The sequence below is a fragment of the Thaumasiovibrio clandestinus genome, assembly GCF_047250365.1.
Taxonomy (GTDB): Bacteria; Pseudomonadota; Gammaproteobacteria; order Enterobacterales; family Vibrionaceae; genus Thaumasiovibrio.
Map to the genome: position 1 here is coordinate 1 of NZ_JBLBVL010000015.1, position 57,671 is coordinate 57,671.

Sequence of the window (57,671 nt, forward strand, 5' to 3'; positions counted from 1 at the left end):
TTCGCACCACTATACCAAGCGCTCAAACATCACCTCCTGAACCAAGTTGTTGTTCATGCCGATGAAACCCCACTCAATGTGCTCAAAGAAGACAAGCAGGCATATATGTGGCTCTACTGCTCAGGTGCTGACTCCCCCAAAGCCAGTGTTGATGGTACAAAAAACATCGTCTTGTTTGACTATCAAAATAGTCGTGCAAGTACTTGCCCTACGAGCTTCTTAGGTGATTACCACGGTTACCTTCAAAGTGATGGCTATGCAGCTTACGACCGGCTCGATAAGGTCACCAATGTGGGTTGCCTTGCTCATGCTCGTCGCAAGTTCATGGACGCTAAAAAGCTGAAGGGTAAAGGCAAGACAGGTAAAGCTGACGTAGTCCTGGCAAAAATCCAAAAGCTCTATGCGTTGGAAACGAGGCTGAAAGGCAGTACGGCTGAGGAGCGCCTGATGGCAAGGCAGACTGAAGCAAAACCGATATTAGATGATATCCATCACTGGCTCACTACGCAGAAAGTGGTTGAGTCGAGTGCGCTTGGTAAGGCTATTAAATATACCCGAGGACAGTGGCCGAAGTTGATTCGTTATATCGATGACGGGCATTTATCTATCGATAATAATCGTGCCGAACGTGCAATTAAGTCACTGGTTATTGGGAGAAAAAACTGGCTCATTGCAGATAACTCAAGAGGCGCTGATGCTAGCGCAATGCTCTACAGCATCATCGAAACGGCAAAAACGAATGACCTAATCCTCTACAATTACATGGTTCATTGCCTGAAAGAGCTTGCTAAACCTGAGCCGGATATCAACTCGCTGCTTCCTTGGAACTTCGATTATTAAAGCGCACCACGTGGGATCGTGGGGCGGATACGAATATCTTACAACATAAGAACAATTAACACAGTTTAACAAAACTTTACTATCGTGAGAAAAAAGCCGATTCCTTGATACATAAATTAAGTTACACATCGAATAAAAATATAAATCTCACACACTAATAAAAAACATAAACAAATTTAATTGATATTGAAAATTTGAAAAATTTCGCATTCACTAACAAAACCAAACTAAACCAAACTAAACCAAACTAAACCAAACTAAACTAAAATAGTTGCCCAGGCTAAGGAATAGAAAAAATAACTCTTGCCTATAATGACTAAATTTAATCAATCTCACTTATCAATGAATAACTTTGAGGTGATATTTCCCCCTGATATGGTAGCCTCAATCTCATCCTCGCTTGGTTCACCTTTTACATTCGCAATGATATATAATTTTCCTTCACGATATAGATAATAATTATAGAATCTGTTAGAAATACGCGCAGTATAAATGCTAGCATAAGAAGTAATGAAAGAAAAAATACCAAAAAAAAGACATTCAAATAGTGAAATACCTTCCCAGATAATGAATACCAGCAGCATGATTGGTATTAAAACAATAGGTAGAATACCTAGAAACATCACTTTACGGAGAGTGGCTTCACACTGCTCTCGGTATCGAAATTCAAAAAATGGGGTTCTTCGCAAAACGGACTCAGAAAATAACACCTGTGTTACCCAAAGAAATGCCATGAAAATACTATAAAAAAGTATTGTTATCATTTTACACCTTTATTAAGAAAATTTTGCCTGCTCTTATGTCACTCAGTGTTATCACTATATCACGCAGAGTGGACGAAATACGTCTGTCTCCTCCTGTGCATTTGAAGAAGACAGTAGCTTACTAAAATCTTCAAATCAGACGAATTTCGTCCGTTTTTACTGCTAAAGTTCTACGTACCTAACCACAGTGCTTGTTCCAAATAATCCTGATTACATAAAGGTGAGATAATGCTTTATCAAAACCCCATCGACAAAAAACTGGTTCAACGTGTTGCTAAACAATTTCCCTTTAACCATAAGCATTCTGAGCATGGTATGGGGCATTGGTTACGTGTGATCAACAATGGCATACAACTCGCACAAAATAGCCCATTGATCGATATTGACGTGGTATTTTGGTTTGGCCTGTTTCACGATTGTTGCCGGCTAAATGAACACAATGACCCACATCATGGAAAACGAGCATGCCATCTCATTGAACAACTGCATGACCACTTACCATTAAGCAATACACAATTAGAACAACTCAAAGAGGCATGTTCCATTCATACCAAGCACTTTGTGCACGATGACCCCACTATTGCCGCATGCCTAGATGCTGACCGCCTCGACTTACCAAGAGTTAATGTTGATGTTAATCCTGCCTACTTATCTCTAGAAGCGGCGAAGTGTCCTAAGTTAATAGCCAAATGCACTCAAAAAGCCCGGTCTTGGGCTATCGATGAAGAGCTCGCCTTGCAACTTGGCGTAGCGCTCTTGTTTGATATTGAGGAGCATATCCTAGACTTCTTCGACAAATATGCACTAGACAACTCGACACGGGGTATCAACGAATGAACTACGACATCTACTCTAACTACTGTAAAGAACTAACCGAGCACATGAGTAGTGAGTATATGGACGTAGAGCATGATGAGGATGGCACTGCACTCTATTTCCTTGCTATTGAAGAAATCTGTCTAGAGTGCCAGCACCGACACTGTAAAGAGTTCACAAAACCAAAGCCTTAACCTTAATGTGCAAATTAGCACACCTAACGACAGGTGTGCCCTCTACATTAGCTTTACCAACCATTGCAGATATTTGGGTGGACTATCTGGAATCCACAGCAAGCTATAAAGAATCGAATAAGGTATGAGCGCTAATACATAACAGACAGCACCATACAAGTAACTAAGACCAATAGCGACACCGGGCATCCCCGTTCTTTCTTGAATTAAAGGAGATTCAAGTTTGGTGATCCAATCTGTTTGTAATAATTGCCATACTAAGGCTACCTGGACACAACAGCACATAATCATAAACACCGCTCCCAACACAAACTGCTGAGGGAACTGTCTTAGTGCAATGCACAGCGCGAACAATGGAAGAAAAAGGGGTATCAAGACACAAACAAGCATTTGCCAAACATTCTGTATCCAGAACAGCCGATTGCGCTTCTTTTCTATTTGCGCTGCCGCTTTCGCAGCGATTTGCTTCCTGTACTGCCTATTTCGATAGATTTTCTCTACAACATCAAGAAAATCTCGAACATTGCTAATCCGAGGATGCCCTTTATTGCATTCCTTTGGCTCTAGCTCACCATGACAAAAAGCAAGTAAACTCTCTCTTACTACCTTGATACCGAACTCTTCCATTTGCTCGACTGCGAACGCTAACGCTTCAAGCATAGGTTGCGAAAAGCAACCCATACAGCGTTGTTGTCCTTGAAAATCGTCTTGTTCAAGTATTGATACCCACACTGGGGCGTATTCTCTGTTCAGCTTGGAAGGGACAAAACAGTAGGGGCATTGTTTACTCTGGGCCGTATCTTTATTGTGACAAATGATACATTCACATTCCTTGTCCATGACTAGAGCCCTTTCTCCAAACACCTCTCTTGATGCACTCGCACAACAACGGCAATCAAAGCATCTAAGAGCGCAGGGGGCTCACATTGCATCGACTCAATATCACGAACTAAGTGCCTAGGTCGAACACTGCGCATAGTTTGATGATTAGCCAGAACAAAATGCACTTCAGGCAATTGACCTTTTGTTCGATTGACCAACGCACATGTCATTGAGCCTAGAGATTCTAGTTCGGATTTTACAAAAGCGTGACGTTCATTCGCCCCATCAAGCCAAGCGAGGTTAATGGCTTTTTGGTTAATTGGACGAGATGCTGCCCACTCAGTGATTTGATTGGTCGCTTGTTTCTCTATGTAATGCAGACCACTGCTTAACATACCGTTGTGTAACACACCTTTGTAGATAAGTTGTATTTCAGTCTCACAGTATTCACTGGTATAACCCTTTGGAATCTCGTTAATGTACCTAGGATTGCGAGTCTGCTGCTCAAGTTTCATCGCATACTCATCCCATGGTTCTACTTCTAGGTGGGATTGCAATCTCCACTGGGGGATATCATGACTCAGGAGATCAGGCCAAGCCATAAAATCGCCGCCAGCTCGACAAATATCAATGAGTGAAATAGTGTCATCCCCTGCCCCGCGGAACTTCTGTAACTCAGTTAGCAATGCGGTAATGACTTCATCTGTCGCATTCCACCATTGCTCATTTCTGATGTCGTTGTTTTTCTCGTGAAAGTACCCTGGTAAGAAATGTTCGTACACAGCTTCTTCATTGATAAAGGTCATCTTGGTGCGCCTCAACAGCTTGATTAAATTAGATATACTCACTCTAACAAACGAACCAGACGTTTTTCGTCTGTTTGTCAAAGTAAGTAACTTTGCCGTTGCTTTTTAAGCTTTTTAAGCTTTTTAAGCTTTTTAGAATGTGCAGTAAGAAGGTGTAATCACCATTTTTTTCAGGTGGAATACCCCAGGTAAAGCGATCATATAAATCGCTTTCGGGGTTTAACCCACTGGTCCAGTTTTTGTTAGAAAATGGCGGGTTGGCCACACAGAAATCAAAGGTTTTCAGTTGATTTGGGCCATCTTTCCACTCTGGCTCAGACAAAGTATTACCTTTAAACACTTTCGCGGTCGCATTGTCATGCAAAATCATGTTCATTCGTGCCAATGCACTAGTCGCGTTATCCATCTCTTGACCAAAGATAGATAAACCACGAGGCGCTTCATCACTCGCCTTTAACAGTAAAGAGCCAGAGCCACAAGTTGGGTCATAAACCGATGACTCTAGTGGCGTATCTTTGGTAATGCCCACGACTTTAGCAAGAATGCTAGACACTTCTGATGGCGTATAAAACTGCCCCTTAGACTTACCTGATTCGGTCGCAAAGTGGCGCATAAGATACTCATAGGCGTCACCAAGCAAGTCATCACCATCCGCACGGTTAGCAGAGAGGTCTAAGCCTTGGAAGATACCGACTAACTTGGTTAGACGATCGATCATGTCTTTGCCTTTGCCTAACTTGTCTTCATCGTTAAAGTCGGCAACGTCAATCACGCCTTTTAGATCATTGGCTTCAGCAAGCGCTGCGATAATTTTATTTATTTTATCGCCAATTTCTTTATCGCCTTTGGCCTCAATCATATCGTCATAGCTAGCACCCTCAGGCACTTTGATCATGCCACGACGCACGCCTTTGTATTTGTCAGAGACGTATTTCATGAACAGCATAGTCAGTACATAGTCTTTATACTGACTGGCGTCCATACCGCCGCGTAATTCGTCACAACTAGCCCAAAGGGATGAATAGAGTTCTGTTTTTTTATTGCCATGGTGGAAAAGCCTTTATAAGAATTGGGCGGTTATAATTTGTTGGTATCTAAGCCGGCGGCTTTTAGGCGAGCAGCGAGGTTGCGCATTTTAGAAAACTCAGTGCCAAAACTGCTTTTAAGGCCAACGCCTTCGCAGAACTCTTTGGCTGTGATGGTTTTTAAATCATCCGCATACTTGATCATTTGTAGGTGCATTTCTACAGTGTACTGATTGCGAGGAGCCTCATCTAAGGCTCGTTTGATATTAGCGAAAATATCTTTTTCATTCATGCTGTTGCACCTTTGAACTGTACGTTGTCACTGGCTTTTTAGATAATTTATCTAAATTATCTAAAAAGCCTTATTTGGACAATAAGTAGTTTGGATAAACGTGACTAATCGGTGAATTTTAAAGCTTATCTGCCACCCTTCCTGCTCGATCCAAGATTGACTCGGTTGGAATACCTGTCGGGTGTCCATCTACTGATTTAGGGTGAGAAGTGTCAATATGAAGCCAAACATGGGCCTATCTCTTGATTTGGCCATCCCTAATGGCTATGCACCGCGCTTTTTTGATTCGAGAAAACAGTTCTTTCCCTTCACGAGTGGCTTTGTTGCGCAATTCTAGTGTACTAGATCATGTATTTACGTTCAGCGCAGTGAAACCCACTCACTATAATAATCTCATGTCTAAAACTCTGCTTCTAACCACAAGAACTGGCGTCAGTAAAACTAATCATTGATTAATCGACTTTCGCTCACGTTTTGGGAAAAGGACACCCACGTAACTGGGCCGTGGGCTGTCAGAAGCTTTAAGCTCAATCGAAAAGTGGAAGCAAAACTACGGCTATCACAAACGCTCACGGCCTGAGACCGCCATGCATCGTGTGAAAATTGATGGTAACGTTGTTCAGTGACTTACTTCACTCCCTCTAGTGCTTTGCTCTCTCTAAAGCCAGACCTATCTGGCGCTCAACAAAACTTAGCACCCAATCCACATCTCGCTTTGAACGGTGGTGACGACATTGATATAACACCTCCACCACGCTATTTGCTACCATGTCCAAAAATATATCTTCTCGCCAATACTGATACGGAAGCATGTAGGTTCTACCTTTTAGTAAAAGATAGATTTCGGCTTTAGATTGCTTGATATCTTCCACAGTCATCTGATCAAAATAGTGACTTTGTATGACATCCAAGCAAAGACATTGTGCAATGTACAGCTAACGGTGAATAGCGCATTATTTACCTCCAGCATTACGACACGGTAAGAGCCCTCTGTCTTGAGATCCGACAATTCACCGCGAACCAAACTCTGGTTGACCGTGATGGTTTTGTTCTTCAGATCGACATCTTTCCACATCAGACCATCAATTTCACTGGTTCTGAGTCCGGTAAAAAAGCGGGCGATGTAATATGCCTGGAAGTTAGCTGGCGCGTTTTGAATCACCAACTCCACTTCCTGTAAATTGAAGGGATCAACTTCAGTACGGCCTACCTTTAACGCTTTTATATTCTTCCAAGGCGAAGTAAACTCATAACGATCAGCGGCTTCGTTTAGCATCATCCTTAATGCCGTCATGATATGATTGATGCGAGATGGACTAAGTACCTTCCCCTTTCGACCTGGGACTTTGGCGAGTGTAGAGCGAAAGCTTAAGATTTGTTGCTTGGTGATGGCGCTGATCTTCTTACTGCCGAACATCGGTATAATGTACTTCCTAAGAATACCGTCGACATCTTCATAATGGCCTTTACGCCATTCAATTTGCTTTTCAGATAACCAAATCTCAGCAAATTCATTTAGCCTTGGTGCATCTGGTGACTCAAAATATGCCTTTGCTTTACGCTTGCGTTCAGCCAGTACAGCAAACTTTTCGACTTTTTTACTTTTCGGAAAATATTTGGCGTAATCGAAAGTGCCAAGGGTGATCTCTGCTTCAATATTTTTTAGTAACTGTCCGAGTCGGCGTCGGTTACTACTGTTGTCAATCAGCTTGGTATACTCACGACACCGTTGCCCTTTATATCTAAAATCTAGATACAACTTATTGTTTTTGACATTGATGCTTCCCATATTTCACCTCTCAATTTCCATTTGTCAGAGAATACGTTGTCACACCATTCAACATCTCTTCTTCAACGCGCTCCCAGATAAAAAGGATTTTCCGGCCACCAAATGGACGAATGTAATGAATACCTTCAAACAGAACAGAATCCTTTAGCTGCTCACGTATGACCCTCTTGTCATATTTGATGGCCGCGGATAATTCTGCGGTTGTTAGATAGGTAAAGCCCATAAAACCTCCAAAGTGTCTTAATGCGCCCCTTGAGGGTCATTATTTGCCTCATTAGCACGCACGTCAAACACTTTTTGTACCTATAGAGGTACATTTAAGGTCTGGCAAGGTAACAATTAGCCCTTGAAAGCAGCTAGATCCTGGCGCTGATTCTACGTTATACTCTGGATATCAATATGTTGCGGAAATAGAAAATGATTAAGTGCCACCTTTCAGCCATTATGGGAGCCAAAAGACTCAAGATTGCTGATATTGTTAGAGATGCTGGCATTAACCGAAATACTGTTACTCGCCTCTATCATGAAACAAATAACCGAATCGATTTTGATACTTTAGAAAAGCTATGCCGTTATCTAGATTGTCAGGTTGGTGACTTACTCGAAGTGATAGATGACGAAAAAACCGAAGATTGATGTGCGTAGTAAGGTTCAGCCATTAGAAATAGTTATATTGAGCTGATGTTATTTTGCAAAGTGAAATGCATCTGTCTACTTGCCAATAAATTCAATGTGGTCCCCACCTTGGTCCCTTTGTGGTCCCCAGCGGTATCACTTGGCTAGTAGCACAACTGTAATTCTAATCGCCAGACACAGCAAAATACGCCATTAAGCGCATTAATTTCAAATAGATCTGTGAAATTTACTGATATAAGAAAGCTGGAGCGTGCAGCGGGAATCGAACCCGCATCATCAGCTTGGAAGGCTGAGGTAATAGCCATTATACGATGCACGCATCATTGTGGGACAAGTTCAATATGCCATATCTATTAGAAAAGAAAAGCAAAATTTCGTCATTCAGCACACGCACGCTCACTTTTTGCACGAATCGTGCAGTAATCAGTCTACGTCATGCAGATATGGGAAAAATCAGCGATTAAACCGATCATCTCGCGTCTCTTAACCTCACAATAGCACGCGGCCTCTACCTCTTTGCCGAACTATCATTTTCCATTGTTTAATCGACGTGTGTATTTTGGAAAAGACAATATCAGTACCAGCTCTATCATAGCGAAACTAAACAAAAGCAGTGCAACCTCAAAATACAGGTAATGGTACAACATGACGTAACCTCTTAATTATATCTATTCTTTTTAACGCTAAAGTTGCACCCCCCCCTACCAGCAAATAACAGCACAGGAGCGATGACAGAAAAAAGAGCGCGAATTGTAGATTCACGCTCCTAATCACTGTGCTAACACAAGTTCAAGCCACAGTGCTTCGGCTTAAACCGCTACGAACAATCAGTTCTAATGATATCTAACTCGATATAGCAGCGAGTAAATAACAGGTAAAATTATCAGTGTTAAGACTGTTGCAAAGCCCAACCCAAAAATAATCGTCACGGCCATTGATTGGAAAAATGCATCAAAGATTAGCGGTATCATTCCTAGCATTGTTGTCAGTGCCGCCATACACACTGGCCGCACACGGCTCACACTGGCATAAACAATCGCATCGTGATTAGAACGCCCCTGATCCAGTTCAATACAAATCTGCTCAACCAAGACAATGCCATTTTTCACCACCATGCCTGTAAGACTCAGAAGCCCCAACAATGCGGTAAATGAAAACGGAATGTTTAGTAGCAACAAACCAGCCGAAACGCCGATCAGAGACAGAGGCACAGTAGACCAAATTGCCAGCGGTTGACGAATCGTATTAAACAAGAACACCGTAATAAGGAACATGGCCAGATAGCCTAATGGTAACGAGCTAAACAATGATTCTGTTGCCATCTCTTGTACCTCATGCTCCCCTCCCCACTCAAAGCTATAACCATCGGGAAGCTCCATCGCCTCTATCTTTGTCTTCACGGCTTGGCGCAACGACTCAGCAGTATCATCAGAAAACGGCTCGACATCAGCCATCACAGAAATAACCCGACGATAGTTACGTCTAACAATCAGGGAGTTTTCACTTTCTACATCATAGCTTGATATTATCTGGCCCACAGGTATCCATGTTTGCCTTTCCGCAGACCAAATTTGCATTTCGTTGATGGTATCGGCATTGAGGCGCTCTTCTTCTGGTGCACGCAGTACCATTGGCAATAAATGGCTTCCGTCACGGTATACGCCTACCTGCTGCCCAGAAAAGTTAACCAACAGGGCACTATCTAATGCCTGCTTAGAGACCCCACTACGACGTGCTGCTGCCTCATCAAATTGCGGGCGAACTACATGGGTCTTTTCACGCCACGAATGACGGATAGCGGTGGCTTTCGGTTCTGCTTCAAAAATCGCGGTCGCTTCAGCGGCTAACTGACGTAAAACATCAGGGTCTGGCCCATAAAAACGCGCCTCTACCTTTGCCGTTGGGGCTGGGCCAATATCCATCAATTTAAATTTAAACTCAATCTCTGGATAGTCATGTTGAAACTCTGCCTCCATGACTGGAATCAGCGCTTCGATTGTCGATAGGTCGTTGGCCTCAATAATCAACTGGCTATAAGACGGGTACATCATTTCTGGCGCGTAAGTAAGAATGAAACGTTGTGCGCCCATGCCTAGCACTGTTGTAACATTCATTACTCCATCATGCTGTAGCGCTTTCGACTCTATTTCTTGCATCACCTTTTCGTTGTGACGAATATCAGTCCCTTGTTGCATCCAAACGTCAACATAGAAAATCGGCGTGTTTGATGGTGGGAAAAATGCTTGGCGGACAAAACCAAAGCCCACAACGGCAGCCAGCAATAAACCAACAATCAGTACGATCGTGGTAATTCGGTGACGCAACGCTGTCATTAATACCCCACGATAAATAGAAAATACCAGCCCCTTATAAGGGTCCACATCTTCTTCATCTGCGACTATCTCTTCTTTAAAGAATAACTCACAAAAAAATGGGGTTAGCGTTAGGGCTAATATCCAGCTGAGAAACAACGAGACCATTAACACTTGGAACAAAGAGCCTAAAAAGTCGCCCGTGGCGTCTGGCGACAAACCAATTGGAGCAAAAGCCAATATGGCAATGATGGTCGCTCCCAGTAACGGCCATTGGTTTTGCTGCACCACCAAATTAATGGCTTGCAGCTTAGTGAGCCCACGTTTGAGGCCAATGAGTACCCCTTCGGTAATAACAATCGCATTATCAACCAACATACCTAATGCAATAATCAGTGCACCAAGAGATATAATTTGGATTTCGATATTAAGGATGTTCATCCCAATAAAGGTGCCCAACATGGTGAGTAACAACACCCCGCCCATCAAGATGCCCGAACGTACCCCCATGGTCAGCAGTAATACCACAATCACAATTCCAACGGCCTGAGCTAGGCTGATCAAAAAATCGCTAACCGATTGATCGACAGCATTGCCTTGGTCATATACCTTGATGAGTTCTACGCCCAAGGGGCGTGAAGATTCAAGTGACTGCAGTTTAGCTTCGATAGCCTTGCCGACTTCAACAACATTGACGCCTTTGGCAAACGAAATCCCTAATGAGATCGCACGTGCACCGTTACTACGGTATAGGTTGCGCGGAGTTTCATCGAACTGACGTGAAATGGTGGCAATGTCACCAAGACGGATCAGATCGCTGCTACCTGGAGGACTAATAATCAGGTCATTTAGTTCATTAATATCGCCAAACTCTCCTGTGGGATGAATTCGAACGGCATGCCCTTGAACCAGCATATCTCCCGCATTAGAGACCACATTCTGGTTATGAATAATGCCAACTATCCATTGCGGGTCGATGCCTAAAGCGTGCAAGTTTTGTTGCGACACCTCAATAATCACCTGCTCATCGACTGCCCCGGCAATAGATACACGCTTTACGCCTTCAACAGCTAGTAATTCTCGTTGTAAAAAATCGGTGTAATTTTCTAGTTCGCGATAGCTAAATCCCTCCCCACTGATATTAAATAGCACGCCATAAACATCACTGAAATCATCAATCACTTGCGATGGATAAACACCCGGGGGTAATGTTCCTTGAATATCCCCGACTTTGCGTCTCAGTTCATCCCATATCTGTGGGTGCATACTACCGGGATACTTTTCATCCAACTCAACCTTGAGTTGAGAGACGCCCGCGGTGCTAAACGAATCAACCGTTTTTACGTATTCCAATTCCAGTATTGCGCGTTCAAGCGGTAACGTAACCTCTTCTTCCACCTGCTCTGGAGATGCGCCAGGGTAGGCCGTATTAACCAGAGCTTGAGGGATAGGAAATTCAGGGAATTCAAGCTGTCCCAACCCAGTGAATGACACAAGACCACCTAGCAGCAAGACAACAAACATCACCCAGCTAATAACGCGATTTCGAATTGAATATTCTGCGATGGACATAACTTACAACCCTCGCTCACGTTGTAGTGGCTTAACCTTCATCCCCGTTCTAAGTTGCCCTAGACCCGCAGTAACCAGTTGATCGCCAGATTGTAGGGGACCTTCAATAACAACCCCTTTGCTCGTTACCTTATGCGTCATCACCTCAACTGGCTGAACCTCGCCATCTTCAAAACGCCACACTAGCGCTTTCCCGGTTCGATCATCAACAAGAACGGCACTCACTGGAACGGTAAATCGCTGCGGGTCAAGACTACCTGGCATAACGCGTGACAGGTCAAGGTGCAATGTTGCACCCATACCAGGATAGATAATATGACCGTTATTCGGCAGACTCAGTGAGAACACCACTTCATACGCTTGAGTTCCTGGCGTTACTTGGGTGGCATGTTGCTTGTATGTCACCGGATAGCGCACATCACTGCCAACAAAACTCACTTCCGGCTGGTAGGTTAAATCGACTTGAGACGCGTTAAGCTGGCTCAATAGCCCTTCTGGCAACTGAATATAAATATCTAATGCCTTGTCACTCTGTAATGTCAAAATAGCTTGCTGTGGCTGGATGTATTGGTAGTTATCCACCGCAACATAAGCAACGCGCCCTGAAAAAGGGGCGTTTAGTGACGCATCCGCCAGTTGATCTTCGGCGAGCTTTAATGCAGCTTGAGCAGAATCTACTCGTGCTTGTGCGTTATCAAAATCCGATTGCGACAACACGTTCTTCTCTTTTAGCTGCGCTACCCGCGAAAAGTCGCGTTGAGCAAGCATGTGATCCGTCTGCCTTAAAGCCAATTGTGTTTTAAAGTCGCGTTCATCGAGCGTTGCCAATAACTGGCCTTTCTCTACCCTATCCGCGGGCTTAACGGGCAACGCAGTTAATTCTCCCGGAACACGAAAAGAGATAGTCGCCTCTTCACTAGCAACGACATGAGCAGGAAAGCGGTGCATCGTTTCGCTTTGTCCATCTGCAATCGTCAAGAGTTTCACTGGGCGTACCACGCTCCCTGTACTGCTGTTATCCGATGACGGTGTGCAACCAAACAAAAACACCATGCCGATGGTGATTGTGGCTCTGTTCCACCAAGAATATCGCATCATTTACTTCCCTCAGTATACCCTTCGAATTAAATCCGAATATTATTCGAATTTGTGTAAATAAAAAGGACGGAGCTACTCCCGCCCTTTATGAACCGCATGAATTATTTGCCTTGCTGTCTCTTGTGCTGATCGCCATTCACTCTCATCATTGGGAAAATCAAACCCCCAACCCGCGCAATAACGGCGCAATGCATCAATGAATGGGTGTGAACTACTGAGCTGCGCTGAATTCGCTTCAATCATACCGAAGCCAGAATTATCTATCTCACGAAGCCCAAACGTTAAGCCCATAATGCCACACAGAAAATGCTTACCCTTCTCTGCATCTACGTTTAAAGCTGATGTAAATATTGGAACCGCACTTCGTTCTGTTTCTGCCCCCACGCGAGTTAACTCTAAAACCCGATTATTGGAGGCACGTTTCCATATTGATGGCAAGCAAGCCATCTGAATAACTTCTGATTCGCTCGGGTTGATGGCAGAAGACTCCCAACCAAGAAAGGGCATCACTAACAACTTTTCTCGATTATCTAGCGTGGTATGACTCAGTTCATTTATCCAACGCTGATGCTTTTTAATAACTTCAACAGCACAACCTACTAATAAATCTTCTTTGCTGGCAAAATGGGAATAGACGACCCCCATAGAGCACTCACTCACTTTGGCTATATCGGCCATTTTTAAATCTAAAAAGCCGTGCTCTGAGAGCAGTTCAATAGTGCCAAGAATGATGTTTTTTTCCCGTTGCTGTCTCTTCAGCTGCTTGTTCATGCAGGGGCCTAATCACATAATATTCATTAATACACAATCCGAATAATATTCGGATTACATTCAGCTCGCAACTCTTTTTGTTTCAACGAACAAAAAATAAGCGATAGTGGACAACAAACCAACAAGCACACATTTTTTTACATTCTGTAGTGGCATTTATAGCACTTTTCCAGTAAAGTCCGCGCCATCTTAAATTATCAAGGAGCACACCTGTGGACCCCAATAGTTGTCATTTATTCAATTATTAAACATCCTCTGGCGTCGCTTTTGATTATAAGCCTCACTAGAGTGAGGCAGTGTAAGAAATCTCTTTTCTAAGCAGTCCTACCTGCCCGGCCTTTACGGCCAAATTCTGTGGTTTTCATAAGGAAACACACCCATGCAATCAAGCAACCAGGAACCTCCTAGTTGGTGGTTTAACTTAACCTATTTGTATTGATTTGAAGGCTTTTGCGTCTTCAAGTCTGGAGATGCATTATGGAACTCATTCACAATGATCCACGCCTCATTGTCACTGATGATGAAAAAGTTTACATGGCAAGCCAACCTGCCGATATCGCAGAGCGCTTTAACGGTATGTCACGTAGCGACGTTGTTGCGCTATTCACCCAGTTAAGCATTCGATATCAAGTTGAAGTTGTCAGCCACCTGTCTGAACGCAATCAAATCGCTCTGGCTACCCGCCTGCCGCGTTTTCGTTTAGCATCTATCGTCTCGGCGATGGATTCAGATGACCGCGCCGACTTCTTTAATCGCATGCCAGAAGAAGCACAACAACAATTATTGCCAGCCTTAGCTTATGCCGAACGCGAAGATATTCGTCTACTGTCGTCATATGATGAAGGCACCGCAGGGTCAATTATGACTTCTGATTACGCTTTTTTGTCACCAGGACTAACGCCAGTTGAAGCAATCAACACATTGCGTCGTATCGCGCCAGATGCCGAAACGGTGTACCACGCCTATATCGTCGATGACGAACGAAAACTCTTGGGTACGGTTTCGTTACGTGATCTAATCTTAGCCGCACCAAGCCAAACGCTTGAGCAGCTCATGGTTAAAGACGTGATATCTGTTACCTGTGATATGGACAAAGAGAAAGTCTCGCAGATTGTTGCACACTATGACTTAATGGCTCTACCAGTAACGAATCAAGATGGGCAGCTGCTCGGCATCATCACACACGATGATATCCTTGATGTTGTCACGGAAGAAGCAACCGAAGATATGCACAAAAGTGCTAATATCGGTAAGCTCACCACCAGCTTAAAAGACGCCTCTGCCACTCTACTGTATAAAAAGCGCGTGGTATGGCTGGTTCTATTGGTGTTTGGCAATATATTCTCTGGGGCTGGTATTGCTCACTTTGAAGATATTATTACTTCTTATGTTGCACTGGTCTTCTTCCTACCACTGTTGATAGATAGTGGTGGTAACGCGGGTTCGCAATCGGCAACATTGATGGTACGCGCACTCGCGACCGGTGAAGTTGAGCTTAAAGACTGGAGCAAAATGCTCAGCCGAGAAGTATTCACCTCCCTCGCACTCGGTCTTAGTATGGCTGCGGCAGTTTATGGCTTAGGGCTATATCGCGGTGGCGCAGACGTTGCAATGGTCGTTGGTATCAGTATGGTTATCATTGTGATGGTCGGCAGTTTAGTCGGAACCATGTTGCCGTTCATTTTGCATCGCTTGAACCTTGACCCTGCGTCTGCCAGTGCCCCGATGATCACCTCAATCGCAGATATTTCTGGGGTATTAATCTACTTGGCCATCGCCTCTGCACTATTAAATATTGGCTAGTAAAGCCCAATGATTTAAACAAAAAACCCAGCCACTCTCGGCTGGGTTTTATGCTGCACAACAATATAGCGCGAGTTCTTTTTCTAGCGCCAATAACTCACGTATATCAGCATCAAGACTCTCTCTTTCAAACCGCTCAGTCGCCCGCAGAAGCGTATCGTTATCATCAACGTTCGCCAAACGACTCAATCGCACCACCCGTTCTCTTAGGGTGACTAATTCATGTGTAATTTCGGCTACAATCCACTCGTCACTCATTCACTTTACCTATACCAATAAAGAATCATTCGATAATAACGTGTAAAATGATGGTATTACAATAAGAAAGCAAATAATTGACAAAGTTCTAACACACACTTCATCCCTTATTGAAAAGGTAATAAGTAAGAATCGTAACAGAAGAGACTGGCACGCCAATCGTGAACATCATTAGTGGCGCTGCGTGGCTCATCTTAACGGCCGACTGGGGGAATGCATATATCGACCAAACACAATAGAATGCGACACACTGACAAATTAGCCAAAATGCCAGTAAACCATAATGCACTCCTCGCGGGCTATATTGATTATCAGAAAAGTACAGTAATAGTGCCGTGACGATGCACAATGGAAAGCTCATCCACCCTGCCAATATCACACTATCTAACCAGGTATGATTTAGCATAAGTTGCTCAAGCACGATGATAGCTACCGCCACTAACGTGTAAATAAGCAACTTACGATAACTTCTGGGTACCACTCGCTGGTTCATTTGCGGTCCCTCATACGGCTAGTGATAGGGTTACCAATAACTATAGCAAGCCAACCACCACTCCTTCGCCAATTGCTGCTTCATTAACTAGACTCATCGCGCACTTTTAAAGAGAAGGGGATGTTACGCATTCAATTTGCCATTATGCTCTAGGTAAGATCAGGAGAGGCGTATGAAAAAATTTCGACATGAAAATCAACTTATAAAAAAAGCATTAGAGGTTGGACTCAAGTATGCCAAGCAAAGAGGCTACGATAATTTAGAGCCGGGTACACCCCAGCCAGTAAAAATAGAAGTTGTTTATAGGTTGTTGGTGCAAGATAAGCAGATAACTGCACTACCAACAAACCGAGAAGATGGACCAAACATGAAACACAAGCTGGTGATATGGATCAGTAAAATGTTACCCAAAGATCATGAATGGTTGTAACAAAAAAGGACGCCTTCGCGCCCTTTTCTAAGCAATAAGAAGTCACATTTACGCCTGATTATTCAGGCTTTTTCTTACCTGTCATATACGCTTCAAGAAGCTCTGGTGTTAATTCACCCGCTTCTTCTAAACGCTTTAGTTCCGCTACGATCTTCTTTTGCTCGTCAATCGACGGCACTGGCAGATCAGGTTCTTTATTAATGTCGGTATCGTTAACCAAGTTTAATGTATCTAACATCGATATATCCTAGTTGAGTCTTACTGGGATGAAGTATACCTTAATCAATAGATAAAAATCATTTCACGGAAGCTTGATTATGAAAACACCAGTACGTATTGCCGCCATCATGATGTTCTCCAGCCTTACCCTTGGAGGCTGTGGCGGAGATAACGTCGGCGATGTTTCTTTAGGCATGTTTACCCTAAAAGACATCAAACTCAATACCTTGGTCGATCCCATTGTGTCGGGTGTTACTTGCCACGTTGCGTCTATTGAAGCCAACCTCAGCCTGGCTGATCCCAGTGATAGCTCTATTTCGTGCCGTCAAACCGGTGAAATTACCCCAGAAATGATTGCGCAAATTGATAAAAGCAAATCAGGTGAGGTCGTGTTTAAAAAATCAAAAAGCGTTTTCTTCAAATCGATGAAAATCAGACGTATTTTTGACCCTGAAAACCAGACGCTGATGTATCTCTCCTACTCAACCAAAGAGACATCCGGTAGCTTTAAACACAGCCTATCAACCGTACCATTATGGGGAACGGCTGCCTATATTGACATCCAATAGACACGAACATGACAAAAAGAGGCTTGTTGCAGGCTAACAGGTACAAATAGTTCGATGATTTCCTATTCATCTCCTATTCTCAGATTAAGGAATGAATAAGGATCAATACAACGATGACGCAGCAACTTTTCTTTGTTTACACTGGCTTATATTCGCTCGCTACCGCTGTGCTCGTTTGGGGGCTAAACACAACAGGAACAGATATACCCAGTGTTCCTGCGTATTCCTTTTTTATTACGGCCAGTTATTTTTTAGGGCTATTCTCTTTACGAATAGCCCTACATTATACCACCCGGCCAACAAGCAATACTGCAGCTTTAGCGCCTCAGTACAGTAAAGAAGCGACAACGCCCACTACCGTAATAGACAAGCCTACAATGCGTAAATCCGCTTCCCGTACTGATAACAGTGAACAGAGCCGTCCAGCCCTTAACGTATTGTATCAAGATAAAGCGGATCAAGATAAAACCGAGCCTGATGTAGACAACAGTGCATCAACCGACCTCATTCAGATCCAACAACGCTTACTCAGTGGAGTTCGTGAAGAACTCTATCAAACCATTATCAATATGCACGATCTCAATGAGCTATTACAACGCGGGAGGCTCGATAATCAGCAACAACAAGTAGCGACTCAACTCTCGCAACATACCCAAGCGGCCCTATTAATGTTAGATGATGTGAGCGAGTTTAGTCAGGAAAATGCCGACAGTATTTCACTGAATCACCATCCTTTTAACCTCGATATCTTACTGCAAAACATTATCAGTGAACTACCCTTGACGGAACATAACAAAGAAGTGTTACTCAATGTTCATCCTTGTAGTGAATACCAACTCACTGGTGATCCACTGCGCATAAAAATAATTCTACAAAATCTACTGGCTCATGCACTAAACCGAATAAATGCAGGCGAAGTGAAATTAAATATCAGTCTCACTCCCCTCAATGATTCCACCTGCACACTATCAGGTAGTGTTTGTGATAATGGCAACGCTATCCCTCAGGCACAACAAACCAAGTTGTATAGTAATATATTAAGAACGCAACCTGCCAAATATCCCCACAATAGCGCCTATGGGCAACATCTAGCGACGACTCATCTATTGCTTAAACAAATGAACGGACACCTTGCTTTAAGTAGCATAGAAGACAAAGGCAATGAGTTCTTTTTTTCGATGACACTGGCATGCAGCCCCGTTAATACCTTGCCCGTCGCAGCTCAGCAGGTTCTATTGATAGAAGATAGCCATGCGTCTTCTAAAGTTATCCAATATCTATGCAAGCAATTTACCTGGCAGGTACACCATGCGTCTTCTGCCAAAGAAGCGCTTACAATACTGGAACACCACGAATTTGATGTCATTTTAATTAACTATGCCTTGCCAGATGTCGATGGCATAACCCTGTGCCAACATTTTAAAGCGCAATACCCAACTGCTCGTAGGATATTGCTTGTACCAATAAACAACAAAAACCTACGTCAGGAGATTAATAACACCGCAACTGACAACCTAGTTAACCACGTTCTGTATAAGCCTTTCACACCAGCGCAACTTCAACAAGCCGTTGCCAAGACACGTCACCAAACACAGCGCCTAAGCAGCAATAGCAAACCACTCGAACATCAGCTCGTGTTACTAGTAGATAGCCATCTATCCAGCCAACGCATTACCAAAGGCCGCCTACAACACTTGGGGGCAACGGTGCAGTGTGCGGGAACACATTTTGATGTACTCTCTCAGCTTAATAACCCGGTTAGACCGGATGTTATATTGTTTAACTCATTACCAAACAGAGAAGAAAACCTCTCGTTTTGCCAATATATACAGCGCCATGCAAACAGGCCTTCAACGCCAGTTATTGCACTTATCCATGCCGCCACGCCAGAGCTGCACCAACAATATTTAGCGGCTGGCTTTGCCGACTGCCTAATTAAGCCATGTAATACCACAACACTCGTTAACACGATAATAAAGCATATTGATCATTCCTCATCGCCTGACCACCCTCTGACAGCCATGCCACACCTGTCTGAACGCATTTTCGACCTTGCGAGAGAAAAAAATATCAATATATTAGCAGCACTCCGTATCCATAATGGCAATATCAAAGCCACCAAAAACAGTCTCTTTCATTTCATTCAAGCCGCCCCCAGCCTGATGACCAACCTCGTTAAAGCGATCGCGATAAATAACCACAATCAAGCAGGTAAACTACTTTATCAATTAAAAAGCATGGCAATACAATCAGGGGTTGAGGCATTAGCCAGTAAAATTAGGTTGTATGAAGCAAAGTTTTTAGAAACTCATAAAATCGCCATGACCGGTATCGAGCAATATGAACTAACCCAAATTATGCAAGAGTATCTGGGCTATCTTCGTGAGCTCATCGCCATTTGGCCGACCGAACTCGATGAGCAGCAACAGCAAGACGCAGTGGCGATACTTGAGCAACTTCAACAGGTCGCCCTGTTATTCGATAACCAAAGTGAAGGAGCCGATCTCGCCTTCGAAAAGATTAAGCGCGATCTACAAGATCACTACCCCGACGAGGAAGAAAAGCTCAGGGCAGCTATTCATCACCAAGACTATAAACGCGCTGCCGTTATCTGCCACACGCTCATTGAGCGAGCAAGGCACTAAGCTAACTGGCAGTTAAGCAGACACAAAAAAGCCCTGACGAATAGTCAGGGCTTAAAGTATGGAGGCGCGTCCCGGAGTCGAACCGAGGTCCACGGATTTGCAATCCGCTGCATAGCCACTCTGCCAACGCGCCATATTTCGGTTTGATTCAGTAAGAGAAATGGAGCGACACACGAGGTTCGAACTCGTGACCTCAACCTTGGCAAGGTTGCGCTCTACCAGCTGAGCTAGTGTCGCATACTGCTTACTACAGCAAAAAGAGATGGTGCCCCGGGCCGGACTTGAACCGGCACAACGCGAACGTCGAGGGATTTTAAATCCCTTGTGTCTACCAATTCCACCACCAGGGCACGCAATAATTGCGATGCGCTAACTGAAAAGTTAAACACCATCTGTGTCTCACCGCTTTCGCCATGAGATTTTAATTTGGAGCGACACACGAGGTTCGAACTCGTGACCTCAACCTTGGCAAGGTTGCGCTCTACCAGCTGAGCTAGTGTCGCAAATGGAGGCGCGTCCCGGAGTCGAACCGAGGTCCACGGATTTGCAATCCGCTGCATAGCCACTCTGCCAACACGCCGTTAACTAAGAGGAGTTCCCCTTGGCTATGGGTCGGCATTTTATAGAGTTGAGCAAAAGAGTCAAACAAAAAAATGCAATTAATTACTGATTGATGATTTTAAGATCAATTAATTGAAAGATTAACCACCTTTTGCTCAATTCAACCTCAATCGATAAATTTATCACTATTCAATCTCTAAAGATAAGCTTCAGTTCTACCAACCCCACCTCACCCAAGCCCATAAATATTTGCTATATTTATGCATATGATGGCATAGTGATCAGCGTAGTTAACATATAAAGGAGTGCTATTATGGGGTACAAATATAATTACATTAAAAATGGCTGCTTAATTACTGGACAAGTTGATAGTGTTAAGCCTCTTATCGATGCCGATGTTGCCGCAGCTGTACTAAAACAAGTGGCGAACGAGAGCGGCGAAAAAATCGCGATAAAATGCATCGAGTGGGCAGATAGTGAAAATAAAAACAGCATTGTCGATATGTGTGACTGTAATCAACTTTACATTCCTGACAACAAAGATGACGCACCCATCACGGATATCACAACAATTACCTTTGAAGTTCTCAATCAAAAACACGTTACGGCTTCAGTATTAACCTAATCACCAACGTCAGCCGAGAGCATTCGAGGCTGACTGGCCATTAAGCGTCCCTGACAAGCGATAACAAAATAACAATACGGCACCTTTTGTAAATGTGATAAATTCCTGCCGTTATCCATTGCAAGAGGCAAGTATGCTAACTCACATTAATCACCTGCTCCCTGTTGGCGTTCGTTATATGACGCTATCGGCACTTGGCTTTGCCTTAATGGCGACTTGTGTAAAAACAGTAAGCACGTATGGCATTCCCGTTTTCGAAATTGTTGCCGCACGTGCACTGGTTTCACTCATTATTAGTTACCTCGATGTAAAGCGCAAAGGGATCTCTATATGGGGAAATAATAAGCCATTGTTAGTTGCTCGTGGCGCTGTTGGCACGTTGGCCTTAATCTGTGTTTATTATGCGGTAACAACGCTTCCACTGGCCGAAGCAACCATTCTACAATATATCCACCCAGTGTTTACCGCACTGCTGGCAGTGGTATTTTTGAAAGAACGGGTACATGCCTCAACCATTATTTGCATTGTACTCTGCTTACTCGGCCTTACTGTCATGGTTCAGCCGGGGCTTAGTCAGGGAAATTCCGAGCTCCCACCATTTAGTATTATGATCGCCATTCTTGGCGCATTTGGCAGCGCTATCGCTTATGTTATTGTTCGCAAACTCAGTCAAACAGAAGATAGTTCAGTCATTATTTTTTATTTCCCTTTAATTGCTTTGCCAATGTCGTTATTTCTGATGATGGATGAGTTTGTGATGCCAAGCCTACTGATATGCTTTTTGCTGATCTTAATTGGGATATTTACTCAAATTGGTCAATATGGCTTAACCAAGGCAATGCAAACCCAAGAAGCAGGAAAAGCAACGGCTTACGCCTATGTACAAATTATCTTCTCTATCATTCTTGGCGCACTGTTTTTTAACGAGTTACCGTCCATTTGGACACTGCTTGGCGGCGCACTCATCGTAATTGGCGCATTAATCAATTTATTTGGTGTTAACTTAAAAGCGCACTTTCGTCAGCAACCATAGTGGCGATATTATCTTATCTAATGCATAAGGTGACATAAAAGACTATAGCTAAGCTCGAGCACAACAAGGCTGACAATACATTCATTCTGAGCGCCATTAAGCTGTAACAGTTGATGGCTGCGAACGCCTTTGTCGCTTCGATCGCGAGAAAAAATGCAATATTAAGGCCGAGACTATTCCGCTAAAACAGATATAAAACGCACTGTAGTAATCATAAAACTCACCAACAAATGCCATAACTCATCTGCATTAAGCAAACCAAAATAAAACAGTACCCCACGGCAAGCACCGTATGCGCCCCAAAGCGTAAAGCTAGCCAGCCTGTCGCTAACATAATTGGGATTTCACACCATGCTGCAGCACCAAATAAAAAACCTTGCGCAGACATGCACTCATTAAACAATTGGTAAAGCGGCTTTTTTCGCTATTTCCCAATGCATTGATTCAAAATTTCACTACTCAAGATCGCGAAATTATTATTTCATAAATAATGAAAACGAAATGAATATGTCGCGGCGTAATCATGATTACAGTTCCGCACATTACAGAACAATTGAAAAACACCTATTCATGGAAAATATTTTTCACTTGCAAGGTTATACTTCACACCTATTCGAGCATAAGGACTTGCATCTATATACAGTTAAGAGATCTCTCGCACATTAATGATTTTATATCAATTTATTCAATAACTTAAAAGGGGAGGCGTAAGTGCGAGAGATTTCTAGCTGAGATCGTGTTAACAGTTTAAACAAAATTACCATACCGAATATGGTCATTTTGTCATTGGAGCGATATAGTCTGTTAACGAAAAAGATAAAAAAAATTTTCCAATCATATGAACGTGAAACATGATGATTCTTTAATTTAGTTTCATCAAAGTCATCACCTTTTAACGCGCTTGATTTATTCAATCGTCAAAAGGTGTAAAACTACAATGAAGGAGGCAACGATGCCATCAGCTTTTTGTGACATATCAACACGCATGAAAAAAGCAACAACACATTTCATTGATGCAGTACTTACCCAACCTCGTCGCACAATTAAATTAGTTACAGGTGCAGCGCTATTAATCTTGTTGAGTGCCTGTGGTGGAGAAAAAGCCGACAGCGACACCATTAAGATCGGCGTTGCCATTCCAAACTTTGACGACACATTTAACATTTATTTAAAAGATGCGATGGATGAGTATGCAAAAAGCAAAGACAATGTCAGTGTGGTTTTCGTTGATGCGAAAGAAGATACTGCTCGCCAACTTGGCCAAGTAGAAAACTTTATCGTTCAGCAAATGGATGCCATCATTATTATGCCGGTAAATACCGATGCGACCCAACCAATGACCGACCGAGTCATGGGTAAAGATATCGACCTCGTTTACGTTAACCGACGCCCTGCCTATCTACCCGAAGGTGTGACTTATGTTGGCTCTGATGAGTTAGCATTCGGTGAAACCCAAGCCAGATTCGTCGCTGACAATATCGACGGTGGTAATGTCGGTATCTTAATGGGCATGCTAACAATGGAGGCGGCATTACTAAGAACGCAAGGGGCAGAAGACTACCTTGAGTCACTAGATAACTTTAACGTTACGCGTAAACAAACGGCAATGTGGCAACGTACACAAGCGATGACGGTCATGGAAAACTGGTTACACTCCAGTGAGCCATTGGATGTTGTTATCGCCAATAACGACGAAATGGCACTAGGGGCAATCCAAGCCTTAGAAGCAGCCAATAAGCTTGACGATATTTTGGTCGTCGGTATTGATGCGACGCCTGACGGCGTGATGTCTATAGAGCGTGGCGCCCTAAATGCGACCGTGTTCCAAGATGGCGCAGCACAAGCACGTGGCGCATTGGATGCAGCGTTAAACGCTATCAGTAAGACACAGCAAGATCAAATCACTTGGATTCCTGCTGAGTTAGTATCGCAAGCCAATGTCGCTGCATTCAAAACAAGTCAAAAATAACCTCTCGTAACGAATTTTGAATACACAATATCGGCTCCGCAGACGCGGAGCCAAAACCGGAGATTGTTGTATGGGTCAAGTTATCCTCGAAATGAGAGGCATTACCAAAACATTCCCTGGCGTTAAAGCACTAGACAACGTGCAATTAACCCTAAGAAAAGGGCGTGTCATGGCCCTGATGGGCGAAAACGGCGCGGGGAAATCAACGTTAATGAAGGTTCTGTTCGGAATCTATCAGCGAGACGCGGGGTCAATTCGCTATCAGAACAAAAACATTGAATTTAATGGCGCAAAAGAAGCTCTCGAAGCAGGAATATCGATGATTCACCAAGAGTTGTCGCCTGTTCTTCACCGTAATGTGGCGGAAAATATTTGGTTAGGCCGAGAGCCACTCAAAGGGAAATTTAACCTTGTTGATCATCGTAAAATGTACGCTGACACCGAAGCGTTAATGAAACGTTTAGATCTAGATTTAGATCCTCGCACGCTAATGAAAGATCTGACTGTCGCTACCATGCAAATGGTTGAAATTGCCAAAGCCATTTCATTTGACTCCAAAATTATCATTATGGATGAGCCAACGTCCGCCCTGACAGATAAAGAAGTCGACCACTTATTTAATATCATCCGCAAACTGCAAGAAGAAGGCGTCGCTATCGTCTACATTAGTCATAAAATGGATGAAATTTTCCAAATTTGTGATGATATCACCGTCTTTCGTGATGGTTGTTATGTGGGTGAACGCGAAGCGATTAAAACCGACCATAACGAGTTGGTAAAAATGATGGTTGGTCGCGATTTAGGTGACGTCTTCCCACCGCCAACCAGCAAGCCCGGACAGGTGAGGCTGGAAGTTAAGAACCTAACCAGCAAAGGCGCATTTAAGGATATTAGTTTTAAACTCCATGAAGGGGAAATACTTGGCATTGCTGGACTGGTTGGCGCTGGCCGAACAGAATTAGTCGAAACCCTGTTTGGCGTACGTAATAAAGATATTGGTGAGATTTGGTTGAACGGCGAGCAAATTGAAATCAACCACCCTCAAGTTGCGATCAAAAACAAGATGGCTTTCCTTACCGAAGATCGTCGCCAATCTGGACTCTATTTGATGTTGGATATCTTTGCCAACACGTCCATAGCGCATTTAGATTCTTACAAACATTCTGTCTTTAATTTATTGGATGTGCGCAAAATGCGCAAAGAGACGACGGATCAATGTGCCAAATTACGGGTTAAAACCCCTAACATGCATGAGGCCATCGATAACCTCAGTGGTGGTAATCAACAAAAAGTGCTTCTAGCAAGGTGGATGTTGACCAAGCCAGATATTTTATTCTTGGATGAACCGACCCGAGGTATTGACGTTGGTGCGAAGAGCGAAATCTATAAACTAATGCGTTTACTTACAGGGATGGGAAAAAGCTTGGTTATGATCTCATCAGAGCTACCTGAGGTAATTGGCATGAGTGACAATATTTTGGTCATGCATGAAGGCCAGTGTAAAGGTTATATCAAAGGCCCTGACGCTACCCAAGAAAATATTATGTCAATGGCACTTCACTGATTAAATATACTGTATCAAAAAATATATCCAGCCTGAAGCAATGCTTCAGCGCTACATAACATCGAGGAATGTCGTTATGATTGCCAAAATTATACAAGCCACATCTGGCGAAGACTCTCATATTATGAGTGCCAGAAAGTTTATGGCGAAATATGCGATATATATGGTTTTTGTTGCCATGTGTATCATTATGTCAATTCTATCACCGGTATTTTTAACCGTTGGTAACCTCCTTAATGTAATGACCCAGATGGCGAGTATTGGCCTACTCGCCTTGGGGGTCACCATTATCATTATTACTCGAGGGATTGATCTTTCTTCCGGCTCAGTATTAGCATTAGCCGCCGTTGTTTCAGCCAGTATGGCCCAGTCCGCCGACTGGGCTATGCGGATGTTTCCAAACATGCCGGAAATGCCGATTTTTGTTCCCATCTTTGCCGCCCTTGCAGTGGGTGTAGCCTGCGGCCTGATTAGTGGTGCGTTAATTGCCTATACAGGGATACCTCCATTCATTGCTACTTTGGGTATGATGATCATTGCTCGTGGTGCAGCACTGCTCTACTCTGGCGGTCGTCCCGTCAGCAGCTTGATCGGCGGCTATCAGTGGATTGGCCAAGGGAACATATTAGGCATTCCAGTGCCGGTGGTCATCTTTGCGGTAATGGCGTTTATCTCCTATGTATTGCTTAATTATACCCGCTTTGGTAAATACGCCTATGCCATTGGCGGTAATGAAAACGCCGCGTACGTATCAGGCATCAACGTCAAAAAATACAAAATTCTTGTTTATGCTTATGCTGGCCTGTTGGCTGGTATTGCCGCCCTTATCCTTGCAGGCCGTATCAACTCCGGCCAACCCGGGCTTGGCAATATGTACGAGTTAGATGCTATCGCGTCGGCCACAGTTGGTGGTGTCTCACACGCTGGTGGTATTGGTACAATTCAAGGTACGATTATCGGTACGATGATCATGGGAGTACTGCAAAACGGTCTCGATTTGCTAAACATCTCGGCTTACTGGCAACAGGTGGTTAAAGGCTTGGTGATTGTCGTTGCTGTTGTATTTGACATGAAGCGCCAAAAGAAAAGCAAATAACTTCGTTTCAACTTAGCAATTCAAGATGAGGCACCTTAATCCTCCTAAGGTTGCCTCTCTTTTTTTGGGATAACATAACTTCGATGACTACATAGCTTCGATTATACTGTCGGCTCTTTTAATGTAAGCATCCCTTCCGTCACGATGAAGTTTATGATCGTATCCAACCCTTTACTCTCTTTAAGGTTGGTAAAGACATAAGGCTTGGCCGGTCTCATACGTTGTGTATCTTGCTCCATTACTTCTAATGAAGCACCAACATAAGGGGCAAGATCGATTTTATTAATCACAAGCAGATCTGAGCGAGTAATACCCGGCCCGCCTTTTCTTGGGATTTTCTCTCCTTCAGCAACATCTATCACATAGATGGTCAAATCAGCAAGCTCAGGGCTAAATGTCGCACTTAAGTTATCACCACCGCTCTCGACAAAGACCACATCTAAGTTCTTATGACGAATCGCTAACTCCTCGACTGCGGCAAGGTTCATTGATGCATCTTCTCGAATAGCAGTGTGTGGACAGCCTCCCGTTTCAACCCCGATAATACGGTCAGGTGCGAGTGCTTCTGCGCGCGTAAGAATTTTTGCATCCTCCTGGGTATAAATATCATTGGTAACCACTGCAATATTTAACTTGTCCCGAATCGCTTTACATAACACTTCCAATAAGGCTGTTTTCCCAGAGCCAACCGGGCCGCCAATACCAATTCGAAGAGGTTGCTTGTAACTTTCCATTCTCTAAATCCTTTTTATGAGCGAAATAATCGGGTGTACTGTGTTTGATGTAACGCACTTGCCATCGCTAACGAAGGCGTGAAGCTCCCAATCATCCACTCTTCAATATTTGATGCACTCTCAATCGCTTGAGGAAATTCCTTGGTAATATTTATTAACGCAATCTGACCATCCGTTTGCCCCAAGGGTATTAACTTAATCCCAGCCGTCACAATATTCTCTAACCAACTCCATAAATAACCTTGCTTTAATGAACTAAGACCTATTTTCCAATGATGAGCCGCGATACATAAGCCCAATAAAAAGTTAGGTTGGCTATTAATCGAATGGACGACTGAGATATCGATTTCAAGCTTTTTAAGTAACGTATTTAATGCCAGACCACGTTGTCTCTCTTCAGCACGAAGTTCGCTGGTCTCCCTACTGGTATAAAGTACATTACACCAGTATTCTATTTGATCTAATTCATCACTTTCTAACGCGAGATAAATTCTATCGATAATGGGCAATTCAAGTGTTGCCATACTTGACGACATGATATGCGTCAACCACGCTTCCATATCTGAACGATTTGCTACCCATCCAGCTTCAACTGCATACTCAAGCCCTTGCGAATAGGTAAATCCACCGACAGGCAATGACGGGCTAATTAGCTGGAACAACCGGTAACAAGCCACATCACGCTGCTGCTGACAATTCATCATTTTGACCTGTTATACCACTAGCAAAAATAGTGCGCTGGCTAAAGCAACGCCAACCGACAACCACTTTGTTTTCGCGAAATACCCTAAAGCTGAGCCTACGGTCATTAACAACCCAGCACTAATCAACATCCCAGCAGCAAACTGTGCTATCTGGCTTGTCGCTTCTACACCATGCGCATACCCATGAAAAAACATCATGCCGATTGAGGCGTAGATAGCCGTATTAACACGTTTTTGAGACGGCGAAAAAACCAACCATACCGCCAAGCTCACCATAAATAGTGAAACGATAATCATCGGTTCAACAATTGCAGAATAACCAACCCCTTGACCAACAGTGAGGCCAACCATTAACGCACTTAGCGCGACCGCTGCAAGCGTCATTTTTTTGTATCGAGATACCTCAATACAACCTAAGATCACACCAAAAGCAGCCAGCATAATCAAATGATCAACGCCAGTAACGGGGTGGATTAACCCAGAAAGCAGTGAATCCGCCAGAACTGAGTGACTATGATGCCCAGGGTGTGCTAACACCGAACAAGAAACAAAGATCGAGATAAATGTAGACAGTACTGCCCATATACGAATTTTCATTATCGCTTCCTTACGCTATATACGAAATTATTGAATGTCTAATCAATGGTGGTGCCCACCCGCTGAACGACCACCGTATGCGCCGCCTTCTGGCTCGAAAGAGGCCTGCTCTGTGGTAACAACGGCACCGAGCCCTTCCACCATTTCATCAAGAACGTGATCATGTTGGTAACGAACCCAACCCATCTCAACCTGCAACGGAACATGTCGATTACCTAAGTGGTAAGCAACTCTGGTCAGCAATAAAACATCATCACAATAGACAGTAGATACCGTCTCTGGGGCTGCTTTTATCTCAATGGTGATTCCGCATTCACTTTTAAGCTGCTCTCCACCACGAAGAATATGCCCACGAGGCAAAAAGAGGCCGGCTTCTCGTCCATCATCGAGAGTGACTTTCAAACGGCTCTTTATACGGCTATCAATGGGAAGACTTAGGAAGCCATCGGGGGTTTGTTCCGCATTACAACTTATACTAGTTAATTCAATCATCTAGATACCTATACATCCTTAAATAGGATTTCAAACAAAACTCATATACAAAGTGGCGCTACCAGATTGAGGCATTACCCAACTAAAATAAAAAATAGCGCTGCGCCATTGGAAGTACATCGGCAGGCTCACACGTTAATAGCTCACCATCGGCTCGAACTTGATAGGTCTGCGAATCCACTTCAATCTTGGGCATCCAATCATTAAGCTTCATATCTGACTTACTGATATCTCGACACCCTTTCACAACACCGATAAGGCTCTGTAAACCTAGTTCTTTATCAATACCTTGCGCTTTAGCTTCTTGAGAGATAAACAGCATTGACGTGTTTTTACTGGCTTTACCGTAACTGCCAAACATTGAACGATAGTGAACTGGTTGCGGTGTTGGAATGGATGCATTGGGGTCTCCCATCGGAGCTATCGCAATCATACCGCCTTTAATAATCACGCTCGGTTTTACACCAAAAAACGCAGGTTTCCATAATACTAAGTCAGCCAATTTGCCGCTTTCTATCGAGCCAATTTCATGTGACATACCATGTGTAATCGCAGGGTTAATGGTATATTTTGCCACGTAGCGTTTTAAGCGGAAATTATCACTATAGCTAGAATCTTCAGCCAAACTCCCACGCTGTACCTTCATTTTATGAGCGGTTTGCCATGTTCGAGTAATAACTTCACCAACACGTCCCATTGCTTGAGAATCTGAAGCGATCATCGAGAAGGCTCCCAGATCATGCAGTATATCTTCGGCAGCGATGGTTTCACGTCGAATACGTGATTCTGCAAAAGCGACATCTTCAGCAATAGAAGGGGATAAGTGATGACAGACCATCAGCATATCTAAATGCTCATCGGCCGTGTTAATCGTGTAAGGTCGCGTGGGGTTCGTCGACGAAGGCAGCACGTTTGGCTCACCGGCTGCTTTAATGATATCTGGCGCATGTCCGCCACCAGCACCTTCAGTATGGTAGGTATGAATAACACGATCACCAATCGCACCGAGGGTCGATTCGACAAAGCCAGATTCATTTAACGTATCGGTATGAATCGCCACTTGCACATCCATTTCATCCGCGACCGTTAAACAAGTATCAATCGATGCCGGCGTCGTGCCCCAATCTTCATGCAATTTTAGCCCAACAGCCCCTGCGGCGACTTGCTCACGCAACGCCTCTGGTTGACTCGCATTGCCTTTACCTAACAAACCAAAGTTCATTGGAAACTCATCCAATGACTCTAACATGCGATGCATATTCCATGGACCTGGTGTACACGTTGTCGCATTCGTTCCCGTATTAGGTCCAGTACCACCACCTATCATTGTGGTAACACCTGAAGCGAGAGCTTCTTCAATTTGCTGAGGACAAATAAAGTGAATATGTGAATCAATACCGCCAGCGGTTAAAATAGAACCTTCACCAGCAAGAATTTCTGTCCCTGGGCCAATAATAATATCAACACCGGGCTGTACATCTGGATTTCCCGCTTTACCAAGCGCTTGGATGCGTCCATCTTTTATCGCGACATCCGCTTTTATAATGCCCCAATAATCCAACACCACCGCATTCGTAATCACAAGATCTGGGGTTTCCGCACTCACGCGTTGACTCTGCCCCATCCCATCTCGGATCACTTTTCCACCACCAAATTTCACTTCGTCGCCATAAACGGTCAGATCTTGCTCGACTTCAAGCCATAATTCCGTGTCTGCAAGACGTACTCGGTCGCCAACCGTCGGACCAAACATCTCTGCGTATGCTTGTCTCGATATCGTCGCCATTATTAATCCTTTAATTTCTTATTTTATCCATCGAACAATAGCGGTCATCATGCCGCTATAAGCCCACGGGCTGACCCGCTTATAACTTACCCATGACTTTACCTTGAAACCCGTAGACTTCTCGTTGCCCGGCATATTCGACTAACTCGACAGTGCGGAATTGACCAGGCTCAAAGCGAGTTGCAGTTCCCGCGGGAATATTTAGACGAAAACCTTTCGTCAATTCTCGTTCAAAATGCAGTGCTTGATTTGCTTCAAAGAAGTGATAATGGGAACCAATTTGAATAGGGCGATCACCGACATTCTTAACACTTACAGAAACGGTTTCACGCCCCTCATTTAGGGTGATATGACCCTCAGGGGTTTCAATTTTTCCCGGCACAAGGCCGCTATAGTTTGTATTTGACGTCGCCAAAATGTCTCTCCTTAGACGTTTTCTAGACTCTGTTCTTAAACGACTAACGCTCTTTTATCCCGTTCTAAACGATAGGTTCATGAACGGTAACCAATTTTGTTCCATCAGGGAAAGTCGCTTCCACTTGCACATCAGGAATCATTGACGGAATACCTTCCATCACATCGTCTGCAGATAGTAGCGTGCGTCCAAAGTCCATGAGTTCGGCGACGGTTTTTCCCTCGCGCGCGCCTTCTAAAATCGCGCAACTGATATAAGCAATAGACTCAGGGTAATTGAGCTTTAAACCTTTATCTTTTCGTTGTCCGGCAAGCATCCCTGCGCAAAATATCAATAATTTATCTTTCTCTCTTGGTGATAATTCCATTTTTCAGCCCATAATAACGTTGATAGTATGAATCTAAATTTGGTCACTATGTGGCCCAAATTCGCGGAGCGTCTACGTGATCCTTCCCCAAATATTGGCGGGATAGTTGCCAAATTTGACTAAAAGCCTGCAGAATATCCTCACTCCAGTCGCCTAACGCTCTGACAACCATCAAACCTTCTATTTGAGTCACCCCAATCAACAACGGTAACTTATCTGAATGAGACCGTTTGGCTGTCGTTATTGACATCAGCAATTCTTGCACCAACTTTAAAAGCTCATCATCTTGCGCAGTGAAATAGAAAGTCCCCATCATGGACCTTCCAAGTAAGCCATTGTTTATAAACAACTTATCTTCACCGTGAAAGTTAACGCCTTCAGTAACAACTCGTTGCCCATCGATGTAAATCTCTGTTTTACCGACTAAATGCCCATGCACAAAGCCCTCATTTTGTGCAGGAAGACCAAAACAGTGCATCTCCCAGCCCCAAAATAATGCATCAGAATCTAGATAGATCTGTGTGTTTAATTGCGAGTAAGCATCGGGAAAAAAGATATTTTCTTGAGGTAACCAGGCGAGGCTCGCTCCTTTTTTTATGTACAGTGTTTGCGTCTGTTTTGCATAGCGATTCTCTGAGCGATAAAACTTCGTTGCACCAGGTGTTGTGAGCAGAACATCCGAGTCTTCCCCGGCAGAAACCGTGATAGCTAAACTGTCTCCTCCTACCACTCCACCCGGGGGGTGTAGGATATAAACATGGCAACTTTGACCATCAGGATAAAGAGGGCGTTGTATTGCTAATGGGCCAGATTGGGAACGAGACTTTAATACCGTTTTATCACCTCGTTGTGTAAAACCTAGATTCAAGCTCGCTTTCCAACCATGTTGAATATCTTGCGCGATTCCATCAGCAACGGGCGTTACCGCCCCCTTTTTCATGTTCACTGGCATCATACGGTAAGGTACTCTCGGATTAGATTATCATCTAGTTCATCCATCTCACCCGAAGCAACTTGACGGCCTCGATCTAAGATACAAAAGCGATCACCCACTTTACGAGCAAAAGGTAACTTCTGCTCAACCAGTAAAACAGTTAGTCCGAATTTTTCATTTAACATACGGATAATGTCACCGATCTCTTGCACTATATTGGGTTGAATCCCTTCTGTTGGTTCATCAAGAATAAGCAATGTCGGATCAACAACCAATGCTCGTCCTATCGCTAACTGCTGTTGCTGTCCACCGGATAAATCGCCACCGCGACGATTTAACATATCTTTTAGCACTGGGAAGATTTCAAAAATGAATTCAGGGATCTGTCGATCCCCCTTTTTCCTAATCGGCAGACCAACCTCTAGGTTCTCTTTAACGGTTAAAAGTGGAAATATCTGCCGCCCTTGGGGAACGTAACCAATACCATGACGGGGACGATCTTCTGCATCCTGATGCAATATCGACTCACCATTAAGCGTAATATCACCACTTTCCACCTCAACTAACCCCATAATTGACTGCAATAGTGTTGTTTTACCAACCCCATTTCGTCCCATTAGCACAGTACACTTCCCCTTGGGGATATCCATATCAAGATCCCAGAGGGTATGGCTCTCACCGTAGTATTGGTTAACGGATTTGATCTCCAACATATTATTCTCCAAGATAAACTTGTTTAACTTCAGGATCAGCCTGCACCTGGTCCATAGAGCCTTCAGCCAATACATGACCTTGGTGCAATACCGTCACGTGGCTAGCAATAGAGCGTACGAAGTCCATATCATGCTCAACAACCACAACCGAGTGTTTTCCTGCTAATGAGTTAAGTAGCTCAGAGGTGCGATCCATCTCTTGGTGCGTCATACCTGCCACCGGTTCATCAACCAGTAATAGACGGGGCTTTTGCATCAACAACATGCCGATTTCCAGCCACTGCTTTTGACCATGAGATAAATTTCCAGCAAGGTTTACGGCTTCATCTTGTAAGTTAGTAAGCGATAAAATCGACTCCAAATTGTCTTTTTGCTCACCCGACATTCTCGCCGTAAATGTTCCCCATACCGAGCGGACACCAGACATCGCTAACTCAAGATTTTGCCAAACGGTTAAGCACTCAATTACTGTTGGTTTTTGAAATTTTCTTCCAATACCCGCATTAGCGACCTCTGCTTCATTCATTTTCAATAAATTGATATTGGAACCTAACCAAACACTGCCTGTGTCTGGTTTAGTTTTACCGGTCACAATATCCATCATGGTGGTTTTCCCTGCACCATTTGGCCCGATAATGCAGCGTAGTTCACCTTCTCGAATATAAAGATTGAGGTCGTTAATCGCTTTAAATCCATCGAAGCTTTTATTGACACCTTCAATATAAAGAAGAATGTCGTGACGCGTATCGATCGCTGGGTGCTCATCAGGAACTAAAAACGGGAAAACTTGATTTCTTTGCGTCAACGACTTAACGTTATCAGTGAAACGATGCGCATTATTTAATACGGTCATACGGTTACCTCTTGCGTCTCTTTCTCTTCAACCAGGGCTTCTTTTGGCGAGTGCTGTCTAATACGGGCGTACTGCTGGCGAACGAAGCCAATCACCCCCTGTGGTAAGTACATGGTAGAGAGTACGAATAAGCCACCTAATGCGAATAGCCAAACTTCAGGGAATTCAACGGTAAACCAACTCTTCGCATAGTTGATGATCAGAGCACCGACAATCGCACCAAATAACGTTGCGCGGCCTCCTAACGCAACCCAAACAACAATTTCGATAGATACCAATGGAGCAAACTCACCTGGGTTAATAATGCCCACTTGCGGTACATATAATGCCCCTGCGATACCAGCAATGACGGCGGATAAAACAAAAACCCAAAGTTTAATCCCATCGACGTTATATCCCATGAAACGGGTGCGTGACTCAGTATCTCTAATCGCTAACGCAACACGTCCTAAACGGCTTGTCACCACCATACGGCATACAATATAGCTTCCTATCAGCGCGATACCTGTTGTAATGAATAGCGCCACTTTCATTGCATCATTTTGTAAACTAAAGCCAACGATATCTTTAAAATCCGTCAAGCCATTGTTACCGCCAAAGCCCATCTCATTTCGGAAAAAGGCCAGCATCAATGCATAGGTTAACGCTTGAGTAATAATAGAGAGATAAACACCGGAAACTCGCGAACGGAAGGCTAGATAACCAAACACAAAAGCTAAGACTCCGGGAGCAACCACCGCCATTAAACAGGCAAACCAGAATTGATCAAACCCATGCCAAAACCAAGGTAACTCGCTCCAATTTAAAAACACCATAAAGTCCGGCAAGATCGGGTCAGCATAGACCCCTCTTGTACCAATTTGACGCATTAAGTACATTCCCATGGCATAACCGCCAATGGCAAAGAACGCACCATGTCCAAGACTCAAAAGGCCTAAATAACCCCAAACCAAATCGAGAGCCAAAGCAAGCATGGCGTAACACAAATACTTACCCATTAATGAGATGGTAAACGTCTCGACATGCAAAAAATGACCGCTCGGTAAAAGCGCATTCGCAAGAGGAATGAGAATAACTGCCGCAAGAACGGCAAAGATAGTTATCTGACCACCTCTATCGCCTTTCAAAGCAGAAAGCACAAACGATTTTGTCTGCATATTGTTTTCCTTAACCTTCAGCAGCTCGACCACGTTGTGGGAAAAGTCCACGCGGTCGTTTTTGAATAAATAGAATGATAAATACCAGAACTAAAATCTTGGCAAGCACAGCGCCCGCCCATGGCTCTAAGAATTTATTAAATAAGCCTAAACTCATCCCTGCGACAAAAGTTCCCCATAAATTGCCGACACCACCAAACACCACCACCATAAAGGAGTCAATGATGTACGCTTGTCCCATATTAGGGCCTACGTTGGTTAACTGAGAAAGCGCGACACCGGCAATACCAGCAACACCAGAGCCAAGCCCAAACGTCATCGCATCAACACGCTCTGAACGGATTCCCATCGCCCTTGCCATTGATCTATTTTGAGAAACAGCGCGCACTTGAAGTCCTATTGGAGTCTTACTCAACACCATTAAGAGACCAATAAAGACCAATACGCAGAAAAGGAGAATATATAAGCGGCTATACGTTAGAGACAACATTGGGTTGATTTCCAGCGCTCCAGATAACCAACTGGGTGTACTGACTGAACGGTTTAAAGGGCTAAAAATTGATCGAACCGCTTGTTGTAAAATAAGGCTAATACCAAACGTTGCCAGTAACGTTTCCAATGGTCGACCATAGAGGTGACGAATAACGCTACGCTCAATAGCAACACCTACCAATCCTGCAACAACAAATGCCATCGGTATTGAGAGTAAAAGAGAAAGACCGATATGGTTTGGCATCAACTGTTGCATAACATACGTCGTATAAGCGCCAATCATAATGAGCTCCCCATGAGCCATATTGATAACGCCCATCACCCCAAACGTGATGGCTAGACCAATGCCCGCCAAGACTAAAACAGAGCCGAGGCTTAATCCAAAAAAGAGGGTTTCAATACTTGAATAGAAGGTTTGACTCTGCTGATAACTATCTAGTGAGCGTTCTGCTGCAGCAATAATCGCAGGGTCTTTCTCATTGGAAAGAAGGTTATTTAGAGTTTTCAATACTGTCGATTGCTTATACTCACCGAGAGCTTGGACGGCAGTAATACGCGCTTGAGAAGATGCATCGGTATCTAGCGCAACACCAGCAGCAAGGGTTAACTCAATGAGAGCATAAATGTCACTCTCTTTTTCAACTTCTTTCTGAGCTTCCAAAGCAGTCAGCAACTCAGGATCGCTTGTCCCTAACAGCGTTTGAATGGCGTCATATCGCGTAGCCTTATCCTTACTTGTTATACCTAGGGTTGCAATCTCGTTACGAATAACTCGACGTAGATTGTTATTCACACGTACTTTTTTAAACGACTTAATATTATTGATTAGAAGCGTTTCACCACTCCATGCCGATAGTGCTTCCTTATCTGTTTTATTATTTTCAATAACAAAAAGTTCGCTGTGCTGCTTACTCGAATTATCACTCAAATAATAGAGCGAACCATTAAGCCATGCTGATAAAAGCGGCTCGACTCTCTCACTCTCAGAGTCATGTACCAACCAGTCAATAGCTTCTAATTTTAACGGTGTTTTTTTACCGAGTAACGCGTCGGTAAAACTAGATTCATTATTGATACTTGCCCAGGCAAAATTGATACAGGCGCAGAATAAAGCAACTGCGCTCAACATTTTAAAAATGACCTTCATAACTAGCGTCCTTATACGCCCGAAACAAATTCTTCTCTAATTGGAAGATCGCTTTGATTGTTCAGGTACTTATAAATAGGTCGCTGCAATAGAAAAACTCTGACCTCTAATGCAGCAAACCTGTTGCAGAAAACAGATGGCTAACTATTTAGCGCCAGCACACTTGTTGGTTTCTACGTTAAACGCACCACATGAAAATGGTTTAGACCAGCTTGAGAAAATTTTTGCAGATTCAGGAAGGAAATCTGACCACGCATCACCAGCAACTAACCCCGTTGTTTCCCATACGGTTTCAAACTGACCATCGTCTTGAATCTCACCAATTAACACTGGTTTTGTAATATGGTGGTTAGCAAGCATTGTTGAATAACCACCAGTCAAGTTAGGAACAGATACGCCAATCAGTGCATCTTGCACGGCTTCAGCTTCTGTTGTGCCTGCATTGGTTACCGCTTGCGCCCACATATTAAAACCGATGTAATGCGCTTCCATTGGATCGTTTGTCACACGATCTTCGTTTTTGATGAACGCATGCCATTTTTCGACAAACTCGGCATTTTCATCGGTATCAACACTCATGAAGTAGTTCCATGCCGCAAGGTGGCCAACCAATGGCTCGGTGTCCATGCCTGACAGCTCTTCCTCACCAACAGAGAACGCAATCACAGGAATATCTTCCGACGACATGCCCTGCGCGCCAAGCTCTTTATAAAATGGGACGTTAGCATCACCATTGATGGTTGAAACAACAGCAGTTGCTTTACCTTCTGAACCAAAGCGCTTAATGTCAGAAACAATAGATTGCCAATCAGAATGACCAAAAGGGGTGTAATTAATCATGATGTCTTCTTCTGCAACACCATGGGATGCTAAATATGACTCTAAAATTTTGTTCGTCGTACGTGGATAAACGTAGTCAGTACCAGCAAGTACCCAACGCTCAATCTCTAGCTCCTCCATCAAATAGTCAATCGCAGGAATCGCTTGTTGGTTAGGCGCAGCCCCCGTATAGAATACATTCTTCGACGACTCTTCACCTTCATATTGCACTGGGTAGAAGAGAATACTGTTTAGCTCTTCCACAACAGGTAACATTGATTTTCTTGAAACCGATGTCCAACCACCAAAAAGAACATCGACATTCTCTTTTTCAATCAACTCACGTGTTTTTTCCGCAAATAAAGGCCAGTTTGATGCAGGGTCAACAACCACTGCCTCTAGCTTCTTGCCAAGTAACCCTCCCTTTTTATTTTGCTCTTCAACTAACATCTGCACGGTATCTTTCAGTGTTGTTTCACTAATCGCCATCGTCCCTGATAGTGAATGAACCACACCGACTTTTATCGTATCTTGCGCTGCAACCATTCCTGAGGTGAATGCAAGAGATGCACACAGTGCCGTTAGTTTGAGGTTGAACTTCATGTTCATGGTCTTACTCCTATATATTGAATGTTTATTCAACAGACTTAATTACAAGAATAGTGCCAAGAAGTACCGACAAAGATAAAACGACTTAAATGATTGATTTATATCGACATACTGTGCATTGCTTTTTTATGTTGATTATATTGCTCGCATGTAAATATGCATGAATTTGGTGCGCTGCCCCTGTGAGTGACCCAAAATAGGTAGCACTGCAACACGAATTGCACCAATTTTATCCTCTATGCACAATTTTAGCGTTGCTTCAAAAATTAATACGATTGAATAATCTTGATGAATTGATCCCAACAAACCGCTAGAAGCACCACCCTTGTTCAGCTGCTAACTGTAGTTGGTCAGGCCAACGCCAACCTCACTGTTTATTCAACGTACGGTGAAAAAGGGTTACTGTGCCATGATGGATAACACACTCACGGAAAAGCCAAATTATTCCTCTACCCTAAAACAGGACTTACCTACCAACTTCGCGTGCATTGTGCCTATATTCATCTGAAATTCGCGGTTGCTCAATCGTTATTTTGACAATCGCATGATCAGTACTTGCACTATCTAATGCAAAGATAGGATTAATCAAGTGGCGGTCATAACACGAATATTGAGTGACCGTTGCAATACCTAATGGGCTTGCATGATCAAAAGCGGCATTGACTAAAATATAATCCAATACACTGCCTTTATTTGCATAGTAGTGTGTTGGTGGACGGACACATTGAGTATTTACATTAAGCTGGCGATAAAGATCCCAACTGTCGGTAAGTATGTCCGTTGAGTTAATACCACGAAACGTACTGCAATCTAAAGGCTCATTAAAATCACCTAATACCACCATTGGATGAAACGGTTGAGTCAACGTGTTTGTATGCTCCACTTGACGATGCGCAATAAAATCCACCACGCAATTAGCTTCAGATCCTCGCTGAATAACAGATGCCCACTCCCCAAGGCGGACCTGATGTGCAAGTAGATCTTTTCCTGCAAACTTTTCAGCCGGCTCCTTCTGCATAACTGAATTATGAGCGTTATTGTCAGTCAGTGGCGCAGCACGACGGGACTTAAAGTGAACAACAACAAAGGTAATCATGCCGAAATCGGGATGCATAACCTCTGCAACCACTGGTGTCCGACTAAAAGAAAAATCGGCCGCTAGTCCCATTTGGGCAATTAACTCAGCAGAGACCATTAATGGTTTTACCGATATGATTGGCAATCGACTCGCAATACCAACGACTGGACTGTCATAGATATAGCCATGCTGACAGCGAGGAGTATCAACAGCGACTAGCGTGTACCCATATGGTGCTAAACGTTCCGCAAGTGCATCAATACTAAATATTTCTTGAAATCCAATAACATCGGGTAGGCTATCTTCAACATAGGCGTCTACCCATGCGCACTTTTTCTGCCACTCCTCAGCAGAAAGGATATTATACAACTCATAAGCGGCATTTGGTGGTTCAATAAAATTAAGTAAATTCCATGTAGCAACCGATAATGTGGCACATTTTGAATCAGCAACGTTACTCTGCAACATACGGCTTCCCTACTATATCAAGGCTCTTATGACTATATCAGATAGTTCGCCTCTTTAAGCGCTCAATCACTCACCACTAGAGGCAACGCAAAGAAGGGGGACTATTCACGCTTGCTTACATAGTTATCTGTTGAAGGAACATATTCTTTTGAGTTGTCTGCCATCGACCATTAGAATACAGCGCTATTATGGCATTTCTGCCAAATATCTTTCGCTAAGGTTCCATCAATGCCCAAAACGTTCCGTAAACGCCCCATTCTTTTAGCTTGTCTCATTATTAGTATCGGTCAATTAAGTATGGGGTTGATTTTCCCTTCTCTACCTGGGATTGCGGGAGATTTTAACGTTAGCTTAGATGAGGCTCAGCTTCTCGTTGCGATTTGCGGGCTAGTGCTTGTTATTCTTTCTCGTGATAGTTTATACGGCATGGTCGCGGGACGTTTTATTCAAGGTTTGGGGACTGGCTGTTGTGCGGTGCTTGCCCGAGCATCAACACGAGACAGTTATTCCGGCGATCAGCTTCCTACCGCTCTCTCTTATGTCGCAATGGCCGCCTCTATCACCCCACTTTGTGCGCCAGTCATAGGCGAACTGATTAACCACCACTTTGGCTGGGCAATGGTGTTTGTCACATTATTAATGTTATCTCGTCGTCGCGTGGTTTGCTATCTCTGTGCTATTTAAAGAGACAATGACAACCCGCACCAAAGTGCCAAACGTAAGTAATATCCACCGACAATATCTCTCTTTGTTGAAGTCACGCTACTTTGTTAGCTTCGCAAGCATTAGTTGGCTCAACTTTAGCTTGGTGGTCACCATGATATCCATTATGCCATTTATTATGCAAAATCAAATTGGCATGAGTTCTGATGAGTACGCACTCTGGGCTGTTATTCCGGCTTTAGGCATGCTAACTGGGACAACGCTAACAAACCGATTTCGCCCAGTTATTGGCATCCGAAAAATGCTGCTCTGTACCCCTTTCCTGCACCTATGCGCTGCACTCTGGTTCATCATGGCACCAATGACACCATTAGCAATGATGGTTGGTCAATTCATGATGGTGATTGGTAACGGTATTGCATTACCCTGCTCTCAAGCAATGGTGATGCAACCCTTCAAGCGACAAGCCAGTGCAGCAGCCGCCCTCGCCGGTGGTGGACAGATGATCATCTCCTCTTTAGTGAGCATGGGATTGGTACAGATAGGCATTAATTTACCTTGGCATTTAGGTGTGGTTATTGGCGTTTTCGCTATCATCACATTAAGTAACATTATTCGTGGCTTCAACGCACCTAAACCTGCGGTATAGCACTATTTAACAAGAGCAACATCAGGCAAGTAAAGGGCTATAACAGCACGACAAACAGACCCAGCTCACATTAATAAAATTCGTTACATTATCGTGCAATGATTTTTTTGACCTATCTCGGAAATGCGTGGTAAAACGTTTGCCATCTTCCTTCTTACGCATAGCAAAAGGTTTAGCGTTCAATATGAAATATGCATTACTTTGCGCGTCGATTGTTGCAGCAATGACGGCTAACGCCTCGACAGATAACAATTTCAATCTGACCATCGCACACATTAATGATACTCACTCTAACTTTGATCCACTTCCAAGCGATTTTAGTAATCAATCATTGCTTGATGGACAAACCGTTTTCAACACCATGGGTGGTCACCCTCGTATTTTGAATGCCTATAATGAAATTGAGGCCAACGCTAAACAGAATAACGACAGCCTACTATTCTTACACGGTGGTGATGCGTGGCAAGGTACGGGTTATTTCAAACTGAACGAAGGTAAAATGAATGCTGATATCCTCAGCAAAATGAACCTAGACGCCATGGCGCTTGGTAACCACGAGTTTGACCTAGACAATGCTAAACTTGCTGATTTCATCAACAATGTTAGCTTCCCTGTATTGGGCGCCAACATGGATACCAGCAACGATGCCGACCTAAACGGCCTAGATAACCTTCATCCATATGCTGTATTTGCGTTTGACGGGCATAACAAAACACGCATTGAAGACGTTAATAACCTACCAAAAGATCAACAATTGGTGGCTGTTATTGGTCTTGTCTTAGAAGACATGCCAACCACATCACCAAATGTTGGCGATGTTACTTTCCAAAGTGAAATCGAGACCGCGCAAGCATTAGTGAATACTTTAAAAGAAAAAGGTATTCCAAACATCATTGCCCTAACCCACCTAGGATTGGCGCGAGATATTCGCATTGCAGAAAACGTTAACGGTATTGATGTTATTGTTGGTGGTCACTCACACTCACTATTGGGTGATTTTGCGAACCTAAGCCACGGCACTAACGAAGCATATGCGCAATTAATCCGCAATCCAAATGGAAAGCAAACCTGTATTATTCAGGCTGGCCAATATGCACAAGCAATTGGCCAAGCAACCGTTGCTTTCACCCCTGAGGGTGACTTAGCCGAATGTAATGGTGGCAATACACTGCTATCGTCTGAAACTTTCCACGACCATGCTCAACGCCTAGATGCCAATCTTCTGGGTAAAAAAGAGACCAAGCAGGTTCATCGCTTTATCGATGAGCAGCCAAACATCCAAATCGTTGCGGAAGACAAAACACTACGTAGCCATATCGACAGCACCTATAAGCCTGCACTAGAACAAGCCTACGGTGATGTTATTGCGCACGTACCAGCAACACTAAACCATGAGCGTCGACCTGGTGACAATGGCACCGATGTACACGGCTCACGCGTAGCACCAATCATTGCTGAAGGGCAAGCTTATTGGGCTAACCTGCCAGAAGTCATCGCTGCGACAGACATGTCTGTTGATTTTGCTTTGGTTGGCGCTGGTGGTGTTCGTACCAATATCGAAGAAGGGGCATACTACGAAGGTAATGTGTCGATGGAGCTACTGCCATTTAGTAACTACCTCAGTGTTGTTACTCTACCTGGTAGCACCATCAAACAGCTGATTAACGAAACAGTGACGCTATCACTAGACAACAGTGCACACTTCGGTAAATTCCCATACCCTGGCAATATGCGCTTTGCTTTTAACGAAATTGAATCAGAAAAAGCGGGTGAAATCACTAACATTGAACTTCGCTCTGGCGCAGAAGCATGGGTAACACTGCAAGATGATGTCGATTACAACGTAGTAATGACCAACTATAATGCCAATGGTAATGATGACTGGCACGCGATTTATGAAGCTCAAGCAGAGCACGCAAAACGTGTTGATCTGGTTATCGAAAATGGCGTAGTCACTGGCTACCCAGTTGAGCGTGTTAAGTTTGACGGCAGCCGTTACACCGCTATCTACAAAGATGGCAACGCACCTCAATGTGATATTGAAACGACGCTATGTAACACCGATGCACTATCTGTTATTAAGTACATTCGTAACAACCCACAACGTTTAGAGCGACAAGACAGCGATGCTGTGACGCTAAACCGCCTAAACTAATCGGTTTATACTAATCTGATACGACACAAGAGAGGCAAACATTCCGATGTTTGTCTCTTTTTATCGCATAAGCCTTTACCAGCAGGCGATGTACACATTAGGCTAAAATTTAAATCCATAACCAGCAAATAAGGAACACAATTTGAAAAGAGTCGTTTTGTACGTTAAAAACAGATGCCCGCATTGTAAAGATGCACAGCGTTATCTTGATACGAAAGGCATCAAATATCGACTAGCGGATGCTGCTGAGCCTAGAGGAAGAAAGGAACTCGAAGCGATGGGGGCGAGATCTGTGCCTGTATTGAAAATAGGAGAACGTGTTCTAATCGGCTGGAACCCTAAAAACTTCGAACGCATATATAATGAGTAGGCCAAAACACCCGCTTGGCCTATCGCATTAATCATACGGCATGAACCAGTCTAGACACGTTGATCTCTATGTTATTGCTCTAACTTAAAATTAAAATGAGTAGCGTACGCCCACAGCGGCATCAATACCTAGCTTAACTCGATTATCTAAATTAATTCCCGGCGATATTTGTCCATAGCCATTCCATCCTGGTGCAAAGTTCAAATTTAATCCCAACGGCAATCTAACCCCAAAATCGTCCTTCCAGCCAATAAATGCGCCGCCACCAACATACCAATTCAGTGGCATGCCTTCCACATTGTCGACATGGCCCTGACGAAACAGGTAGTCGGCAGTGAAACCGTCATTACCAACAAACAGATTTAAGTTGCTGTTTATCTGCGCGGTAACCCCTAATCCATAATCATATGCGAAACCAGCTTTAACACTAGCATGGCTCATTGGCACAAGTAAGCCACCTAATAAAAATGCGCACGCCACTCTCTTCGTTTGTTTCAATGTATTCTTCATCATTTCATCTAATTTCATTGTTTGTAATTGGACATAGCGAACCAATGCCAGCATCGCTATCCGTTATGCGATTAAAGTACCCAAACTGTGTCAGATAATTGTCATATCGATGCCAATTATGCTTGATATCACTAATGCCTTTACAGTAATTATCAGTAAACAGTCGAGAGCTGCCGCTCGCTTCATGTTAGAATGCCGCCCATATTGACCGCTATACTGTCATATAGCGACCGAATTCAGAGATAAATAATGCCTTTCTCCACACTGGGTCTCAGCGAACCTATACAACAAGCGCTGTCTGAACAGGGCTATAGCAAGCCTACACCAATTCAAGAAAAAGCCATCCCAGTTGCACTGGCTGGCAAGAATATTCTCGCTGCTGCCCAAACAGGCACCGGAAAGACGGCCAGTTTTGTACTACCAATTCTTGAAAAACTACGCCATACACAGACGCAACGCAAAAAGCGTATACGTGCATTAATACTGACCCCAACTCGAGAACTCGCGTTACAAGTCGCCACCAATATTCAAGTCTATAGCAAACACCTACCACTGACGTCGATGGCAATGTATGGCGGCAGCGAAATCCAGCCGCAAAAGCAACGTCTTGTTGAGGGTGTGGATGTATTAGTCGCTACGCCAGGCAGATTATTAGATATGCTTTACCAGCGCGCCGTCTATTTTGATGAAGTTGAAATGCTGGTTATCGATGAAGCAGACCGCATGCTAGACATGGGCTTTATTGAAGACATAAACGCCATCGTAGAGCGTCTACCTGTAGATCGTCAAAATATGCTGTTCTCTGCCACCTTATCCCCACAGGTGCGCCGACTAGCAAAATCGGCGATCAGTCATCCTGTAGAGATCAATATCAGCGCTGACAGCAATCAAAAGCCACACATAGAGCAGTGGATTACCACCGTTGATAAAGATAAAAAATCGCAACTTCTCAGTGAACTGATTGCCGAACATCAATGGCCGCAAGCGTTAATTTTCATCCAAACAAAGCACGGCGCAGCGAAATTGGTCGCGCAACTAGAAAAACGCGGTATTGAAGCGGAAGCATTCCATAGTGGCCGAAGTCAGGCGATGCGTGAACAACTGCTGCAAGATTTCAAGGAAGGCAAGATACGCTTCCTGATTGCAACTGGTGTAGCGGCGCGTGGTATTGACATCCAAGGCTTACCTTTGGTGATTAACTACGACCTGCCTGATAAAGCAGATGATTATATCCACCGTATCGGTCGAACGGGGCGTGCTGGAACGCCGGGCTTGGCGATCTCTTTTGTGTCTAAAGATGACTTCCGAAACTTATGTGCTATCGAAAGTCGTTTAAATCACTTACTCGATAGACGAGAAATCGAAGGGTTTGTACCTCGCAAGCCGGTACCGACTTCGATTCTTAACTATGTGCCGATACACAAGCGTCCACAAGAGAAGTAACACCATCACTTGAATCTTTGTTATCCAAGTGAATATAGCCGCGTTATCGTATCGTGCGATGCGCGGCTATCCATATAAGACTAAATTAGCTCGGTGTTACCGACTGCTCTGTCGTTTTAGGCAAACGTACCGAAATAACGGTCGCCAAGGCTAAAAACGCAAACGAGACCCATAGGCAGGCAGCAAGCCCCGCCATTTGAAAGACCCATCCCGACAATATAGTGCCAATTAAACGCCCCATCGCATTGGCCATATAGTAAAAGCCAACGTCCAACGAGACCCCATCACCTTTGGCATAGCTTACGATTAAGTAACTGTGCAGAGATGAGTTAACGGCAAATACTGCACCAAATATCATCAATCCAAATACAATAACAAACTGAGGATACCAACCAATCTGTACGCCATAAGCAACGAATGCGGTCACCAGCGTTAACACTCCAGCCCAACGCATTGCGGCATGTCCGTCAGGGGTGCGCCCATCAGCTTTACCCGTAATACGCGGCGCTAAACCTTGCACAAACCCATAGCCAATCACCCACAGAGCTAAAAAGCCACCCACCATGGAATGGTCCCAACCAAAAACCGTACCTAGATAAATAGGCAAAGCGATCACGAACCAGACATCACGCGCCCCAAACAGAAACATCCGCGCCAACGATAAACGATTGATGCTTGATGACTTTGAAAATAGGTGCTTAAACTTAGGTTTATTCTTCGCTTTACCCAAGTCGCTATCCAACGCAAAAACACTGCCTACAAAGACTAACGACAACACCGCTGCCATTGCTAGCACCGCACCTTGGAAGCCTATCGTTGCCAGTAATACGCCACCAACGAAAAAGCCCACGCCCTTCAGTGCATTCTTAGACCCCGTTAATATCGCCACCCATTTATACAGTGCGCCTTGTTGATCTGAAGGAACCAAGGTTTTTATCGCACTTTTGGCGCTCATCTTATTAAGATCTTTTGCAATACCAGATAACGCTTGCGCCGCCATAACCCAAGGAATGGTAAGCCAACTACCAGGAACTGCCAGCATGAGTAGCGAGACGATCTGCATCCCTAAGCCAACATTCATTGTCCGATTAAGCCCTAATCTTGCCCCGAGCCAACCACCAACTAAATTTGTAACAACACCGAAAAACTCATAAAACAGAAACAGTGAGGCTATTTGGAGTGAGCTATACCCTAAGTCATAGAAATACAGCACCACTAACATTCTTAACGCACCGTCTGTTACGGTGAAATTCCAGTAGTTAAACGTCACCAACATGTATTGGCGAACTGCTCTTGAAAGATTCATTAACATCTATAACCCGAACCTGAATATTAAAAGAGGCACCGAAGTGCCTCTCGTTATCAATCTTATTGCGCAGCAATACTATCTATATAGTCAATTTGAACCTGTTTAGTAAATGCGCCTGGGCGTAAAGCCTGAACATCGGTCTTAATTTTGCTGATGTCCCAGCCCAGAGAAAGCAGTAGGTGAGCAGCAAGTAAACCAGTGCGGCCTGATCCACCCATACAGTGCATCACGATCTTTTCCCCGCCCGCAACACGCTGCTGCAGCTCAGGTAACGCTGCTTGCCAAAGGTCGTTGAAATCCGCACGCGGCGCTTCATCATCCTCAATCGGTAAATGGAACCATGCCAAACCTGCCGCTTCGATTTCTTTCGGCAATGCGGCAACACCTGCTTTTTCCATCTCTTCATTGCTTAATGCAGTAACAACAACAGTGGCACCTTGCTCTTTTAGCTGTTGAATAGAAGTGACAAGATCAATACCTTTGGTACCAGGACAAGGCGTTAGAATTAAAGCTGCGCCTTGCTCTGTTACCGGTAATTCCCAAGTTGGATGTGTCATATTAATTCCCATTATTGCAGTGCTACGGTTCTTACAAGTTCTGCTGTGCGAGTGGCATAACCCATTTCGTTATCATACCATGCGTAAATTTTTACCATACGAGTGCCAACCACCATCGTTGATAGCGCATCGACGATAGTGGAACGCTGATCACCGCGGTAATCGATAGAGACTAATGGCTTCTCTTCAAAACCTAAAATGCCTTTTAACTCACCTTCTGACGCTTCTTTCAATAATGCATTCACTTCTTCAGCTGTCGTGTCACGCTCAACATCAAAAATGATATCAGTTAGCGAAGCATTGGCGAGTGGAACACGTACTGCGTGACCGTTAATCTTTCCTTCTAGCTCAGGGAAGATTTCAACAATGGCTTTCGCTGAACCGGTCGTGGTTGGAATCAAGCTCATACCACAGGCACGGGCACGACGAAGATCTTTGTGTGGGGCATCTAGGATTGTCTGTGTATTCGTCAAATCATGAATCGTTGTAAACGACGATTGTGCAATGCCCAGTTTTTCATGAATCACTTTTACAATTGGAGCGATACAATTTGTGGTACAAGAAGCAGCGGTAACAATACGATGCTCTTCAGGGTTGAAGATATGATCGTTAACGCCAACAACGATATTAGCAATACCGTCTTCTTTAACTGGTGCAGAGACAACGACGCGACCAACACCTTGATCTAGGTACTTGTTTAAAAACACTGAGCTACGGTGTACACCCGTAGCTTCAATCACAACGTCACAACCAGACCAGTCGACATCATCAATCTCACGCGCTTGCGTAGTCTTTAAAGATTTACCGTCAATGACAATTGCATTGTCCGTTGCTTCAACAGCGTGATGCCAACGGCCCTGTACTGAATCAAACTCAAGAAGGTGGGCTAACGTCGCTGCATCACCCGCAACGTCATTAATCTGTACAAACTCGATCTCTGGCCAATCGAATGATGCTCGCATCGCTAAACGGCCGATGCGGCCAAAACCATTAATACCTACTTTGATTGTCATACTCTAATTCCTACTTTTAATTTGATTATCAACAACTTGACTCTTCATCAAGCTGCAGATTTAAAAAGCTTTCGTTATCTTGATTGTATTGCGTTAACAGGCAGTTTGACTCTCCCAAGCCATTAATGACTTTGCGTGCCCAGCCAGGAAGATTAGGAGACAAACTGTAATAGACCCACTGCCCACAACGCTCATCGACTAATACACCTGACTGGCGTAACTGAGCAAGGTGTCGCGAAACTTTCGGTTGCGATTCCCCTAAAGCCTCTGTGATATGACACACGCAACTGCGTTCATGACGACAGATCAGTAACAAACAACGGACTCGTGTTTCATCAGAAAGCATTTTAAAAAAGAGATGGGGAAGCATAAAACAAAACCTCATATATACGCATATCCGTATATAGTACATTTGTTATGAGGATTGTAAACAGCTAAGGGTGAGTTTTATATGAAGGTTCTGTGACAGGTTACTTATTGGCAGGTAAAAAAAAGCCCCGGTCAATGACCGAGGCTTATATCAAGTAAAAACGTTAATTACTTATTAGCGTTTTTCTCTTTTTGTTCAGCGATGACTGTTTCTGCAACGTTTGCAGGACATGCTGAGTAGTGAGAGAACTCCATAGAGAACTGACCACGACCAGATGTCATTGTACGTAGAGTACCGATGTAGCCGAACATCTCAGAAAGAGGAACGTCTGCTTTGATACGTACGCCAGTAGTACCAGCTTGCTGATCTTTGATCATACCACGACGACGGTTAAGGTCACCGATAACATCACCAACGTGATCTTCTGGAGTGAACACGTCAACGTGCATGATAGGCTCAAGAAGCTGAGCACCAGCTTTAGGCATAGACTGACGGAATGCACCTTTCGCTGCGATTTCGAATGCTACTGCAGATGAATCGACTGCGTGGAAGCCACCGTCGAATAGCTCAACTTCAACGTCTAGCGTTGGGAAGCCTGCAAGAACACCATTTTCCATCATGCCAGCAAAACCTTTCTCGATTGCAGGCCAGAATTCTTTAGGTACGTTACCACCAACAACAGATGATGTGAACGTGAAGCCAGAGTTAGGCTCACCTGGTTTGATACGGTAATCGATCTTACCGAACTGACCAGAACCACCAGACTGTTTCTTATGCGTGTAGCTATCTTCAATTGCTTGAGTAATAGTTTCACGGTAAGCAACCTGAGGCTGACCAACAATTAGGTCAACACCGTAAGTACGCTTAAGGATATCAACTTTAATGTCTAGGTGAAGCTCACCCATACCTTTAAGGATGGTTTCGCCTGAATCTTCATCAGTCTCAACTTGGAACGATGGATCTTCTGCAACCATCTTACCGATAGCGATACCCATTTTCTCGCTGCCGCCTTTATCTTTTGGAGATACAGCGATAGAGATTACTGGTTCTGGGAAGATCATTGGCTCAAGCGTACACTCGTGCTTAACATCACATAGAGTGTGACCAGTTTGAACGTTCTTCATACCTACTACAGCGATGATGTCACCCGCTTGAGCAGTAGTTAGTTCGTTACGCTCATCTGCTTGCATCTCAACCATACGGCCGATACGCTCAGTTTTACCTGTTGCAGAGTTAAGGATAGTGTCACCTTTGTTCATCACACCTGAGTAGATACGGATGAAAGTAAGGGCACCGAAACGGTCGTCCATAATTTTGAACGCAAGCGCTTTTAGTGGTTCTTCAGCTGATACCGTTGCTACTTCGCCAGTTGGCTCACCAGTTTCTGGATCAGTTAGTGGCTGAGGATCAACTTCAGTTGGTGATGGTAGGTAGTCTACTACCGCATCAAGAAGAAGTTGCATACCTTTGTTCTTGAACGCAGAACCACAGTAAGTTGGGAAGAACGCTAGGTCACGAGTACCTTTACGGATACAACGCTTAATGTCTTCAACAGAAGGCTCTTCACCTTCCATGTAAGCTTCCATTAGGTCATCGTCTTGCTCAACAGCAGTTTCGATTAGCTCTTCACGGTACTGTTCTACTTCATCAACCATATCCGCTGGGATTTCTTTGATTTCGTAGTTTTCTGGAAGACCAGTGTCATCCCAAACGAACGCTTGACGGCTTAGTAGGTCAACAACACCAACGAACTCGTCTTCACGGCCGATTGGTAGAACCATTACTAACGGGTTTGCACCTAGAACGTTTTTAACTTGGTCACAAACGTTAAAGAAATCTGCACCCATACGGTCTAGTTTGTTAACGAAAATCAGACGAGCAACTTCTGATTCGTTAGCGTAACGCCAGTTGGTTTCTGACTGAGGCTCAACGCCGCCAGAACCACAGAATACACCAACACCACCATCAAGAACTTTAAGAGAACGGTATACTTCAACGGTGAAGTCAACGTGTCCTGGAGTATCGATAACGTTTAGACGGTGGTTGTTCCAGAAACAGCTAACTGCTGCTGACTGGATAGTAATACCACGCTCAGCTTCCTGTTCCATGAAGTCAGTGGTTGATTCGCCATCATGAACTTCACCAGTCTTGTGGATCTGGCCAGTTAGCTTAAGGATACGCTCGGTAGTGGTAGTTTTACCCGCATCAACGTGCGCGAAAATACCAATGTTTCTGTATTTTGATAAATCAGTCATTGTTTTACTCTAACAATTACGGTCACTATTAGGGTGTGAAGTATAACGCGAGAATTTAAATCGCGTTAGTGATTCGCTGCTTTTGTTGGTTCTCACTATGTTAAGCGGACAGTTTACGACCATAACAGCAGCAAATTGCTCAGAAAACCAACTCTCAAGTAGACTTAGCTGGTGATTCTACGCCAAATCACCACCACATTGCGAGTCTTTCATGTCAACAAATCGCACTTTTCTTGCTGATTAAGCGTAGAGCCCCTAACAAGAGATAGCAAACCAACGTTAAAAAACACTGATTACCGCCTTGTTAGATGTCTTAATAATGCGACATCTACGGTAGTAACAACATTAAAATCTGTGTATTGACTCGGTTTTTTCAACCCCTCCCCTTTATTACCTAATCAGCTTCAGATCACAATGGATTGAGGAAAATATGCATTAATACAGAAGATTATCAATTGCCTCATAAAGTCGGGAGAAAGGTAGGCTGTGAACCATAAGCAACGACAGTTTGAAACTAAGTTAGAAACGCTAAATTCTATCATAGAAACAGATCCGCACTCTGTACTTAACCAAGCCCGCCAACTGGAACATGAGGCACTGTTGCTAAACTATATCCAAGGTCGTGTTCAAATCTACCTGACCATCTCATTTGCACATTGGCATTTGATGAATTACGTCGAAGGCATCAAAGCCGTTAGAAAAGCATCAAAGCTTGAAAAAGAGCTAGATACCGATGAGAAAAGAGCGGCAGTATGTCATCTTTACGCGCTGAACTATTGGGGACAAGCCAAATACTATACCGCACAACGCTATTGGTTAGATACGCTTGAAAACGCCAGTCTAAATAGTCAATCGGAGCTAGAAATCGAAGCGTTAATCGGCCTCGGTAATGTCTGGCGAATAACCAATGCATTGCATTCCGCTGAGAAAGCACACTTACTCGCCTTAGAGCTAGCAGAAAATGCCGGGCTGAACGTTCTAACAGGAAAAGCGGCCATTTTATTGGCTTGGGACCGTAATCTGCTCAAAAACTATCAAGGGATGCTCACTGTACTGCATATCGCCGAACGACCATTACAAGGCTACCCTAGCCCAACTTGGCAAGCCGAAATCCACGATTTTCGCGCCCTCGCCTACTTAGGTTTGAATCGACTTGAAGAGGCAACACATTCGAGTCAAATGGCCATCGCGATCGCTACACAGCACAAGCTGACGTGGATGGTGGCACACTCATCTATTACCCACGCCCGTATCGCGTATTCGAGCAAACAATACGGCCTGACCTGTGATCTACTTGAAAGCGCCTTGGGTGCGGCTAAACAATTTGATCGAGGGGAGCTGCTCTCACAAATCTGCAAACTGCTATCCGAAAATGCGCAAAAGATGAATGATGAAAAGTCAGCATTAAAGTATTTCCGTCAATACCGACACTACATGATTGATTTGCTACAAGATAAATCACTGACACTAGGAAAGGATAAAGCCAAGTCATCACTCAATGCATTAAATCAAAAAGCGTATAAAAATATTAACCGACTCAGCGCATCAATTGAAAAAGCGCGCGTATCAGTATTCAATCACTATGTGTTACAAAAAGAGTGGCAACCTTTGCTCAATACACTATCAACCAGCTCAGACGCCATTCATGTATTACTCATCACCTCTGACAACGGAGAGCAATTGAATACAATGCTGGGCGTTGCTCATAGCTGTTGTAGCGGTGCGGATAAAATGACCGTTTTAGAAAAGAAAACTATCGCCATGGCACTCTCTAAAGATAGCTTATCTATCTCTTACACCCTGTTGTCTAACTTTATCACCAGTGTTCCTTGGAAACAGTCTTCTGTTCCACAGCTACGTGCGCTGCAACTTCACGAATTTAATCAATGGTGGTTAGGTGCGGCACTTAAGGACGTCACATGTTAGAGTTAAATTCCCCTTCACCATCCCTAAAAACACCGCAACCTTTTGGCCCATTATTAAAAGGCAATAAGCCAGCCTTAAACGACGCGGTGCACTACGCTAGCCAAGGGCTGTTACAGCAAGCCAAAGATGCTTTAGATACCTATGAAGAAATACGTCAGTTTCCAGAAGATGTTGATACAACCTTCGAAGGCTACATTCTTATTTACCAATATTACTGTGATCACAGTTACTATGAGCAAGCATTAGCGCTCCTAAATCGTATTGTCGATATAGCGACTCAATATGGCCGTGTCGACTACTTTTCTGCCGCCACCATCGGAATGGGAAACCTCTGCGAGATATATGGCAAACCTAATCAAGCACTAAAATTTTATAGTATCGTGCGTGGTTTGATGCCGACAATTATGGATGCAGAAAGCGCACTACAAGTTCATCTCCACTTTTTAAGTTGCTGTATTACCCTGAATAAAAGACATAGCGCTCAGCATCATTTAGAGCGTTGCTTAGAACTAAGTGAACAGTGCAAACAGCCCGTCTATTTTAATAGTATTTTGTATTACCAAGCTGTGCTCTCGCGCTTAAATGGTAACAAGCGCCAAGCCTTAATCTCTCTTAGCCAAATATCTCATCAAGCGGCACAATTTGATTCAATTTGGCTCTACCTCGAAAGCAAGCGTGAAGTTGCTAACTGCCTTATTGAAGCAAATCGGCCTGAACTGGCACAGATTATTATGGAAAAATGCGTTTACTATGCTCGATTACATGGCAACCAAAACACACTTAGACGGATGCTCGTTACACTGAGTTTAGCTTTAGAAGCCAGTGGGCAGTTCGAACACGCATTGCAAGTCGAGAAACAAATCTTACCTATTGAAATGCAAACCATCTCTCGCATTCCAATTAGCGAGCTTGGCGGCTACACCCTACGCAAACTGTACCATTGCGAAATTCAGATAAAACTCGCCTTATCTGAACAAAAAAATGCTGAGCTCATCGAGCACTCTCGGCAGCAGAAGCATCAAATGCAGGCACTCAAAAAAGAGACATTATTAGATCCGCTAACCGGCCTGTATAATCGACGCTGGCTTGATGCAACGTTGTTACAACTCAATGCGTTTGAGCAAGATATCACTATCGTTATTCTCGATATTGACTACTTTAAAGAGATCAATGATACCCACTCTCACCTAGCTGGTGACAATGTGCTCCGCCAAATTGCAACCATCATAAAGCAACAATTTAAGCCTTTCCACTGCTGCCGCTTTGGCGGAGAAGAGTTTATTATCGTCATGCCAGACACCAGCCAAGCTGATGCCTACCAATTAACAGAAGCATGTCGAAAAGCTATTTCTGCATCGCCTTGGTGCCACATTTTGGGAGAACAAGGCTTAACTGTTAGCGCTGGCATCGCATCAAATCATACCAATATGCCTATCGAACCACTGCTGCAAGACGCAGACGCTGCGCTGTATAAAGCAAAAAACAATGGTCGCAACCAAACCTGTATTTATCGTTAACCGTAGATAAGCCACAACACACCTTGTCGTGGCTTATAAAAAGAAGCTAACTATTGCGTTCTACTCTCAACTGGATTTCGCAATGAACCGCGAATTGTTCAAACAATTAACGCAATAAATGCGTTTACCGATCGCCAGTACGATACTGAATGCCCGCTCCTTTCAGTAATTCCAATTGCGATGAAACACGGGCAGTAAAGACTGCCCAATCCTTATTTTCACTCATGGACCACGCATTTTCAGCGATGGCAAAAAGCCTTGGGTACAGTAAATACTCAAGTGATGGGGTATCTTTGACATACTCGCTCCAAACCAGGGCTTGCGTGCCAAGCACACGATGAGATTCAACCCCTTCGGTTATTTCAAAGTGGTAAGCGCGTTTTAAATCCAATGCATTAGCCCAAAGAACCCCATACTCATGAATATCATTATTCCACGCCATATCAAGGTATGTGTATTGGGCCGGACACATAACAACGTTATGCCCTTGCTGAGCAGCCTTAATGCCTTCATCTCTCCCCGACCACGCATAAACCATGGCTGACGTATCGGCTTTATCCCCTTTCGCGGCCTCTTCCCAAACGGCAAGTTGCTTGTTTTTATTCGATAAGTAGTTTTGCAGATGCTTGATAAGATGTCCTTCTAAATCCCTTACGCCATTTAGCCCCAACTTGGTCACCATCTCATGACAGGCTGGCGACTTTTCCCACACATGTTGAGGAACCTCATCGCCACCCAAATGAATAACCTGAGAAGGAAACAGTTCGCAGACCTCAGCAAGAATGGTTTCTAACACTTGATAAGTACCCACTAACCCAGGATTTAGCACATTATCTTGATACTGTTGTATTGAGACATATTGAGACTCATCTTCTTTTTCAATTAATTGTTCAGGAAGAGACTGAATTAAGGCTCTAGCATGTCCAGGAATATCGATCTCTGGAATTATCGTGATTTCTCGTTCAGCGGCATACTGAATGATTTCTCGTATTTGAGCTTTCGTATAGTAGCCACCGCTTCGGTCAGGTCCGGATCCAAACTGTGGAGCCAGCACTTCACTTTCTCCTCGCCACCCTCCAACTTGGGTCAATTGGGGGTATGCATCGATCTCTATACGCCACCCTTCATCATCCGTTAAGTGCCAGTGAAACACGTTAAGCTTTAACCAGACCATTTGGTCCAATAACTGTTTTATCGAATCAACCGTAAAAAATGACCGTGCGCAATCCAAAAACTGCCCTCGATAACTAAATCGTGGCTTATCGACAATTTGACCGCAGGCAACACGTCCTGCCGATGTCTCTAAAAGGTGCGCTAAGGAGACTAATGCATATAAATATCCGGCTGAACCCGATGCAGTAACAACCACTTGTTCAACACCAATATCGAGACGATAACCTTCACGATCCAGCGTTTCGTCTTCTTCAAATACCACTATTGCGTGCGATGGCACTACCTCAGGGATTCTCTGCTTAATACGTAGACTAAACCAATCTAGGGCCTTTTCCGTTAATGGAGACCTCCCTGCACTTGTGATAGATGATGGCTGCATCCAAAAGCCTGGCGTAACTCGGCTTATTTCTGGCTGGGGAATAATACCTGAGATTGGCAACGGCCATTCCATCTTTGATTTCAGAAGATCATGTGGCTGGGGCATATTATTTACCCCTTCTTCAACGACAACCGTACCTGATGGTATTCTGAGGTAGGCGCCAATTGGTCGTTCCATCAAGTTATATAGCGCACTCGTTTCTGTTTCTAGTGTTACCTGCCATACCTCTCCAGCCTGAAGCACCATACTTATTGGCGGCGCCAACTCAATATGAGAACCAATCTGTTTTATCACCGTTCCGTTGATAATACGATCAGCGTTAATGAAACGTGGCATACTAAGACAGAGTACGAACTCATTTAGGCTCTCGGCACTGTTATTACATAGTTCCAGTGAGAACTTAATATACTGCTCTCGATTTTCATGAATAATGAAATTTAATACATAATTAGACACAGTCGGTCTCCACCTTAATAAGTCTTAACAAATATTATTCAGCACACGTGCATATATATAGCAACATTAGCACCCTCTATAGTTAAAAGGTGAGTCATTTTATAGGCACCAATCGCAGTGTTTACGTATATGCGAGCATCTTCACACCTTCCATTTTATCAACAGAAGTGAAAGCTATTTATTTCAGAACGGTCTATAACAGAAAGGTGCCATACTTAGTCTAAGAAAGGAGTGGGAAATGTTAAAGCATCTACTTATTTTAGGGGGCCTCTCTCTTATTATTGGCTGCACTTCTGCACCGACTACTGACTTCAACCCTGATAGTAATTTTAGTGCGCTAAGAAGCTATCAGCTTGAGGAGCAAAGCGATCCTACCTCGCTCGATTTACAGCGAATGCAACAGGCACTCACACAGCAGCTAGCCATAAAAGGATTCATTCGCAGTGACGCCAACGCTGATCTTAAGATACGCTTTGGTATCAAATCTATCACCGAGCTGCAATCTTATGGCTCTAGCTTTGGTATTGGTTATGGGTCCAGAAACGTTGGGGTTGGTATT

General features: G+C 43.9%; 55 protein-coding genes, 6 tRNA genes and 3 pseudogenes (1 of these 64 running past the window's edge). 21 read left to right on the forward strand and 43 right to left on the reverse strand.

From position 1 onward, the window contains the following. Positions 1 to 840 (forward strand): IS66 family transposase (gene tnpC / locus ACKLNH_RS16025; RefSeq protein WP_413113271.1); only part of this gene is annotated, 840 nt, incomplete at its 5' end. A gap of 332 nt (positions 841 to 1,172) precedes the next feature. On the opposite strand, the gene ACKLNH_RS16030 is transcribed toward tnpC, so the two are convergent. Next, on the reverse strand, positions 1,173 to 1,604 hold the full coding sequence (locus ACKLNH_RS16030; RefSeq protein WP_413113272.1) for a hypothetical protein: 432 nt from the start codon (positions 1,602 to 1,604) through the stop codon (positions 1,173 to 1,175). Positions 1,605 to 1,832: 228 nt separating this feature from the next. Between ACKLNH_RS16030 and ACKLNH_RS16035 the strand changes: the two genes are divergently transcribed. Both ACKLNH_RS16035 and ACKLNH_RS16040 read left to right on the forward strand, forming a co-directional pair. Beyond that, a complete protein-coding gene (locus ACKLNH_RS16035; protein WP_413113273.1) occupies positions 1,833 to 2,441 on the forward strand; it encodes an HD domain-containing protein in 609 nt (202 codons plus the stop codon). Continuing rightward, complete coding sequence (locus ACKLNH_RS16040; protein WP_413113274.1) at positions 2,438 to 2,614, forward strand: hypothetical protein; 177 nt, start codon at positions 2,438 to 2,440, stop codon at positions 2,612 to 2,614. Before ACKLNH_RS16035 ends, ACKLNH_RS16040 begins: the two co-directional genes overlap by 4 nt. 42 nt (positions 2,615 to 2,656) lie before the next feature. Here the strand turns inward: ACKLNH_RS16040 and ACKLNH_RS16045 are convergent, their stop codons facing one another. The 5 genes and pseudogenes from ACKLNH_RS16045 to ACKLNH_RS16065 form a co-directional block, all read right to left on the reverse strand. Next, a complete protein-coding gene (locus ACKLNH_RS16045; RefSeq protein WP_413113275.1) occupies positions 2,657 to 3,346 on the reverse strand; it encodes a hypothetical protein in 690 nt (229 codons plus the stop codon). 110 nt (positions 3,347 to 3,456) lie between these two features. Continuing rightward, a complete protein-coding gene (locus ACKLNH_RS16050; protein ID WP_413113276.1) occupies positions 3,457 to 4,242 on the reverse strand; it encodes a hypothetical protein in 786 nt (261 codons plus the stop codon). Between the two features lie 43 nt (positions 4,243 to 4,285). Beyond that, positions 4,286 to 4,960, reverse strand: coding sequence for an HsdM family class I SAM-dependent methyltransferase (locus tag ACKLNH_RS16055; protein WP_413113353.1), 675 nt, complete (start codon positions 4,958 to 4,960; stop codon positions 4,286 to 4,288). Continuing rightward, positions 4,940 to 5,251 (reverse strand): annotated as a pseudogene (locus ACKLNH_RS16060) (type I restriction-modification system subunit M N-terminal domain-containing protein); the annotation flags it as partial. The pseudogene ACKLNH_RS16060 and the gene ACKLNH_RS16055, both read right to left, overlap by 21 nt. 68 nt (positions 5,252 to 5,319) lie before the next feature. Continuing rightward, positions 5,320 to 5,559: an HTH-like domain-containing protein gene (locus tag ACKLNH_RS16065; RefSeq protein ID WP_413113277.1), complete on the reverse strand. Its 240-nt coding sequence runs from the start codon at positions 5,557 to 5,559 to the stop codon at positions 5,320 to 5,322. 480 nt (positions 5,560 to 6,039) lie between these two features. Between ACKLNH_RS16065 and ACKLNH_RS16070 the strand changes: the two are divergent. Further along, positions 6,040 to 6,161 (forward strand): annotated as a pseudogene (locus tag ACKLNH_RS16070) (IS5/IS1182 family transposase); the annotation flags it as partial. A gap of 39 nt (positions 6,162 to 6,200) precedes the next feature. Here the strand turns inward: ACKLNH_RS16070 and ACKLNH_RS16075 are convergent. From ACKLNH_RS16075 to ACKLNH_RS16085, 3 genes are all read right to left on the reverse strand, one after another. Continuing rightward, entirely contained in the window at positions 6,201 to 6,371 is a 171-nt protein-coding gene (locus ACKLNH_RS16075; RefSeq protein ID WP_413113278.1) for a hypothetical protein, read from the reverse strand. Positions 6,372 to 6,433: 62 nt separating this feature from the next. Next, positions 6,434 to 7,348 carry an Arm DNA-binding domain-containing protein gene (locus ACKLNH_RS16080; protein WP_413113279.1) on the reverse strand — a complete coding sequence of 305 codons (915 nt, stop codon included), beginning with the start codon at positions 7,346 to 7,348 and terminating at the stop codon, positions 6,434 to 6,436. 10 nt (positions 7,349 to 7,358) lie between these two features. Next, positions 7,359 to 7,571 (reverse strand): hypothetical protein, encoded by a 213-nt coding sequence (locus ACKLNH_RS16085; RefSeq protein ID WP_187463286.1) that lies wholly within the window; start codon positions 7,569 to 7,571, stop codon positions 7,359 to 7,361. A gap of 194 nt (positions 7,572 to 7,765) precedes the next feature. Here ACKLNH_RS16085 and ACKLNH_RS16090 point away from each other — a divergent pair, with 194 nt between their 5' ends. Beyond that, positions 7,766 to 7,984 (forward strand): helix-turn-helix domain-containing protein, encoded by a 219-nt coding sequence (locus tag ACKLNH_RS16090; protein ID WP_413113280.1) that lies wholly within the window; start codon positions 7,766 to 7,768, stop codon positions 7,982 to 7,984. 244 nt (positions 7,985 to 8,228) lie between these two features. Here ACKLNH_RS16090 and ACKLNH_RS16095 read toward each other — a convergent pair. From ACKLNH_RS16095 to ACKLNH_RS16110, 4 genes are all read right to left on the reverse strand, one after another. After that, positions 8,229 to 8,303: transfer RNA gene (locus ACKLNH_RS16095), tRNA-Gly, on the reverse strand. Positions 8,304 to 8,817: 514 nt separating this feature from the next. Continuing rightward, entirely contained in the window at positions 8,818 to 11,868 is a 3,051-nt protein-coding gene (locus tag ACKLNH_RS16100; protein ID WP_413113281.1) for an efflux RND transporter permease subunit, read from the reverse strand. Between the two features lie 3 nt (positions 11,869 to 11,871). Beyond that, positions 11,872 to 12,966, reverse strand: a complete 1,095-nt coding sequence (locus tag ACKLNH_RS16105) for an efflux RND transporter periplasmic adaptor subunit (RefSeq protein ID WP_413113282.1) — start codon at positions 12,964 to 12,966, stop codon at positions 11,872 to 11,874. Positions 12,967 to 13,038: 72 nt separating this feature from the next. After that, entirely contained in the window at positions 13,039 to 13,737 is a 699-nt protein-coding gene (locus ACKLNH_RS16110; protein WP_413113283.1) for a TetR/AcrR family transcriptional regulator, read from the reverse strand. A gap of 534 nt (positions 13,738 to 14,271) precedes the next feature. Here ACKLNH_RS16110 and mgtE point away from each other — a divergent pair. Further along, positions 14,272 to 15,540 carry a magnesium transporter gene (gene mgtE, locus ACKLNH_RS16115; RefSeq protein ID WP_462476587.1) on the forward strand — a complete coding sequence of 423 codons (1,269 nt, stop codon included), beginning with the start codon at positions 14,272 to 14,274 and terminating at the stop codon, positions 15,538 to 15,540. Between the two features lie 48 nt (positions 15,541 to 15,588). On the opposite strand, the gene ACKLNH_RS16120 is transcribed toward mgtE, so the two are convergent. Next, positions 15,589 to 15,798, reverse strand: coding sequence for a hypothetical protein (locus ACKLNH_RS16120; protein WP_413113285.1), 210 nt, complete (start codon positions 15,796 to 15,798; stop codon positions 15,589 to 15,591). A gap of 100 nt (positions 15,799 to 15,898) precedes the next feature. Beyond that, a complete protein-coding gene (locus tag ACKLNH_RS16125; protein WP_413113286.1) occupies positions 15,899 to 16,291 on the reverse strand; it encodes a hypothetical protein in 393 nt (130 codons plus the stop codon). 172 nt (positions 16,292 to 16,463) lie between these two features. Here ACKLNH_RS16125 and ACKLNH_RS16130 point away from each other — a divergent pair, with 172 nt between their 5' ends. Further along, on the forward strand, positions 16,464 to 16,721 hold the full coding sequence (locus tag ACKLNH_RS16130; RefSeq protein ID WP_413113287.1) for a DUF5062 family protein: 258 nt from the start codon (positions 16,464 to 16,466) through the stop codon (positions 16,719 to 16,721). A gap of 58 nt (positions 16,722 to 16,779) precedes the next feature. Here the strand turns inward: ACKLNH_RS16130 and ACKLNH_RS16135 are convergent, their stop codons facing one another. After that, positions 16,780 to 16,959 (reverse strand): restriction endonuclease subunit S domain-containing protein, encoded by a 180-nt coding sequence (locus ACKLNH_RS16135; RefSeq protein ID WP_413113288.1) that lies wholly within the window; start codon positions 16,957 to 16,959, stop codon positions 16,780 to 16,782. Between the two features lie 79 nt (positions 16,960 to 17,038). On the opposite strand from ACKLNH_RS16135, the gene ACKLNH_RS16140 reads away from it, so the two are divergent. Further along, positions 17,039 to 17,509 carry a CreA family protein gene (locus ACKLNH_RS16140; protein ID WP_413113289.1) on the forward strand — a complete coding sequence of 157 codons (471 nt, stop codon included), beginning with the start codon at positions 17,039 to 17,041 and terminating at the stop codon, positions 17,507 to 17,509. Between the two features lie 113 nt (positions 17,510 to 17,622). Further along, positions 17,623 to 20,154: a response regulator gene (locus tag ACKLNH_RS16145; RefSeq protein ID WP_413113290.1), complete on the forward strand. Its 2,532-nt coding sequence runs from the start codon at positions 17,623 to 17,625 to the stop codon at positions 20,152 to 20,154. A gap of 59 nt (positions 20,155 to 20,213) precedes the next feature. On the opposite strand, the gene ACKLNH_RS16150 is transcribed toward ACKLNH_RS16145, so the two are convergent. The 5 genes from ACKLNH_RS16150 to ACKLNH_RS16170 form a co-directional block, all read right to left on the reverse strand. Then, positions 20,214 to 20,287: transfer RNA gene (locus tag ACKLNH_RS16150), tRNA-Cys, on the reverse strand. Between the two features lie 28 nt (positions 20,288 to 20,315). Next, a tRNA-Gly gene (locus ACKLNH_RS16155) sits at positions 20,316 to 20,391 on the reverse strand. A 26-nt stretch (positions 20,392 to 20,417) separates the two neighbouring features. Further along, a tRNA-Leu gene (locus tag ACKLNH_RS16160) sits at positions 20,418 to 20,504 on the reverse strand. A gap of 77 nt (positions 20,505 to 20,581) precedes the next feature. Further along, positions 20,582 to 20,657, reverse strand: a tRNA-Gly gene (locus ACKLNH_RS16165). A 3-nt stretch (positions 20,658 to 20,660) separates the two neighbouring features. Beyond that, positions 20,661 to 20,734: transfer RNA gene (locus tag ACKLNH_RS16170), tRNA-Cys, on the reverse strand. Positions 20,735 to 21,028: 294 nt separating this feature from the next. Between ACKLNH_RS16170 and ACKLNH_RS16175 the strand changes: the two genes are divergently transcribed. Then, on the forward strand, positions 21,029 to 21,340 hold the full coding sequence (locus ACKLNH_RS16175) for a hypothetical protein (RefSeq protein WP_413113291.1): 312 nt from the start codon (positions 21,029 to 21,031) through the stop codon (positions 21,338 to 21,340). Positions 21,341 to 21,473: 133 nt separating this feature from the next. Further along, entirely contained in the window at positions 21,474 to 22,373 is a 900-nt protein-coding gene (locus ACKLNH_RS16180; protein ID WP_413113292.1) for a DMT family transporter, read from the forward strand. Positions 22,374 to 22,593: 220 nt separating this feature from the next. Here the strand turns inward: ACKLNH_RS16180 and ACKLNH_RS16185 are convergent, their stop codons facing one another. After that, complete coding sequence (locus ACKLNH_RS16185; RefSeq protein ID WP_413113293.1) at positions 22,594 to 22,761, reverse strand: hypothetical protein; 168 nt, start codon at positions 22,759 to 22,761, stop codon at positions 22,594 to 22,596. Positions 22,762 to 23,325: 564 nt separating this feature from the next. Between ACKLNH_RS16185 and ACKLNH_RS16190 the strand changes: the two genes are divergently transcribed. The 3 genes from ACKLNH_RS16190 to ACKLNH_RS16200 all read left to right on the forward strand — a co-directional run bounded on the left by ACKLNH_RS16190 (position 23,326) and on the right by ACKLNH_RS16200 (position 27,002). Continuing rightward, positions 23,326 to 24,342 (forward strand): sugar ABC transporter substrate-binding protein, encoded by a 1,017-nt coding sequence (locus ACKLNH_RS16190; protein ID WP_413113294.1) that lies wholly within the window; start codon positions 23,326 to 23,328, stop codon positions 24,340 to 24,342. Positions 24,343 to 24,412: 70 nt separating this feature from the next. Continuing rightward, positions 24,413 to 25,906: a sugar ABC transporter ATP-binding protein gene (locus tag ACKLNH_RS16195; protein WP_413113295.1), complete on the forward strand. Its 1,494-nt coding sequence runs from the start codon at positions 24,413 to 24,415 to the stop codon at positions 25,904 to 25,906. 76 nt (positions 25,907 to 25,982) lie between these two features. Next, positions 25,983 to 27,002 carry an ABC transporter permease gene (locus ACKLNH_RS16200; protein WP_413113296.1) on the forward strand — a complete coding sequence of 340 codons (1,020 nt, stop codon included), beginning with the start codon at positions 25,983 to 25,985 and terminating at the stop codon, positions 27,000 to 27,002. A 101-nt stretch (positions 27,003 to 27,103) separates the two neighbouring features. Here the strand turns inward: ACKLNH_RS16200 and ureG are convergent, their stop codons facing one another. The 14 genes from ureG to ACKLNH_RS16270 all read right to left on the reverse strand — a co-directional run bounded on the left by ureG (position 27,104) and on the right by ACKLNH_RS16270 (position 40,367). Further along, positions 27,104 to 27,736, reverse strand: a complete 633-nt coding sequence (gene ureG / locus ACKLNH_RS16205; protein ID WP_413113297.1) for an urease accessory protein UreG — start codon at positions 27,734 to 27,736, stop codon at positions 27,104 to 27,106. Positions 27,737 to 27,750: 14 nt separating this feature from the next. Beyond that, a complete protein-coding gene (locus ACKLNH_RS16210; protein ID WP_413113298.1) occupies positions 27,751 to 28,440 on the reverse strand; it encodes an urease accessory protein UreF in 690 nt (229 codons plus the stop codon). 9 nt (positions 28,441 to 28,449) lie between these two features. Continuing rightward, positions 28,450 to 29,037: a HupE/UreJ family protein gene (locus tag ACKLNH_RS16215; RefSeq protein WP_413113299.1), complete on the reverse strand. Its 588-nt coding sequence runs from the start codon at positions 29,035 to 29,037 to the stop codon at positions 28,450 to 28,452. A gap of 42 nt (positions 29,038 to 29,079) precedes the next feature. Then, positions 29,080 to 29,529: an urease accessory protein UreE gene (ureE, locus tag ACKLNH_RS16220; RefSeq protein ID WP_413113300.1), complete on the reverse strand. Its 450-nt coding sequence runs from the start codon at positions 29,527 to 29,529 to the stop codon at positions 29,080 to 29,082. Positions 29,530 to 29,611: 82 nt separating this feature from the next. Further along, positions 29,612 to 31,315, reverse strand: coding sequence for an urease subunit alpha (ureC, locus tag ACKLNH_RS16225; protein WP_413113301.1), 1,704 nt, complete (start codon positions 31,313 to 31,315; stop codon positions 29,612 to 29,614). A gap of 79 nt (positions 31,316 to 31,394) precedes the next feature. Then, complete coding sequence (locus tag ACKLNH_RS16230; RefSeq protein WP_413113302.1) at positions 31,395 to 31,730, reverse strand: urease subunit beta; 336 nt, start codon at positions 31,728 to 31,730, stop codon at positions 31,395 to 31,397. Between the two features lie 64 nt (positions 31,731 to 31,794). Beyond that, entirely contained in the window at positions 31,795 to 32,097 is a 303-nt protein-coding gene (ureA, locus tag ACKLNH_RS16235) for an urease subunit gamma (protein WP_413113303.1), read from the reverse strand. A gap of 46 nt (positions 32,098 to 32,143) precedes the next feature. Further along, entirely contained in the window at positions 32,144 to 33,052 is a 909-nt protein-coding gene (locus ACKLNH_RS16240; protein ID WP_413113304.1) for an urease accessory protein UreD, read from the reverse strand. Continuing rightward, complete coding sequence (gene urtE / locus ACKLNH_RS16245) at positions 33,049 to 33,744, reverse strand: urea ABC transporter ATP-binding subunit UrtE (protein WP_413113305.1); 696 nt, start codon at positions 33,742 to 33,744, stop codon at positions 33,049 to 33,051. Before urtE ends, ACKLNH_RS16240 begins: the two co-directional genes overlap by 4 nt. Before the next feature lies 1 nt (position 33,745). Next, positions 33,746 to 34,597, reverse strand: coding sequence for an urea ABC transporter ATP-binding protein UrtD (gene urtD / locus ACKLNH_RS16250; protein ID WP_413113306.1), 852 nt, complete (start codon positions 34,595 to 34,597; stop codon positions 33,746 to 33,748). Further along, positions 34,594 to 35,754 carry an urea ABC transporter permease subunit UrtC gene (urtC, locus tag ACKLNH_RS16255; protein ID WP_413113307.1) on the reverse strand — a complete coding sequence of 387 codons (1,161 nt, stop codon included), beginning with the start codon at positions 35,752 to 35,754 and terminating at the stop codon, positions 34,594 to 34,596. Before urtC ends, urtD begins: the two co-directional genes overlap by 4 nt. Positions 35,755 to 35,764: 10 nt before the next feature. Next, positions 35,765 to 37,393, reverse strand: a complete 1,629-nt coding sequence (gene urtB, locus ACKLNH_RS16260) for an urea ABC transporter permease subunit UrtB (RefSeq protein WP_413113308.1) — start codon at positions 37,391 to 37,393, stop codon at positions 35,765 to 35,767. 144 nt (positions 37,394 to 37,537) lie between these two features. Then, on the reverse strand, positions 37,538 to 38,821 hold the full coding sequence (urtA, locus tag ACKLNH_RS16265) for an urea ABC transporter substrate-binding protein (protein WP_413113309.1): 1,284 nt from the start codon (positions 38,819 to 38,821) through the stop codon (positions 37,538 to 37,540). A 466-nt stretch (positions 38,822 to 39,287) separates the two neighbouring features. Then, positions 39,288 to 40,367 carry an endonuclease/exonuclease/phosphatase family protein gene (locus ACKLNH_RS16270; protein WP_413113310.1) on the reverse strand — a complete coding sequence of 360 codons (1,080 nt, stop codon included), beginning with the start codon at positions 40,365 to 40,367 and terminating at the stop codon, positions 39,288 to 39,290. 228 nt (positions 40,368 to 40,595) lie between these two features. Here ACKLNH_RS16270 and ACKLNH_RS16275 point away from each other — a divergent pair. The 3 genes and pseudogenes from ACKLNH_RS16275 (at position 40,596) to ACKLNH_RS16285 (ending at position 44,204) form a co-directional block, all read left to right on the forward strand. Then, a pseudogene (locus ACKLNH_RS16275) lies at positions 40,596 to 41,679 on the forward strand (MFS transporter). 184 nt (positions 41,680 to 41,863) lie between these two features. Then, on the forward strand, positions 41,864 to 43,834 hold the full coding sequence (locus ACKLNH_RS16280) for a bifunctional metallophosphatase/5'-nucleotidase (RefSeq protein ID WP_413113311.1): 1,971 nt from the start codon (positions 41,864 to 41,866) through the stop codon (positions 43,832 to 43,834). 142 nt (positions 43,835 to 43,976) lie between these two features. Then, on the forward strand, positions 43,977 to 44,204 hold the full coding sequence (locus tag ACKLNH_RS16285) for a glutaredoxin family protein (RefSeq protein ID WP_413113312.1): 228 nt from the start codon (positions 43,977 to 43,979) through the stop codon (positions 44,202 to 44,204). Positions 44,205 to 44,294: 90 nt separating this feature from the next. On the opposite strand, the gene ACKLNH_RS16290 is transcribed toward ACKLNH_RS16285, so the two are convergent. Next, on the reverse strand, positions 44,295 to 44,768 hold the full coding sequence (locus ACKLNH_RS16290) for a hypothetical protein (protein WP_413113313.1): 474 nt from the start codon (positions 44,766 to 44,768) through the stop codon (positions 44,295 to 44,297). 195 nt (positions 44,769 to 44,963) lie between these two features. Here ACKLNH_RS16290 and ACKLNH_RS16295 point away from each other — a divergent pair, with 195 nt between their 5' ends. Next, positions 44,964 to 46,157, forward strand: coding sequence for a DEAD/DEAH box helicase (locus tag ACKLNH_RS16295; protein ID WP_413113314.1), 1,194 nt, complete (start codon positions 44,964 to 44,966; stop codon positions 46,155 to 46,157). Between the two features lie 85 nt (positions 46,158 to 46,242). On the opposite strand, the gene arsJ is transcribed toward ACKLNH_RS16295, so the two are convergent. From arsJ to fusA, 5 genes are all read right to left on the reverse strand, one after another. Next, a complete protein-coding gene (arsJ, locus tag ACKLNH_RS16300) occupies positions 46,243 to 47,469 on the reverse strand; it encodes an organoarsenical effux MFS transporter ArsJ (RefSeq protein ID WP_413113315.1) in 1,227 nt (408 codons plus the stop codon). A gap of 56 nt (positions 47,470 to 47,525) precedes the next feature. Then, the gene (locus ACKLNH_RS16305; RefSeq protein WP_413113316.1) at positions 47,526 to 48,023 is read right to left on the reverse strand and encodes a phosphatase domain-containing putative toxin; all 498 of its coding nucleotides are present in this window, start codon (positions 48,021 to 48,023) and stop codon (positions 47,526 to 47,528) included. 11 nt (positions 48,024 to 48,034) lie between these two features. Beyond that, a complete protein-coding gene (locus ACKLNH_RS16310; protein WP_413113317.1) occupies positions 48,035 to 49,036 on the reverse strand; it encodes an ArsJ-associated glyceraldehyde-3-phosphate dehydrogenase in 1,002 nt (333 codons plus the stop codon). A 28-nt stretch (positions 49,037 to 49,064) separates the two neighbouring features. Beyond that, a complete protein-coding gene (locus tag ACKLNH_RS16315; RefSeq protein WP_413113318.1) occupies positions 49,065 to 49,406 on the reverse strand; it encodes a metalloregulator ArsR/SmtB family transcription factor in 342 nt (113 codons plus the stop codon). A 167-nt stretch (positions 49,407 to 49,573) separates the two neighbouring features. Then, on the reverse strand, positions 49,574 to 51,661 hold the full coding sequence (gene fusA / locus ACKLNH_RS16320) for an elongation factor G (RefSeq protein ID WP_413113319.1): 2,088 nt from the start codon (positions 51,659 to 51,661) through the stop codon (positions 49,574 to 49,576). A gap of 486 nt (positions 51,662 to 52,147) precedes the next feature. Between fusA and ACKLNH_RS16325 the strand changes: the two genes are divergently transcribed. Together ACKLNH_RS16325 and ACKLNH_RS16330 are read left to right on the forward strand one after the other, a co-directional pair. Beyond that, complete coding sequence (locus tag ACKLNH_RS16325) at positions 52,148 to 53,587, forward strand: hypothetical protein (protein ID WP_413113320.1); 1,440 nt, start codon at positions 52,148 to 52,150, stop codon at positions 53,585 to 53,587. Next, the gene (locus tag ACKLNH_RS16330; RefSeq protein WP_413113321.1) at positions 53,581 to 55,104 is read left to right on the forward strand and encodes a GGDEF domain-containing protein; all 1,524 of its coding nucleotides are present in this window, start codon (positions 53,581 to 53,583) and stop codon (positions 55,102 to 55,104) included. The genes ACKLNH_RS16325 and ACKLNH_RS16330 overlap by 7 nt, the downstream gene beginning before the upstream one ends. 124 nt (positions 55,105 to 55,228) lie before the next feature. On the opposite strand, the gene ACKLNH_RS16335 is transcribed toward ACKLNH_RS16330, so the two are convergent. Continuing rightward, positions 55,229 to 57,112 (reverse strand): beta-N-acetylhexosaminidase, encoded by a 1,884-nt coding sequence (locus ACKLNH_RS16335; RefSeq protein ID WP_413113322.1) that lies wholly within the window; start codon positions 57,110 to 57,112, stop codon positions 55,229 to 55,231. 238 nt (positions 57,113 to 57,350) lie between these two features. Here ACKLNH_RS16335 and ACKLNH_RS16340 point away from each other — a divergent pair, with 238 nt between their 5' ends. Next, a protein-coding gene (locus ACKLNH_RS16340) for a DUF4136 domain-containing protein (protein ID WP_413113323.1) crosses the window boundary here: on the forward strand, positions 57,351 to 57,671 show its 5' portion. The gene runs 228 nt beyond the window's last position; only the first 321 of its 549 coding nucleotides appear in the window; the start codon lies at positions 57,351 to 57,353; its stop codon lies beyond the right edge, outside the window.

What these genes read in the sequence shown, in the direction of transcription:
- ACKLNH_RS16030 (WP_413113272.1), bottom strand. Translation starts at nt 1,604, where the DNA reads ATGATAACAATACTTTTTTATAGTATTTTCATGGCATTTCTTTGGGTA.
- ACKLNH_RS16035 (WP_413113273.1), top strand. Translation starts at nt 1,833, where the DNA reads ATGCTTTATCAAAACCCCATCGACAAAAAACTGGTTCAACGTGTTGCT.
- ACKLNH_RS16040 (WP_413113274.1), top strand. Translation starts at nt 2,438, where the DNA reads ATGAACTACGACATCTACTCTAACTACTGTAAAGAACTAACCGAGCAC.
- ACKLNH_RS16050 (WP_413113276.1), bottom strand. Translation starts at nt 4,242, where the DNA reads ATGACCTTTATCAATGAAGAAGCTGTGTACGAACATTTCTTACCAGGG.
- ACKLNH_RS16055 (WP_413113353.1), bottom strand. Translation starts at nt 4,960, where the DNA reads ATGATCGATCGTCTAACCAAGTTAGTCGGTATCTTCCAAGGCTTAGAC.
- ACKLNH_RS16065 (WP_413113277.1), bottom strand. Translation starts at nt 5,559, where the DNA reads ATGAATGAAAAAGATATTTTCGCTAATATCAAACGAGCCTTAGATGAG.
- ACKLNH_RS16075 (WP_413113278.1), bottom strand. Translation starts at nt 6,371, where the DNA reads ATGCTTCCGTATCAGTATTGGCGAGAAGATATATTTTTGGACATGGTA.
- ACKLNH_RS16080 (WP_413113279.1), bottom strand. Translation starts at nt 7,348, where the DNA reads ATGGGAAGCATCAATGTCAAAAACAATAAGTTGTATCTAGATTTTAGA.
- ACKLNH_RS16085 (WP_187463286.1), bottom strand. Translation starts at nt 7,571, where the DNA reads ATGGGCTTTACCTATCTAACAACCGCAGAATTATCCGCGGCCATCAAA.
- ACKLNH_RS16090 (WP_413113280.1), top strand. Translation starts at nt 7,766, where the DNA reads ATGATTAAGTGCCACCTTTCAGCCATTATGGGAGCCAAAAGACTCAAG.
- ACKLNH_RS16100 (WP_413113281.1), bottom strand. Translation starts at nt 11,868, where the DNA reads ATGTCCATCGCAGAATATTCAATTCGAAATCGCGTTATTAGCTGGGTG.
- ACKLNH_RS16105 (WP_413113282.1), bottom strand. Translation starts at nt 12,966, where the DNA reads ATGATGCGATATTCTTGGTGGAACAGAGCCACAATCACCATCGGCATG.
- ACKLNH_RS16110 (WP_413113283.1), bottom strand. Translation starts at nt 13,737, where the DNA reads ATGAACAAGCAGCTGAAGAGACAGCAACGGGAAAAAAACATCATTCTT.
- mgtE (WP_462476587.1), top strand. Translation starts at nt 14,272, where the DNA reads ATGGCAAGCCAACCTGCCGATATCGCAGAGCGCTTTAACGGTATGTCA.
- ACKLNH_RS16120 (WP_413113285.1), bottom strand. Translation starts at nt 15,798, where the DNA reads ATGAGTGACGAGTGGATTGTAGCCGAAATTACACATGAATTAGTCACC.
- ACKLNH_RS16125 (WP_413113286.1), bottom strand. Translation starts at nt 16,291, where the DNA reads ATGAACCAGCGAGTGGTACCCAGAAGTTATCGTAAGTTGCTTATTTAC.
- ACKLNH_RS16130 (WP_413113287.1), top strand. Translation starts at nt 16,464, where the DNA reads ATGAAAAAATTTCGACATGAAAATCAACTTATAAAAAAAGCATTAGAG.
- ACKLNH_RS16135 (WP_413113288.1), bottom strand. Translation starts at nt 16,959, where the DNA reads ATGTTAGATACATTAAACTTGGTTAACGATACCGACATTAATAAAGAA.
- ACKLNH_RS16140 (WP_413113289.1), top strand. Translation starts at nt 17,039, where the DNA reads ATGAAAACACCAGTACGTATTGCCGCCATCATGATGTTCTCCAGCCTT.
- ACKLNH_RS16145 (WP_413113290.1), top strand. Translation starts at nt 17,623, where the DNA reads ATGACGCAGCAACTTTTCTTTGTTTACACTGGCTTATATTCGCTCGCT.
- ACKLNH_RS16175 (WP_413113291.1), top strand. Translation starts at nt 21,029, where the DNA reads ATGGGGTACAAATATAATTACATTAAAAATGGCTGCTTAATTACTGGA.
- ACKLNH_RS16180 (WP_413113292.1), top strand. Translation starts at nt 21,474, where the DNA reads ATGCTAACTCACATTAATCACCTGCTCCCTGTTGGCGTTCGTTATATG.
- ACKLNH_RS16185 (WP_413113293.1), bottom strand. Translation starts at nt 22,761, where the DNA reads ATGTCTGCGCAAGGTTTTTTATTTGGTGCTGCAGCATGGTGTGAAATC.
- ACKLNH_RS16190 (WP_413113294.1), top strand. Translation starts at nt 23,326, where the DNA reads ATGCCATCAGCTTTTTGTGACATATCAACACGCATGAAAAAAGCAACA.
- ACKLNH_RS16195 (WP_413113295.1), top strand. Translation starts at nt 24,413, where the DNA reads ATGGGTCAAGTTATCCTCGAAATGAGAGGCATTACCAAAACATTCCCT.
- ACKLNH_RS16200 (WP_413113296.1), top strand. Translation starts at nt 25,983, where the DNA reads ATGATTGCCAAAATTATACAAGCCACATCTGGCGAAGACTCTCATATT.
- ureG (WP_413113297.1), bottom strand. Translation starts at nt 27,736, where the DNA reads ATGGAAAGTTACAAGCAACCTCTTCGAATTGGTATTGGCGGCCCGGTT.
- ACKLNH_RS16210 (WP_413113298.1), bottom strand. Translation starts at nt 28,440, where the DNA reads ATGATGAATTGTCAGCAGCAGCGTGATGTGGCTTGTTACCGGTTGTTC.
- ACKLNH_RS16215 (WP_413113299.1), bottom strand. Translation starts at nt 29,037, where the DNA reads ATGAAAATTCGTATATGGGCAGTACTGTCTACATTTATCTCGATCTTT.
- ureE (WP_413113300.1), bottom strand. Translation starts at nt 29,529, where the DNA reads ATGATTGAATTAACTAGTATAAGTTGTAATGCGGAACAAACCCCCGAT.
- ureC (WP_413113301.1), bottom strand. Translation starts at nt 31,315, where the DNA reads ATGGCGACGATATCGAGACAAGCATACGCAGAGATGTTTGGTCCGACG.
- ureA (WP_413113303.1), bottom strand. Translation starts at nt 32,097, where the DNA reads ATGGAATTATCACCAAGAGAGAAAGATAAATTATTGATATTTTGCGCA.
- ACKLNH_RS16240 (WP_413113304.1), bottom strand. Translation starts at nt 33,052, where the DNA reads ATGATGCCAGTGAACATGAAAAAGGGGGCGGTAACGCCCGTTGCTGAT.
- urtE (WP_413113305.1), bottom strand. Translation starts at nt 33,744, where the DNA reads ATGTTGGAGATCAAATCCGTTAACCAATACTACGGTGAGAGCCATACC.
- urtD (WP_413113306.1), bottom strand. Translation starts at nt 34,597, where the DNA reads ATGACCGTATTAAATAATGCGCATCGTTTCACTGATAACGTTAAGTCG.
- urtC (WP_413113307.1), bottom strand. Translation starts at nt 35,754, where the DNA reads ATGCAGACAAAATCGTTTGTGCTTTCTGCTTTGAAAGGCGATAGAGGT.
- urtB (WP_413113308.1), bottom strand. Translation starts at nt 37,393, where the DNA reads ATGAAGGTCATTTTTAAAATGTTGAGCGCAGTTGCTTTATTCTGCGCC.
- urtA (WP_413113309.1), bottom strand. Translation starts at nt 38,821, where the DNA reads ATGAACATGAAGTTCAACCTCAAACTAACGGCACTGTGTGCATCTCTT.
- ACKLNH_RS16270 (WP_413113310.1), bottom strand. Translation starts at nt 40,367, where the DNA reads ATGTTGCAGAGTAACGTTGCTGATTCAAAATGTGCCACATTATCGGTT.
- ACKLNH_RS16280 (WP_413113311.1), top strand. Translation starts at nt 41,864, where the DNA reads ATGAAATATGCATTACTTTGCGCGTCGATTGTTGCAGCAATGACGGCT.
- ACKLNH_RS16290 (WP_413113313.1), bottom strand. Translation starts at nt 44,768, where the DNA reads ATGCTGGCATTGGTTCGCTATGTCCAATTACAAACAATGAAATTAGAT.
- ACKLNH_RS16295 (WP_413113314.1), top strand. Translation starts at nt 44,964, where the DNA reads ATGCCTTTCTCCACACTGGGTCTCAGCGAACCTATACAACAAGCGCTG.
- arsJ (WP_413113315.1), bottom strand. Translation starts at nt 47,469, where the DNA reads ATGTTAATGAATCTTTCAAGAGCAGTTCGCCAATACATGTTGGTGACG.
- ACKLNH_RS16305 (WP_413113316.1), bottom strand. Translation starts at nt 48,023, where the DNA reads ATGACACATCCAACTTGGGAATTACCGGTAACAGAGCAAGGCGCAGCT.
- ACKLNH_RS16310 (WP_413113317.1), bottom strand. Translation starts at nt 49,036, where the DNA reads ATGACAATCAAAGTAGGTATTAATGGTTTTGGCCGCATCGGCCGTTTA.
- ACKLNH_RS16315 (WP_413113318.1), bottom strand. Translation starts at nt 49,406, where the DNA reads ATGCTTCCCCATCTCTTTTTTAAAATGCTTTCTGATGAAACACGAGTC.
- fusA (WP_413113319.1), bottom strand. Translation starts at nt 51,661, where the DNA reads ATGACTGATTTATCAAAATACAGAAACATTGGTATTTTCGCGCACGTT.
- ACKLNH_RS16330 (WP_413113321.1), top strand. Translation starts at nt 53,581, where the DNA reads ATGTTAGAGTTAAATTCCCCTTCACCATCCCTAAAAACACCGCAACCT.